Source organism: Lederbergia citrisecunda (assembly GCF_018343695.1).
GTDB lineage: Bacteria > Bacillota > Bacilli > Bacillales > Bacillaceae_C > Lederbergia > Lederbergia citrisecunda.
Window position 1 is genome coordinate 2,137,481 of the sequence record NZ_JAGYPJ010000001.1, and the last position, 57,671, is coordinate 2,195,151.

A 57,671-nucleotide genomic window follows, 5' to 3' on the forward strand; every position below is an offset into this window, starting at 1 on the left:
CGTGTTACTCACCCGTCCGCCGCTAACTTCAGGGAGCAAGCTCCCATCCATTCGCTCGACTTGCATGTATTAGGCACGCCGCCAGCGTTCGTCCTGAGCCAGGATCAAACTCTCATATAAGTAGTTGATTAGCTCATAAGCTGGCAATGGTTTAAAACCATTGTTTAAAATAATTTTTGACGTTTGTTTCGTTCAGTTTTCAAAGATCAAAATCTCGCTTTAACTAAATTAGCGACTTTCAAATAATAACACTTTTTCGCTTGGTAGTCAATCACTTTTTTTTTTGTGAAAAACTACTTTTTTTGATTTAAGTTTAACGTCCTGTTTCGGACGTTTATTAATATAACACGGATATTTTATTTGCACAATACTTTTTTAAAAATAATTTAGTTCTTTTTTTGTGCGATTGATTTATAGCTATTAGTAAATAAGCAAAGAACTTCAATAGATACTTACTACATATGAATTATTGTGCGTCATTTAGATTAAGAAACAATATAAATAACATTTATTATACTTCTATATTATATTGTATAATCACAAATTTTTCGTGTCATGATTAAACATCGCAACATAAAACAAGATATGTTTTTATTTATTAGTCATAATAGTAGTTTACTTCTTCTTGTTTTTTATATTATCCATGGTGATTAAATTTGCAGGATTGAAAATTGCTTGTAGTTTGTTCGATGGTAGTCGTACTAAATTCGTTAAACGTTTTTGCCAAAGCAAACTAAACTGCAGACAATCCCTTCCTAGAATATCTTCAGGTAGTTTTTCAAACCGAAGTTCTTCTATATAATGTGACTTTTTACTAAAATGAATTCCATCTGTATCCTCACTTTCATTTCTCTTAAAAAGATAATGTAAACGAACAAAGTTGATTCACCAGTTATTCTTTTTAGATTGAGCAAGAATTTACACCTTTATTCTCAACTATTAAGAATTGAGATTTTCTATCTATTCATGAAGACTTATAAAAAAAATCGTAATAAACATTAATTCTCTCACGATTCACACTTGATCAAGACCTATACCTCTGAAATACCACTCTTTTGTCCTGATTCGGACTCAATCGAGACTAAAACATCGGAATTGCCATTCTTCTGTCCCGATTCGGACTCAATCGAGACAGAGACACCCGATATACCTCTCTACTGTCTCGATTCATAGTAAAAATCTACAGATTCTGATCAACAAACAATGGCGAAGCTTTGTCAAAGCGAAAGGGATGCTCATATTCGAAATGACCTTCAATAAAAACCGTTGATCATGTCTTTCTTTTGAAAAGTCCTTATCACTATCTAATGTGATATGGCTTCATATAAACCGCCTTACCAAAGTTGGCTAACCAAACTCCTACATATGTTTCTGCACCAGTATTAAAAAAATTGGCGTTTTGTATTCGTTCACCTTATATGTAGAAAAACGAAATAAAATTTCGTCAAATGTCACGATTTTTTATTATAATGCCTCTCTAGCTTGTTGGACTTTACTTACATATTGTTCCGCATATTTCGTGATTAAATCAAAATCGCCAGTTTTAGCTGGTGCAACTAAATTGCCCCCGACACCAACGGCAACACAACCATTTTTGATCCATTGATCTATGTTTTCTAGACTTACTCCACCTGTTGGCATAATATTCACTTGTGGTAGTGGCGCTTTCACCGCTTTAACAAAATCTGGACCAAAAGCATTTCCTGGAAATAGCTTTATAATGTCTACACCGTATTCAAGTGCATTTCTCATTTCCGTAATCGTCATGCAGCCTGGCATATACGGTATTTGATATAAATTACAAAGTTTGGCGGTTTCTAAATCAAAGCTTGGGCTTACAATATATTTAGCACCTGCCAATATAGCAATTCTAGCAGTTATGGCATCAAGTACTGTTCCAGCACCAATAACAACGTTGTTATTATTTTTGTAAAAAATAGAGAGTTCCTCTATGATTTCTGAAGCTCCTTGCACAGTAAACGTGATTTCAATTCCACGAATCCCACCTTTTACACATGCTTCGGAAATCTTTATTGCTTCTTCCTTTGAGTCTGCTCTTACAACTGCGACGACACCACATTCAATTATGTTACTTATGACATTATACTTATTCATATTACACCCCCAAAATTTCAGTCAACATTATTATTCTAGCTCTGGGTATACACATTGATTATATATAACCACAAACTAGTTTACAAGAGTTAACGCTTTCACGAATATGTTCCCTAGTCCTTCTTTCTCTTTATGATTTCAAGTATACTATAGAAGGATCTTGAATAACTACAACATCATTTTTACCTCCAAAGCCTCTACTACCATATGAAAAAGGCTACGGAGTCATCCATAGCCTTTCATTTATAAAAGTTATATTTATTATTAGCTGATTCTATTCTAATTTGTATGTTGACTTACACTCTAGTCCCACGCTTTCTGGCCAAGTGGTGAAATCAACAGATTGATTAAATAAGAAAACCCATACAAAATAATGGACCAATTATCAATGGCTATCTTCAAAGCAACATAAAGGTTAAATTGTCATACTTCCGAATCCGCCATCTACACGAATAAAGGTGCCCGTAACAAAACCTGATGCTTTATCGGATGCTAAATAAATAGCTGCTCCTTGAAGTTCCTCTGGTACACCAAAGCGATTCATCGGTGTGTGGTTCATAATGGATGCAATCCGTTCTTCACTCAATATTTTACGATTTTGTTCTGCAGGGAAAAAACCCGGAATAATGGCATTTACACGAATTCCATAAGGCGCAAATTCTCTCGCTAAAAACTGTGTAACACTATTGACACCTGCTTTTGAAGCTGAATAAGTGAATACTTTTGATAAAGGCGTTGTCGAAGATACGGAGGAAATATTAATAATACTTCCTTTTCTGTTTTGTTCCACCATACGTTTTGCAAAAATTTGAGTTGTAAAAACAAGCCCTTTTAAATTTACATCCATTATATCTTCCCACTCTTCCATTTCTAATTCAAAGAAAGGAGTGGTACTGTTTTTCCCAGGTGCATTTAATAAAATATCCCATCCACCTGACCATGCTTCAATCTCTTTCGCAAGACTTTCTATCGATTCTAGAGAACTAACATCACCGTAAAAAGATTTCGCTTCTCCGCCATTCTCAATGATTTCTTTAGTAACAGCCTCAGCTTTTTCTAAATTTCTTCCAACGATGGCAAGTTTTGCACCGTGCTCTGCCAGCCCTTTAGCAATGGAGCTGCCAAGTACGCTATTTCCCCCGACCGCCACAGCCACTTTTCCAGTCAAATCAAATAGATTGCTCACCACTACACCTCCAATTATTCAATATCTTCACTTTCTGAAATTTCCATTCTCATCAAATTCCATTTCATATAATTCAGATATTATCTCTAAATTTGAATGCTGTTTAACATAATCAAGAAGGTCTTCCGAAACTTCTATCTCACTTATTTCCAGTGTATTTTTGATCCGAACGAGTTTAACTTTACTAAAATCCAAAATATTGCAAGTTTTAATGGACGCTTTTATGCAGAGACAATCATTTGCCAAAGTGGTTGCAATTTTAGTAGGTGAAACAACCGTTGAGGTTAATCCATTTGCATAGGTTGCTTCTCTGTCCATCTTGTCTACGAGACGCTGTGTTGTAAAATCTGCGGTTCCCACGCCATTTGCATTGCCTTCGCTCTCTTTTGTTATATCGAGGACCGCCATTTTGTTTACTTCTGGACCACCATGTGCATATGGAGTTGGATATCGGCCCGTAATATTCGGATCCATCCCGTCTCCACTGATGTTTTTACCGATTTCATCAATTACGAGCACATCAATTTGTTCAAAAAAGAGTTTTGGCAACAGTTGCTTTGCTAACTTTTGCAACTCTATTTCCTCTTCTTCAATTTCATCAGGAGTCAGTACTGACACTTTTGCTACTTTATCAAAAGCATTTTCAACTGAAGCAACAGCGAATAATATCGGCTTTTTTTCCATAATTACTTTAGCCATAGCTGGAACATTCTCAGCCATATATTTAAAGCCAAGTTGATGACAAGCTTCAGCGCCTTTTTGTTTTCCTAACCCAATACTGATCATCTTCATAATTCCACTTTCCACTCGACCACGAAAAGCAGTATGTGGTTTAACTCGGTTTAATACAACAATACCGTCCGCCTGTGAGGCAATCTTATCGATATAAACTGGAAGACCATTTGGCAATTCCCCAAGTTTGATTACTTCCATGGAAGAACGAATTTCGGCATTGACCGTTTCTTCTGTTACTCCCAGATGTTCCAATACTGCTTTTTGGCCCTCTGCCGTCGCCCCTCCATGACTTCCCATACTTGGGACGATAAATGGGATTGCACCTAGTTCTTTTAAAAATGTTACTGTAATCGCGGTCATGTCTACAATTCGATCAACACCTCGACTCCCAACCGCAATGGCAATTTCCATACCAGGTTTAACCTTCGACTTAATTTTTTCTTGATTCAATTCAGCTCTTAAGGCAGCTTCAAAGTCATCAATCCTGGTTGCGTCAAATTTCTGCCGGACTTTTACCATTTTTGGAAGCGGAATGTCTTTTAGCAATTCTTCTAATATACCCAAAATTATTCACTCCCTCATGTGTTTTAACTATGCCAACCAAAAATAACCAACAATGATAAGGGCTACCCTCCACTGGAACATTTTTCAGCTATCCAGGATGAAGTAGCCCCCCTGCAGTTAATCTTGTTTTTATTTTTCTAAACCAAAATAACGTTTTGCATTCTCATAGCATATATTACGCACATATTTTTCTAGTAGAGTCATATCTTTAGGTACTTTGCTTTCTTCGACCCAAGTTCCTAATAAGTTACATAATATTCTTCTGAAATACTCGTGTCTTGGAAACGATAGAAAGCTTCTTGAATCAGTAAGCATCCCAATAAAATTACTAATTAAGCCAATATTAGCGAGTGTCTTCATTTGGTCTTCCATTCCATCAATTGTGTCATTATACCACCATGCTGTACCAAACTGGACTTTGCCAGGTACTTCAGAGCTTTGATAGTTCCCTGCCATCGCTGCGAGAACATCATAATCTTTCGCATTTATGCTATAAAGAATTGTCTTTGGTAACTTATCTTTTTGCTCTAATGAATCTAGAAAACTAGCCAATTTATTGGCAATCAACAGATCACCAATTGAGTCAAAGCCAGTGTCAGGCCCTAACTTTGCAAACATGCGCTTATTATTATTCCGAAGTGCACCTAAATGGAGCTGCATTGCCCAGCCTTTTTCAGCGTACCATTCTCCGAGAGCAAGTAATGTATAAGTCTTAAATTTTTCAGCCTCTTCCTCTGAAACATCTTCGCCACTTAAACGCTTCTTGAAAATTTGATCGACTTCTTGTTTGAAAGCTTCCTTGAAAAACATTACATCAATACCATGATCGGAGCTTTTACAACCATGCTCAGCAAAATAATCTACCCTCTTAGATAATGCATCCAAAAATGCATCATAATTTTCAATGGATGAATTCGTTACTTCCCCTAATCTTTCCACCCATGGCAAAAAGGTTTCTCGTTCAATAAATAAGCCTTTATCTGGTCGGAATGAAGGTGAGACTGTCACTTCAAAACCTTCCTCTTTTAATGCTCGGTGGCTTTCTAAATTGTCAGTTGGATCATCTGTTGTTCCAACAAATTCAACTTTATCCTTTTTTAAGATGGAACGTACAGATAGCGCTGGAGCCGATAGTTTTCTATTCGCCTCTTCCCATATAGCTGGAGCAGATTTTTCATTTAATACTTCATCGATCTCAAAATATCTTATTAATTCTAAATGAGTCCAATGGTATAAAGGGTTACCTAATGAATTGGGAACCGTTTCAGCCCATTTTAAGAACTTTTCGTAACCGCTTTTATTTCCTGTAATATAATCCTCATGAATCCCATTTGCACGCATGGCACGCCATTTATAATGATCTCCACCAAGCCAAATATCAGCAATATTATTAAAATTTTTATCTTCTAAAATCTCTTCTTGTTTTAAATGATTATGATAATCAATGATTGGCAAATCTTTTGCCGTGTTATGGAAGAGTTCCTTTGCCGTTTCATTATATAGTAGAAAATCATCTGTTATAAAAGTTTTCATAAATCATTCGCCATCCTTTCATATAGAGGAGTGTTCATTGTTTACGGACTGTAACATTTGAATGCACTGCTTGTAAATTATCAGGTAAACTTCGCGCATACTCCCAGTACAATCCACGACAATATTTGTATTCGGTTCATTCTTTAAAGTCCCAACGTATCCACATGGTTCCCAATATGATGAACTAATGATTCTATATATTCATCTTCATACTCATCAAGCGTTTTATAGAATTCTTCTTTAAACAATGGCTCTCCGTTATCATCTTTTGCAGTTAAAATTATTCCATATGTAACATGAAGAACTTGACGCGCAGCATCATTATTCATATAGTCTGCAAGATTTTCATCTGTCACTGAATCAAGTGGTGCAATTGAATCCAGATCAGGAGTAATATGATAGTATTTCAATGCCTCTTCCAAATTTCTCAATGCAAACGTATGCAACCTTCTATATAAATAAGGATTTGTTTTTGCAATAACCCTGACGGCTTCAAGCCAGTTTGTACCAGCTGTCTTTACATGGACGATACCTTTTGTATGCTTTGCGATAATTGGGAAAACTCTAAATTTATCACTGCCTGAATGGATACTGAGCTTATATCCAAAATACTCTGCAATCAAGGCATGCTCACTTAATTCACGTTCGAATTGTTCAACATCTCCAATATAATCGATTCCTTTTTGGAATTCTCCGCAAAATCTTGGAGCAAGACTGATCACCTTTACTCCTTTGGATGTTAATTCATTCGCAACGAAAAAATGTGCCATTGGAGATGTAATCGTTTCTGTTTCATCAATAGAAATTTCAAAGTCAAAGTCGCGATCCAGCTTGCTAATATACTCATTATAAACATGAACCATATATTTAAGAGCTTCGTCATACTCTAAAACATATTTTATCAATGTTTCTTCATCAAATGAAATCGCTACTCCGTTTACATCAAATGTTTGATGTAAATACCTTTCATTATAATAATCTTGAACATCTTTTGGATACTTTTCAAACTCACTTCGCACTTCTTCTAAAGACTTAGCACCAATCCCAGTTGGAATATAATCTGAGCAGTCTAATGTCAACATTGAGATTCCAAGCTCAAGAGCCATTTGAATATCACTTTCTTGCTTAATATGATCACCATCTGCACCATATCCACCTTCATATCCCTCTTGGAAAACCGCAAACGCCGCTGCATCAAGCATATCATTCATTGTACGGTTCGTTAAAGTTAATTCGCGTATACTTTGTTGTGCAAGAATCGGTTTTACAAGACGACCTTTAATTGCTTCAATATGACCAGGAGATGCTAATCCTAAACGATCTCCCAATCCCATTGTTGCAATCTTAGTACCGAAAGCACGAGGGACAGTATAGTCAAAATAACGATTTAGTACTAGACGATTTTCATGGCTCAATGGACAAGCCTTGCCCTTTCCAATATTCTCCCCTTGTAAATCATCGAAAAGAGAACCTTTACCAACAACTAGGATGTATCTGATACCATTTGTTTTTACCATTATTAATCTAGCTTGTTCGTGTTCCTTAAATGATTTTTTATAGACTTTTACTCTAGTATTACTCGCTGTTATTTTTCCTTGATATAATTCTTCAATAACTGACAATAATCCTTCCATTCCTATCATCCTTTACATTATTGTAATGTCCTATCATTTCTAGTAGTTTAGCTCGAAATGATAACGCTACCAAATATCACATCTCGAAATAACAACGTTGTTATTTTAATGATAGACCAATAAAGCTATTAACACAACGTGATTTTACTATTCAAATCCCAGTTATCTAAACCTTATGAAAAATTTAAGGATTTAATACTCTAATTCTAAGCCTCTTTGGCTTGATGATTTATACTTTTTTGGCACTGCCGCAAACGATTAACCAAATAATGAAAACGTTGTTATTCTGTGATACAGTAAATAATACATGCATTTTTTAAAATAATAACAATAGGTGAAAATTATGGGTGTAACAATTAAAGATATAGCAAAAATAGCAGGAGTTAGTTACTCTACTGTTTCTAAAGCACTAAATAACAGTCCTTTAGTCAAACCTACAACAAAAAATCACATCCTTAAATTAGCAAAAGAAATGGGATATGAACCAAATTTTGCTGCGCAAAGACTCGTTTCCAAACAAACAAAAATTATTGGTTTGATTTGGCCGACTATTGAAAGAGTGGTTCTCTCAACTTTAGTTACCAATATTAGCAATGAAATTAGAAAAACACCTTACTCCATGATTCTTTCCGTAGAGTCGATCCCAAATTCACTCGAAACATTTAAAAGCTTCCAAGTAGATGGGGTCATTTTGTTTGACGATCATATCGACATTTCTATCGAACCGAACAATATTCCTATACTTATATACGGTGTTGCAGAGAAAGAATCTCATCATTCTCCAATCGTCGATGCCAACCATAAACAAGCAATGTTAGAAGCTATTACGTATTTACATTGCGAATTAGGGCACACAAAAATTGCTTATATCGGTGATTTTTCGAAAACAGATCGGATGCAAATGGAAAAATTAAATGGTTTTAAAAAAGCGATGGACAACTATGACTTGTCAATAGATACCCATTTCTTAGTAGATACGAATGGCCTCGATTGGTATGATGGCTATCACTCTGTAAATAAGCTATTGGAAGGCTCCAATCGACCTACCGCTATTGTTGGAGGAAGTTATGATATTAGTGGTGGAATCATTCGCGGTATTAAAGAAAAAAAGTTGCAGATTCCAGACGATATTTCAATCATTAGTTATGATAACATCCCTCAAATGGCGAATATGGAAATCCCTTTAACAAGTATAGGAGTCCCGGTCAATCAGTTAGCAGCGGAAATTGTTCAGTCAATGATTGAGCTAATCGAAAACAAAACTCTTAATCCTAATGTGCGTAAAATGATTCCGAAAATAAATATCCGTCAGTCTTGTGGACGAATAAATAAAATTGCCGATTAAACTAGAATGAAAGCCTTGTATTAAAAATATGTTCTATATGAGACTCTTTGTCAGCTAAGCAAATTTGTTTTTTTGCAAATGTTATTGAGCAGGATAAACCCTCTTATATTGTATTTTGCATAATAAAATCTAATTCATGTTTCTAAAAGCAATCTCATATATTGTATCAAAACCATTTTTAAGAAGGTGAAATTCAAAATGCTAACAAAAATTGCACTAATTATCGCTTTATGTATGACGGTATATTTATTTTCATATTCCTACATTGAAGCATTAAGGATTTCGAATTCCGAAGAACGAGTTTACGGTGGAACCTTTATTTTTTCATCGATAATGGCCTTTGTATTTTCCGGGCTTACATACTTGTTTATTTAAGGCTTTGTAAAACCTCGAATGTTTATTCAACAATAAGGTTAAACAAAGCCTTATTTACATAACTTATTAACCCATTCTTCTATTTGATCAATCCGTGTATATAGATGCACGGTTCTTCTTTTTTCTTTCTTCTTCTAACTGCTCTCTATACTCTGGATTACCTTAGGTTTTTTCTCTTGAACAAGGAATAAAGTGACACTTACGATAATGATCAAACCACCTATTATTTGGGTCCAAAGTATTGTCTCGTTCAATATATAAAACGCCAAAATTGCTGCACCTACAGGCTCAAATAAGATCGCCATCGAAATGGTAGATGTACTTAACCATTTAATAGACCAGTTAAAGAGGGTATGTCCTAATAATGTAGGAATTAAAGCAAGTAATACAAAATATATCCAATCCGAAGGCGGATAAGGATACAATGTAGATCCGGAGAACAGTACGTATATAAACAATACAATAGAACTGATTAAATAAACGGTAAATGTATATGCGATAAGAGATATACGCTTTCTTACCTCTTGTCCAAAAAGTAAATAAGCAGTTATGAATGCACATGCGACTAATGCTAAAAAATCACCATATAATGCGGAACCACTAATTTTAAAGTCTCCCCAGCTAATAATGACGCTTCCGATAATGGCGATAATTGCACAGAGAATGGCTTTTGCTGAAAACTTCTCATTGAATAATAAAAACGTTCCTACAAAAGCGAATAATGGCTGAAGCGTAACCAACACAGTCGAACTCGCAACGGTTGTGTAATTAAGAGATTCAAACCATAAAATAAAGTGGAAAGCTAAAAAAATTCCTGCAATAATGGAAAAACTCCATTCCTTTTTGTTCATTAAGAAAAGTTCTTTTATGTATTTAGGGAAGAAAAACGGTATCATAATTAGTACGCTGAAAAATAAACGATAAAAGGCAATAACTGCTGCGTCAGCAGAAGATAATTTTACAAATATAGCGGAAGTCGATACCGACAATACTCCCACAATTAACGCAAAATAAGGGTTTATTTTTGGTGTATCCATCTGTCTCTCCTTAATATAGGTTTCTAGGTTACTTTCGTTATGTTTTACGACAAGCTTATATGTACATATTTTATCTTTATGATAAGTTATAATCCATACATAAGTACTTTGTTAGAGGGGAGGAGTTTTGAATTTTGGATTATTTAGATTTAGAATTACTGCTGAAGCTAGGTATTTCCGCCTTATTAGGTTTAATTATTGGTTTAGAACGAGAATTAAAAAGAAAACCACTTGGACTTAAAACAAGTTTAGTAATTTCAATTATCAGCTGTCTATTAACCATTGTATCCATTGAGTCAGCTTATATTTTTCCTGGGAACGATCAAGTCCGAATTCAAATGGATCCGCTCCGCTTAGCCGCACAAATTGTATCAGGAATTGGTTTTCTTGGGGCGGGCGTTATATTACGTAGAGGAAACGACCACATATCAGGACTAACAACGGCAGCGATGATATGGGGAGCCGCCGGCATTGGGATTACCGTTGGAGCTGGTTTTTATATCGAAGCCGTTGCAGGTGTAATATTATTAATTATTAGTGTCGAATTTATTCCTTATACATTAATAAAAATTGGTCCAAAACGATTATTAAAAAGAGACATAATCATTAAAATTACAGTAAGTAAACAAGAGAGCTTAGAGAGAGTGATAGAAAAATTGCAAGAAGATAAAATAACAATCTCTCACACTAGAATCAAAGATCTTAAAGAAAATTCCAGTTATCTTCTTGAACTCAAAACGAGAGTCAATGTCAATCGCTCTATTACAAACATTTATTATGCAATATCTAAAATTGAAGACGTACAAAGTAGTGAAATTATAAGTTAATATATGTAAGCCAGAAAAATCCCCTTGCACTTTTCGCAAAAGTTACTATAATAAGATATGTAGTTTATAAAGTCGGGGGATTAGCTCAGCTGGGAGAGCGCTTCGCTGGCAGCGAAGAGGTCAGCGGTTCGAACCCGCTATTCTCCATACGTAAAAAACTTGCAAAACCTTTATAAATAAGGGATTGCAAGTTTTTTTGTTTTATACTCCTATCAAGAAGTTGCACGTCGTGCTGCGGTTGAAATTGAAAAAGCCTTTCCATTAAAAGGTCAATCGTCACCTTACACATAGTATTCCTATTCCCAAAACAATCTCATACTGCTAATCTTGATGTCGTTGCTTTAAGGATTGGTTTTAGGCGGCATACAGTTCATTTCAATAGATTTTTCGTTGTGTAGCCTAGTCAATAAGTTGTAATCTGGATTTACTTCCCAAGTTTCATATGGAATAAAACACTGTGATTTCATCGCATCTAGCGTTCGAGATTTTTGTTGTGGGCGAGTTATGTATTGATCAATATTAGATTCGTTTAATCTAATATATTTAGCTTCTTTTATTTCTTCTGGTTGAATTCTTATTTCCCCACTAACATATTCAGCTTTAAAAACAACGGATAGAACTTGCTTGGTAGTATTAAAATAGACACCAGTTATACCTATAGGACGAATTACTATTCCCGTCTCTTCGAAAAATTCTCTACAAACTGCCTTGTCTAAAGGTTCTCCAACTTCAACATTTCCCCCTGGCATTTCCCAAGTGTCTGAACGCCAATGGGTCCTTATTAGTAAAACCTCTTCTTTAGCGTTCATTACTAAGGCAGAAACTGAAATAGTCTGTTTTGGTGGTTCATATTCCATTTAGTATCACCTCATATATCGGATTCGCCAACCTCCGGTCAAATCCTTCTTTAACCAAAATCTCGTTAGTGGAAAAACGACTACTATAATTGAACAAGCTCACCAGTTCAATTTAAGTACAATAATCACAATCTAATATTAAGCACATACCATTTTTAAAGATAACTTTTATGGGGGTTATACAATCCTTTTTAAAAAATTATCATTTAAAAATACCATAAGAAAAAAGGGATTCTCAATGTAATCCCTTTAATTAAAAGTTATACGTATTCTTTTTAGATTAAAGGAACTATTTTCCATTTTCATGTATATTACAATTCTCTAATTTAAAACCTTTAACATCAAAAGAACTTTTTTTGTTTAACTTAGTCTCAAAAAACACCCTCATTATTTGACTGAACTTAATGTCACACCCAATCCTTTCCTTAATATTAGGTAGACATCATACATCTTGTCGTAATTTCAATGTTGTATAAATCATTAATTGGGATGCGTTAGCTGAATTGCCTGTTTAAAATACTCATAGTATCCTTCCGCTTTTAGCTTTTCCAGAGTATTAACCTCGTAGCTTTGTATGGCAATGCAGAATGGTTTTTGATCGACGACTGGATATGCCATTAACATAATATAGTCATCTATTTTGTTCATAAAAATGGGGATATTGTTAACTTTATCAATTTCCTCAATTGATTGGGTGCCTTTTTGGGATCGATGTCCAACCATTTTATCGACAAAATCCTGATAAGAATTACTTGTTTCAAAATTCTCCATTAAAATGTTCCTTATATTCTCTTCTCCTTCGCCAGTCATTATATAATAAACCCCATCTGAAACCATAAGTGATACACTTTGATCTTGTGGTGTCATAGTTACTACAAGTTTTGGATCATAACCAAGATTAATTGTTTCCCATGACTTAGGCATAACAGTAGTGAATGTTTCTGATGAATTTTGAACAGTTGTCATATCTTCTGGAATTACATAATGGTGACCCGATTGATTCTGACTAGAAATAAAATGAAAAATCGTTATAAATGCAAGCATCAAACAGACGATACTGCCTGCAACATATTTAAATGTGGAAAAAGAAAAATGTGGTTTCGCTTTTTGTCTTTCTGGTAAGTTTTCAAGTGTATTAAGCATTATTTGTCTTACTGATTGCGGTATTTCAATTTGTTCCTTTTGAAATTGCTTTTTCAAATCATAATCAATTTTGTTACTATTCATTTTCCACACCCCTTTCGTCCTTATATAGATTAAGTATAGATAAGAGTCTATTACGGGCACGGTTTAATCTTGATTTGACGGTTCCTTCCCTTACTTTTAGTATTTGTGCAATTTCTTTAATTGAAAAGTCTTCATAGTAAAAAAGGATAAGTACAGAACGGTGTTTGTATTCCAGCTTAGATAGCGCTTCCTTAAGGTCGATAAATTCTTCTGTATTTTCTTCACTATATCCAAGATCGTCAACTGATTCTAACAAAATAGTTTTTTTTCGTTTTCTTAATATATCATTACATTCATTGATTAGTATTCTAGTAAGCCACGTTTTAAAATACTTAGGCTGTTTTAGATTAGTAATAGAATGATAACTCTTGAGAATTGTTTCTTGGATGGCATCTGCACAATCCGTGTCATCTCTTAAGATTCCTTTTGAAACACGGTACAAGGTAAGTTGGCATTCTTCAATCAAACGAGTAAACGCATTTTTATCTCCTTTTTGCGCTAAAAGTACATCCGATTCCAATTCACTCTCCCCCTTTCTGACCATTAGACTTCAATACTTGTAAAAGGTTCCATATATTTCTAATTTTATTAAATTTGTGAGATAAATTTAACCAGGTTTTGGGGGTATAGGATTCTTAAAGAAAGAAAAAAGTTGTCTTAGATAAAGAAATGAGTAGGAGGAGATGTTATGAGGAAGTATCTATTATTTTCTTGTGTAGTTATTTTTCATATTTTTCAATGGTGAAAAATATTTAATAAGTAATACGCGAGATGAAGCGATAGAATCTTTAGAAACAGATAGTTGAATTACTTTATCCCTTTAAACTAACATCCGTTAGGTCAATATCAAAAAGAATTCCATTTTTGACGGACGGATATTTAAGAAGAGCCATTGTTATTTAATAAGGCAAGATTATGTAGATTTATTCCTTGGAAAAATCCTAATAAGTTACGAAAGGGAATAGCTCCTTCTCTCTGAAAAAAAGTTGGGACATTCCCTAATTATATGCTACACTTTGTTTACCATTTGATTTACTGTTTTGAACTTCCCTACCCATTTATAGGTGGGGTCTTTTTATGATTTATGCAAAATAAAAGACAGACTCCACATTAAGAGTCTGTCTTTCGTTATTTTTGAAAATTAAGCTTTACGAACGTTTGCAGCTTGTGCTCCACGTTGACCTTGCTCAACATCAAAAGTTACTGCTTGGCCTTCTTCTAAAGTTTTGAAACCTTCGCCTTGAATCGCTGAGAAATGGACGAATACGTCTTCTCCACCTTCACGCTCGATGAAACCGAAGCCTTTTTCGCTGTTAAACCATTTTACTTTACCGTTTTCCATTTTTGTTGCCTCCTAGTGTGTTTACCACACAATGTATTACTATCCTTGCTCTCAGTGATTATCAAGAAGAAGTAAAAACTTATGCTATCATATACACCGAACAAAAATAATTCTCTTTTAGGATATCATTGTTTAATTGTATTTGCAAGGTAATTAATTAGTCTGCCTTCGCAACTTCATCTTCAACTCAAATCACCGTTTAGTTTTTTGTTTTTTTTACATTTTATATTATTTGTTTGAGTGTTACCTGCCATCCAAAAAGGAGCTGGAATGAACGCAAAGTGAGGTAATATTATAAGGTTTGAATAATTTATTTTCTTATTGAATATATTAATCATTTAATCCCTTTCCATTGAGGATTTGCTGCATATATTTTTCAACCCTTGACTCTCGAGTTTTGGATTGTTTGGCTGCAGAAAAATAAAGAACGTATGCTCTTTGTCGTCCCGGAGTCAATGCTTCAAAAGCCGTTTTCAAGGCAGGAATTTCATCGAATTTATTTTGAAGTTCTTCAGGAATGATGAAATCTGTATTCTTTTTGAAATTTACTTCCAAACCAGCTTTTTCCACTTCAATGGCTTCATAAATATAAGCTTTCAAGATGTCTTCCATTTCAACTATTTCTTGAACATTGGTGAACCGAATCTGGCGCGCCGCCTGTACATTCTCCGTTTGTTGAATTAGAATCCCATGTGGATCCTTTAACAAGGCACCTTTGTTAAACAGAAGCGCACAATATTCTTTAAATCCATGTATTAAAACGATGTTTTTTTTCTCAAACGTGTAACAAGGATGCATCCATTTAAATTCTTCATTCAGATCACAGTCAAGAATGATATTTCTCAATTTCTCATATTCTTCCTTCCACTTTCTGGCTTTACCTAAAAATTCATCAACCTTAGGATTCATTCTAATCTCTGTCATAAAGTAACCCCCTCTTCTATTTTTCAATTAGTTTACAGTCAGAATGATCATTATCAATTTCTCAAATTCTTTTTTGTTACTTTTTGGCTTTACTTTAATATTCCTCAACCTTAAATCATTTTCCATGACCCACTTGGCAAACTCGCATGAAACCTCTAAACCATGACCAAACTTTCTCGTTCGATTTCGTGTACTTAAAATCCAATATTAGTATTAAACTCATTCTTCTTACGCTTCTAATAGTTGGTTCAAACGCAATATTTTCATACTCCATAACTTGCTATAGAAAGCCACCCACTCTTGAATTTCTCACAGCAGAAAATGTTCCCCCTCCTACTTTTCGGTCTTTTACGAGACGAGCATCTTTCAAGATAACTAAGTGTTTGGAACGCCGTAGCCCCAATCGAACTGAGATGTCAATTCGTGAAGAAGTAATTCTTCAATGTCCACCAATAGACGAATCAGTTCACGTCGAGTCAGGTCGGCAACGACTACATATACTTCCCTCATTTTATTAATGGTCAAAAATAGCCTTCCCTTACTTTCGCATTATGAAAAGTCAGCGATTCGTATCCGATTTATAATAGGAGAATAATTGATGTCGTGTCAAGCTGATCTGGCTTGTAAAGATACGAAGAGCTTATGCCGCTACGAAAAGAAAAAGCTGCCGAAATGACAGCCCAATCTTCAACCCGTTAATGGACATTACCGCACTTTGCTTCCCAATAAACTTTATTTAATCTGTACACTAAGTTTACAGAGCTTTAATATTTCGATGATATGATTTGTTTACTAACAAATGAGGAGGCAGTATACATGAATGTGCGTGCAATATTTATTGATATGGATGGTACACTACTACAAGCCTCAAACAACATTTCCGGTCGAAATATGGAAGCCATTTATAGACTCATTAATCAGGGAGTCATGGTTTTTCTAGCTACTGGTCGACATTATGAAATAACCGCTCCTTACCATAAAGAAATTGGATTACGAACTCCAATGATCTGTTTGAATGGTGCGGCTATTCACGATGCAGAGACAGGAAGAGCTATGCAAATGAAAACCCTCCGACTGAACGAGGAACGATTCCACCATCTGACAGCTGAAAATCCTTGTAATGTTATTATTCATACAGCAAATGGGTTTTATTGTAAGGAAACAAATGAAGAAATAGACTATTGGATAAAAGTTGGGAAAATTCCACCACAGTATATTGGAGATTTAAGACAGGCAAAATACCAAGATGTGCTTAAATATAGTGTTCGAACAGATGCACCAAGTCCTGAATTATCCGCTTTGTTTAAAAAGGAAGCAGAAGTCATAAATTGGAATGACGGGTTTGAACTGGTTGCTCCTAATGTTTCCAAATGGTCTGCGATAAAAAGCTTACTTTTCGAGTTACGAATTAGTCCAAATGAAGTCGTAGCCATTGGAGACGGACCTAATGATATAGAGATGCTTCGTCATGTCGGCACTGGTGTCGCAATGGGGAACGCTAGCGAAGAGGTTAAAGCAGTAGCTGATTTTGTTACAGGACACCACGAAAATGATGGATTAGCCGAGTTTATAGAACGTTATCTTCATGAATCATATGTGGTTTAGGATTACTATAAAATAATTAATTGTTATAAAAAAGTGACAGGTGTGATCTATTTCGTTAGATTTCATACCTGTCATTTTTAATCATCTAACATTTTCGTTCATGTATTGGTTGGTTTTCATCAATATCAACTACTCTAGAATTACTAATTACTCCTAATTATCAATATTCGAACTGTTGCACACCTAATTAGGATGTTCATGGTATAATTACCCAAAAAGTTGGAGGTACTTTTGTATATGGGTAATATTCTATTTGTCATAATTTATTTACTTCTCCTTTTAGGAGCTGTTTCATTCATACTATTCATTAGAGCAATGCTTATTAATGCTAAGGCGAAAAATAGTGCTTCTGATGATATTAATAATAAATTAGATAGAATTATCCAATTGCTCGAAAAGCAAGATAAACAAATCTAAATTATTTTGATGCTCTGTAGGTTAGAGCATCTTTTTTTCATCTATTGCACATAATATGTCTGCTCCGAAACACACATTTTATTGATAGAATCACTATTAATTCATCTATCCAACCATATAATTAATTAATTATTGAAAGGAGGATAAAAAATGAAGCGTAATACTTTACACCACGACATAAAGAGCATAATGAGCGCGTTAGAGCATTCCATAGAAATCACGAAATTCAGATAAAACGGGGTAAAAATGGGAACGGGCTGTTGGCTAAATGGGAAAGAATATTTTATAACAAAGTAATCGTTCCTTTAAAAACTGTGAAATAATTTTTTGTATTTCTGTTCCATTTCGGAGCAGTTATTTTTTTTGAGAAATTTTGGTACTATTAACACAATCCAATGAATATTGGTCTAGAACAAATACTACTAAGAGTACAAGCACGAAAACTCCAGCCACCCCTACCTGATGCACCCTATTACTTATTATATTATGAATTGATTACCCCTGCTTATCTAATTGATATGTAGGAGACATTTCATTTTAATTCTAATTACCTTTAATAACATCTCATATGATTAATATTTGTAATACAATTATTGTATATAAAAATGAAATTGACTATTGTTAATTAAATTGGGAGTGATGTATTGAAGAGGTCAATTATTGGCGGTTTTTTAATGTTTAACGGAACTCTAATCTGTTTAACTATAATAATACTGGCTGTTAACTATTTTCCCAAAGTCAGTGAATATAGAGGAACTGAACTATGGTTTATTATTTTTGGTGCAACAGATATAGATAATGCACAAAGTTTATATTTAGGCATCCCATTCTCCGCCGGAATCATCTCATTCTTTTTAGGATTTATCGTTTTGATATTTGAATATTTCAGTAAAGATAAAGATAAGCTTTAGTACTTTTCGATTCATATTCGTACTGCGAAGAAAATACACTAAATTTCTCATTGTCTAATATTTTTTCTTAGATGTTCCATCAATATTGATCTGTATAACTCCCTAGAAACATTAAAATCATATCAAATAAGGATTTTGTCATAGTCTATTAATGTATTTCCATAAGTATAATAAAATGATCTTAATACAAAGGGGTTGTTCCTTATGAGTCTACGCATCTCCAACATTGATATTGCACCAGATGCACTGAAGATTATGTTAGATATGGAGAAGTACACTAAGAAGTCTTCAATTAATCAAACTACTAGAGAGTTGATCAAAATTAGGGCTTCTCAAATTAACGGTTGTGCAAATTGTATCAATATGCATACATCCGATGCTCGTAAGTTGGGGGAAACGGAACAAAGAATTTATTGTTTAAATGCCTGGGAAGAATGCGATTTTTATTCACCTGAAGAAAAAGTTGCTTTAGAACTTACTGAGCATATTACCTTGATACCAACAAAACGAGTTCCTGATGACTTACACAACCGTGTCCGAGAACATTATGATGAGAAACAATATGTTGATCTAATTCTTATTATTAATCAAATAAACAGTTGGAATAGACTCTCTATTGCTTTGGGTCAAACACCAACAAAGATTTAATTTTCTTAACTTTACGAACATCCTATGATGTTCTTTTTTTTATTTATTTTGTTGTACAATTTTTACCAAAACGAGTTTTCTAACATATCAGAGCAAGGCAAAATACATTTTAGTAAATACCCTCCCTAAAAATGCCTTGCTATATAATTTTATAAAATAGCTAATATTCAAGTTTAATAACCCCAATGACATAGTATTTAAAAAGCTGCTGCTCTAATTGCACAACCGCTATTAGTTATTATGATAAGGATTTGGACTTGTATTTTTCGTTATGTAATCAATTAAAAAATCCCTATCCTCTGGAAATGATAATTTTAGAGTCTTTATTTCATCTGTATTTTTCCATGCAATATCGTAAATTAGATTATCTGGATCTTGAATTATTCTTTTTCCACCAACTATCCTTACAAAAAAATAATGAACTTCAAAAGTTATATTAAGATGTTCATAACTTCCTCTTTTTATCTTTATTTCTTCAATAATTTTTGCAGAATACCCCGTTTCTTCTTCAATTTCTCTAATACAACATTCTTCGAACGTTTCCTCATGTTCTTTTCCTCCCGATGGAATAGACCATGTTTTTTCTTCTTCAGGTTTTCCTTGTAAGACCATTAATAGTTCATTTTTCTCATTTATACATACGCCTGATGAACCAAACCATTCTTGCATAATAAATAACCTCCTTTGTTACTTATTAACTGTTTAACTAATACTTTTCTTATGAAGTCCCTTCTTCCAACTAGTCTCCTGTAATATTCTAGTACGCTATTCTGTATTACTACTTATAATCCTTCTTTCATTAACTTTTAGTTGAACAAGAAATTATTTAATAACTCATATGATTTGTTACAAAAATAGTCTCTTTCTAATATTAGTTTTATCTCCTTTTGGAGAAGATTGTAAATGAATGCCCAACTTTAAAAGGGAGGATGATGATGAAAGCACTCGTATTTGAAAAGTTTGGCGGACCTGAAGTACTTCAATACAAAGATATTCCTGACCCGATCATAAAGGAAAAGGAATTGTTAGTACGAATGAAAGTAATTGGTCTGAATTTCGCTGATATATACAGAAGAAAAGGAAATTATCATTTAGTAGGGACCCCTCCATACATATTGGGATATGAAGGATCAGGTATCGTGGAGCAAGTTGGTAAAGATACCACGAAATATAAAGTTGGTGACCGTGTTGGATTTGCAGATGTGCCGTTCGCCAACGCTGAGCTTGTCGCAGTACCTGAAGAAAGAGCGATCCCATTACCTGAAAAAATATCATTTGAAACGGCATCCTCTGTTTTATTGCAAGGTTTAACAGCACAATACTTAACAAAAGACAGTTATGAAATTAAAGATGGAGATACCATCCTCATTCATGCTGCAGCTGGTGGAGTCGGTCAAAATCTCATTCAAATATGTAAACAACTAGGCGGGAAAGTGATCGGTCTTACTTCCTCAGTGGAAAAGTCCAAAACTGCATTATCACTGGGAGCAGATCATGTCTTTTTATACAAAGAAGAGTGGGCTCAAAAAGTAAAAGAAGTAACAGATGGGCTTGGTGTAAATGTTGTATATGATTCAGTAGGCTCTACTTTAAAGAGTAGCTTTGAGGCTTTAATAATCGGCGGGACTGTTGTATTTTTTGGAATGTCTGGAGGCAATCCTGATCCAGTAGATCCACGTATGCTTATGGACACTTCCAAAACCTTGACCGGAGGCGACCTGTGGAATGTCCTGACTTCCTATGAAGAAAGAAAAGCACGATCGCTACAGCTATTTGACTGGATAACAAAAGGAAAATTAAAAATAACTAAGCCAACTATTTTTCGTTTAGAAAACGGTTCAAAAGCACATTTATTACTAGAGAGTCGAAAAAGTATAGGAAAGATATTATTGAAACCTTGAACTTTCCCCCACTTAGCTAACGCTTGAAGTGGGGGATACCTGCGAACACCAGTGTAACTGCCAATTATCTTTCAGGGTCTAACTATCGCTCCGACGGTCAATTTGGTTGTTTTTTATAATACGTACGAAATACCTCTTCCATCATAAGATAATCTTTTGAATAAGCTGATTGGTAAGCAGAATGATTTCCTTCATTTGGAGTGATTTCCATACGAAATTGATTACTGATCTTATCAATGGCTTCTTGTTCATCACGATATATTCCACTGCCAATACCGGCCGCCATAGCAGCACCTAATAAAGTGGACTCGCTTATATCAGGAATAGAATATGTACATCCTGACACATCTGCTTTAATTTGCATCCAATATTTATTTTTCGTACCACCACCTACTGCCACTACCTTCGTAATCTCTTTTCCTGCAATTTCTTCAGCAGCTTTTTGAATTAATTTCAGTTGATAAGCGGTACCCTCGAGCATTGACTTAATGATGTCTTTTCTCCCATGGTTTTTCTCTAAACCGATAAAAGCAGCTTTCGCATAAGGATTAGGATTCGGTGCCCCACTTCCAGATAAATAAGGAAAATATAATATTCCCGTCGGTCCTTCTGAAGCTTCCTCGAGCAAACGAAGCATTTCGTCATATGTTAATTGAGTTTCTGAAACTTGAGATCGTATCCATTCGATTGAACCACCTGAAGAAGGATTTCCCCCCATCCAAAAATAACGGTCTTTCACGACGTGGCATCCATAAGATAAACCTGATTTGAATTCCTTTTCTCCAAGTTTGCGCTCCTTAAAAGCTCCGACTAACGTTTCAGCCGTCCCCATTGAATCAAGAACCGTTTCAGGGTTAACCGCTCCAACAGCCAAAGCTGCACAAACGTGATCATGACCTGAAACAGCTACAGGTGTCCCTTTTGACAACCCGTATTCAATACAATCTTGGTTATTTACCTCTCCAATTGGTGTGCCAGCAAGCTGAGCATCAGGAAATAATGTTTCTTCTAAACCGAATGTATTTAACCAAGGAGCATCCCATATTTTCTCATCGATTCGAAATCCATATGTTCTCGCTGCAAGTGAATAATCTGTTCCAAATTCTCCTGTTAGTTTAAAAGCAATAAAATCCGATGCAGATAGCCAAACGGCATCCTTTGTAATATCAGAATCATGCTTTTTTAACCATAATATCTTTGGCAACCCATATTTAAAGCTCGGCGGCAAACCTGATTTGGAAAAGCGCTCGATTGGATCGGATGACTTAAAAATGTACTCTGTTTCCTCCATTGCTCGTTTATCGAACCACGGAATCATTTCGGTTTTAGGCAATTTAGACTTTCTATCTATAAGCAGCCCTGTTTCTGCCATACTTGTAATACCTATGACTGCAACAGATTGTTTATAATCCACTATCGCTTCTTTTATATTCGCAGAAACAATTTCCCATATTTCGTTTGGATCATAAAAAGCTTGGCCATTCTCTCGATAATGGGCTTTTGTCGCTCTGCTAACGATTTTCATACATTTACCAGTTTCATCAAATACAGCTGCCTTACAATTTGTAGTCCCTATATCAATCCCTAGTAGCATCTTCATGAATCATACCTCCAACATTTTTCAACACTTTTTCTCATTAGGATTTATTGACAAGTTAAACACGTCCTAACCTATATACTCTAAAAAATGTCACTTTGCTAATAATGCCCCTTCTCTCTCATTTTCTTTCCTTAAATATTGTGAGATTACGTGATTCACATACATATGAACATCCTCTACTACTCCATAATCACTTGATGGAATAACAAGCGAAATATCCGAAAGAACTTTCATTCTTCCTCCTTTTTCTCCTACTAATGATATTACCTGTGCCCCAGAATCTTTTGCATATTGAAATGCTCGGACTACATTTTCAGAGTTTCCTGATACAGAGAGGCCAATGACGATATCGCCGGGATTTAAGAAATTTTTTAGCTGTTCCACGAAAATATCCGAATAACTCATATCATTCCCATAGGCTGTCATAAGAGGGACTTGGTCCGTTAAACTAAATATACGTAACCTTTTAACCCCATTCACATTAACTCCTTTTCCAAGATCACATGCCCAGTGAGATGCTGAAGCAGCACTTCCGCCATTACCCATTACAAAAATTTGTTGATTATTTTCAGTTGAGTTTTTAATTTTCTCGTAAATTTTTTCAATAACATTAATATCTAGCTGTTGAATCACATTTAACCATTCAGCTTGATATTCAATATAGTAGGATCGAAACAATTATGCTCAGCTCCTTATCATTCATTTGCATATATCAAACTAGCAGCACCAATTAACCCTGCTTCATAACCAAGTGCCGTCTTTAAAATAGGTATGTTTTTATTCTTTTCATCTATGACGGCTGAATGAAATGTATTGCGTATATGTGGTTCAAGTAGGTCTAATGATAAACTAACTCCACCACCGATAATAATCGCCCCGGGATTTAATACATTTGCTGCATAAGAAAATGCTCGACCTATGTACTCGCCAGCTTGTCTATAAATGTCTAAGGCTATTTTATTTCCATAATAGGCTAATTGTGCAACGTTTTTAGCTGTTGCTGGAATAAGCTTCTCCTTCTCCGCCATCTTTGCAATTGCTGTACCTGATGCGTGTGCCTCTAAGCATCCACTATTGCCACATCCACAAAGATTCCCATTCTCCCATTCAACTACTAAATGCCCAATCTCTCCTGCAATGAAATGCTCTCCCTCGTAAATGTTGCGGTTAATAATAATTCCACCGCCAATCCCAGTGCTGATCGTTACCCAAAGGAAATTTTGAAATTTCTTTCCTTTTCCAAATACAAGTTCTCCTAATGCACACGCGTTTACATCATTTGCAATTCGAATCGGTATTCCTGGCCATTTTTCTTGAAGATTATTTTTAACAGGAACATTTTTCCAACCAGAATACGGTGCATGGAGCAATAATCCTTTATTTGGATCCGCTAATCCCGGCACATTCACACCAATCCCATATAATGATTGATCATTAATGCCTATTTGTTTCATACAATTACTCAAAGTTTCTATACATTTTTCAATATGAGTTTTGGGATCATCTTTGATATCGGTTGGAAATTGTTGACTAACCAAAATGCTTCCAGAGTGATCCACTAGACCTATCAGAGTCTTTGTTCCACCAATATCTATTCCCGCCACTATTTTTGGATAATACATGCTTTCTCACTCCTAACATTAGGTTTTTTCAATCTGTTATGTCCAACTTTAAAATTTAATAGTCTTTGTATAAACATGTTTATCATCACTAAAGGTCTAATAGACGATGATTCTAGTGACTTTATTCTATTAGTATATGTTTGCGCTATCATTGTCAACGAAAAAATATTTTTAAATTAGCAAGATTTCAACTATTTTTAATATTCCTTTTCCACTATTAAAAGCCATAAAGCTGCCAATCTTGTAGCATTATGGATGATGAGTCTACAACTTCTCTACGTTCTGTGGATTTGCTGTAATATATGTGCCACTTTTTAATGCGTACATTTTCGAACCATTTACTGTAAGCGTGTCAACTACCGTAAACACATCCCCTATTTTTACAGTTCCTTCACGAGCATTCCAGTCCGGTTTGTTGTAGTACCACAATTCATTTGCCTTCACTTTGATTAGGAATGTATTTTGAGGTTTTGTCCTCGTATTATTTTTGGAGTTTATCCAGCTGCCAGGGCTTCCTTTTACTTTCGTTACGTTAATCATTCCCTCGAATCGGTTGAAAACGAAATAATCTCCTTTTTCTACCTTGGTTTTCTTATTTACTTCCGCTTTTGCGTCTGCTGCTGTGTAGTAGCCATCTAATGTTTTATTTACTTTGTACCTTTCATTACTCATTTCTCCCTTAGACGAAGAAACAACCGACACTTGTTCCGCACTTTTCTTCCTTAAATTCAACGCTTTTTCTAATCCGTTTGCATGACCTCTCGCTATCTTGTCCAAAAAAGAGGATTGACTTAATTGGTTTACATCGTGTGCATTGTCAATGAAACCATTTTCGGTTAATACGCTTTGCATATGAGATTCTCGAACCATATGAAAATCAGCTTCTTTTTTTCCACGATCCATAAATCCAGTCGCTTTTATTACTTCGTTGTGGAGGATATTACGTTTTTGGTTTGTAGCAGTTCGACTAGGGAAATTTCCTATATAAATAAAGCTTTCAAAACCTGTCCCCCCACTCGCGTTAATATGGATAGATAGTAAAAAATCCGCTTTCCAAACATTTGCTGTATTAGTTCTTGCCTTTAAGGATACGCTTTGATCACCTGTACGGCTCATCTTTACTTGTACATCGTCGTATTCAAGTAATAATATTTTTTCAATTCTTTTGGCAATGTTTAACGTCAAATCTTTCTCGCGTAATCCAAATCCAGTGGCTCCAGAGTCAGAACCGCCGTGTCCCGGGTCAATAAAGATTTTCACCACATTGATCTTCTCCTTCGTATTTAATTATCACGATTGAAAGTAAACTCATTGGCAATTTCTCTAGTATGATTCAAACTTCATCCCCATCTATTTCAATGATATGAATACACTGCGATTACGGGTACGGTTAGCAAACAAAAAACAACCGACTACCATGAATGGTAATCGGTTGTCTAAATAAGTATTATGAATATTATTGGCTGTATTGTTGACTTTCTTTTCTTTTTATTTCCATTCTTTTATTCGTAAAATAACCTGCAAGTAGGATCAGTACCGTAATGCATGCGATTGTAATATAAGTCATAAGTCCTTCAGAGATGCCTATCAGCTCATCAATATGCTTGTCCTTCATTAGCATTTCTCCTGCTGTCCATGCTAAAATACCAGACCCTGCATAAGCAATCCAATGATATTTATCCATTACCTTTACGATAAACTTTGAGCCGAAAATCATAATCGGAATACTGATAGCAACTCCTACAGCGATCATAACCACGTGACCGTCAGCTGCGCCAGCTACTGCTACCACATTATCCAAGCTCATGACAGCGTCCGCCATGATGATCGTTCCTACCGCCCTCATAAATCCATTATGTGATGAAATGTGCGTCCCATCATTTCCACCAACAAGAACAGTGTATGCAATCCATAGAAGCAATACACCACCAATAATATTAACAAAGGGAATCTGCAATAACCAAACGATGATGATAGCGAATAATATTCGCAAAATTACTGCTCCAGCTGTTCCCCATATAATAGCCTTATTTTGTAGTTCCTTCGGTAAGTTTCTAGTCGCCATTGCAATTACAATTGCATTATCACCTGATAATACAATATCGATCGCGATAATTTTCAATAATGCGATGATGGCTGCCGAGGTAAACGTAATTCCTAGTATCGAAGCTATATCCATATTCGTTTCCTTCCTTCTAAGGAATTTAACTTCAATAGTATATCATATTTTCTATAACGCTACTATTCGTACGTTAAAATTGGAAATAATATAGGATATTTGCATTTTACTAATTTTATGCTCCACGGCTGAACTTTTTTCTCGGAACTGCTATAGATAAAATATTGTCAATCTTAAAGAGTCTTTGTTTTCCACGCAAATAACAGAAGGCCTTAAATGATGATTCTCCAATAGCCAAAACCTTGATTGTCCTTTGTGTTAAAACCTTTTTATCCGATAAATAAATCATTTCTAATTTAATTCCGGATGTCAAAGATTCCGCAAGAAGCTTTCTCATCTAAAAACCTCCTTTTGAAAACATTATAGAACAGACGTTCGTATTTATCAATGGTGTTTTAAAAAGATAATATTGTTTCTAATTCTTTTACTAAGTCTTTTCCCATTTGGATATAATCTTCATCAAGGTTTCCATCAGGATCTTCGGGTTCGGAAAATTGATTGAACGAAGCGGACATATAAGTACTATCAGCATGGTCATCTAACCCCTTTTGATATACATGCTCTAGAACAAAAGGAGTTCCTAACTGGACAATGACTCCTGGGGTATCAAGCTCACCATGAACAGCTGTAAACGGAACTCGCAAAAATTGATATCCGCCGTCATCAGCCATTTTATAATCAAAAAATCCACGGTCATAATCCCAGTTACCGCCAATGACATAACCCTTAGGTTTCAAAAGTTGTTCCAGCTTATGTAAATTAAATTCTCTTCCTTCTATCGTTGAATTTATTTCATGCACTTTTCAATCACTCCTTCGTTTTCCAACTATTATTCCTTGGAATACGAAGGGTTATTCTAAAGAAAAATAAAAGAGCACCTACATCGTTGTAGGTGCATCGTAGTTATTTTAATCTTTTTTCTAATTTTGCTTTTATCTCTTCGAATCCTGGTTTTCCAAGAAGAGCAAACATATTGACTTTATATGCTTCTACTCCAGGCTGGTCGAATGGATTAACGCCTAGTAAATATCCACTAATGGCACATGCTTTCTCAAAGAAATATACAAGATATCCAAAAGTGTAAGCGTCCATTGAAGGAATTTCTACTACTAAATTGGGAACCCCGCCATCAGTATGAGCTAAAAGCGTTCCTTCAAATGCTTTATCATTCACGAAATCAACCGTTTTGCCTTCTAAATAGTTTAATCCGTCCAAATCGCCTTCTTCACTTTCGATGACAAGCTCGTGGCGTGGATTCTTTACCTTAATGACTGTTTCAAACAAATCACGACGACCTTCTTGAACGTATTGACCAAGTGAATGGAGGTCTGTAGAAAAATTGGCTGATGCTGGGAAAATTCCTTTCTGATCCTTCCCTTCACTTTCTCCAAATAATTGCTTCCACCACTCAGAAAAATATTGCAAACCTGGTTCATAGTTAATGAGCATTTCAATGGTTTTTCCTTTATTGTATAAAACATTACGAATCGCAGCATATTGATAAGAAATATTTTTATTAAGCTCAGGGGAGCTAAATTCGTCTCGAGCATCCGCTGCACCTTTCATCATGTCTTCAATCTCGACTCCACTCACTGCAATAGGAAGCAGCCCGACAGCTGTTAAAACAGAATATCGTCCCCCAACATCATCAGGGATTACAAACGATTCGTATCCTTCTTCATTTGCTAATGTCTTTAATGCACCTTTTTCTTGATCAGTCGTAGCGTAAATGCGTTTTTTAGCTTCTTCACTTCCGTACTTTTCTTCTAAAAGTTTGCGGAAAATACGGAAAGCAAGCGCTGGTTCCGTTGTTGTTCCAGATTTAGAAATGACATTGATTGAAAAATCTTTTCCATCAAGTAAATCCATTAAATCTTTCATATAGGTTGAGCTAATGTTATTTCCCACAAAAATGACTTGTGGAGTTTTACGCTTTTCAGATGAAAGAGCATTATAAAAGCTATGATTAAGCATTTCAATAGCAGCGCGCGCACCTAGATAAGATCCACCAATTCCGATAACAAGTAAGACATCGCTATCTTCTTTGATTTTTTCGGCCGCTTTTTTTATGCGGGAGAATTCTTCTCGATCATACTCATGCGGAAGGTCCACCCAACCAGTATAATCATTTCCAGCTCCTGTTTTTTCATGTAATTGCTTATGAGCTGTTTCCACTGCCGCTTGCAAATATGTAATTTCATGTTCACCGAAAAAAGATAATGCTTTAGAGTAATCAAACTTAAGATGTCCCATCACTTTTCCTCCTTATGTACAAAATCTATATGGTATACTCTAGCCGAACAAGGGAAGATTTTCAAGAAATTAATGATATTGGCGTAAAACGTCTTAACTTGTCGCGAAGGTCAAATAAAATACCACAGTGCATCTTGATATGCTCCCCTTATGGTAGACAGATTAAAAAATAAAAATCTGACTACCAAAAGGGGAGCATTTTTTGTGTCTAAAAGAGCTTTCACAGCAGAGTATAAGTATAAAGTAATAAAAGCATGCGAAGATGGAAAATGGACATTAACCGAAATCTCTAAGAAGTACCAGGTAAATATATCCACAATTAATGAGTGGAAATATAAATTTGATAAATATGGTACCGAAGGTCTTAAAGAGTCATCATCTTGGAAAAGGTACAGTAAAGAATTAAAACTAGCTGCTGTCAGGGATTATCATTCAGGCGAATACTCTCTTCGAGAGATTGTGAGAAAGTACAATATCTCGGATAACTCTGTCCTCAGAGAATGGATTAACAAGTATAATAGTCATAGAGAATTAAAGGATACGTCGAAAGGAAGAACGATCTCTATGACTAAAGGGAGAAAAACTACTTGGGATGAACGGATACAAATAGTGCTGGATTTCTTGGGGAACGGTAAAGATTATCAAAAAACAGCTGAGAAGTTTGAAGTTTCTTATCAACAAGTGTATCAGTGGGTTAAGAAGTATGAAGATGGCGGAGATGAGGCACTTAAAGATAAACGTGGAAGAAAGAAGGAAGAAGCTGAGCTAACGCCAGAAGAGAAAATCAAACTTCAGATGAAAAAGTTAGAAAGAGAAAATGAACGTTTACGTGCGGAGAACTTATTCTTAAAAAAGTTAGAGGAGATCGAAAGGAGGCGAAAGTAAGCCGAATCCGATTTGAAACTATTTATATCGCTATTCATGAGGTTCATGTGAAGGAAGATTTGAGTCTTTTCTTGCTTTGTAAAATCGCTGGTATTTCAAGAGCTGCTTACTATAAGTGGCTTAAACGTACACCATCTGCAAGAGAACTTCAGAATGATGAAATTATAAAAGAGATGAAGGCTCTCCATGAAAAAGTGGGGGGCATTTATGGCTATCGTAGAATGATGTTGAACATAAATCGAAAATTCGAGCAGAACTTCAACCACAAACGTTATTATAGGCTGATGAGGGTTGCTGGTTTACAATCCATCATACGGAAAAAGAAGAAACGTTATAAGCGTTCTATCCCCCAACATGTTGCGGAGAATGTATTAAATCGTGACTTCAAAGCTGAAAAGCCCAATGAAAAATGGGTAACTGATGTCACAGAATTTAAATATGGTCCATCAAAGAAAGCTTATTTAAGCGCTATTCTTGACCTGTATGATGGCTCAATTGTTAGCTATGTTTTAGGACATTCCAATAATAATAACCTTGTGTTTAAAACACTTGATCAAGCTACAAAACAATTGGACGAGAATCATCCACTTATTCATAGTGATCGTGGATTCCAATATACCTCTCATGGCTTTAAACGTAGAATTGATAAAGCAGAGATGACACAGAGTATGTCACGAGTTGGTAGGTGTATCGATAATGGACCGATGGAATCTTTTTGGGGTACACTCAAATGCGAGAAGTATTATCTAGATAAGTACGAGACATTTGAAGACCTCTCTAAAGCGATAAATGAATACATTCGTTTTTATAATCATGAAAGATATCAAAAACGACTAAACGGCCTTAGCCCTATGGAATTTAGAGCTAACGCCGCTTAGATTAGTTTTTATTATTTCCACTGTCTACTTGACAGGGGGCAGTTCATCTTCACTGTGGTATTTTCATCTCTAAATTTATACCCATCCTCTGAAACGGGAAGCTTCCGCTACGTTACGTAATCCAACCATATAAGCAGCAAGGCGCATATTTACTCTTCGACTTTCAGCAATATTGTATACATTCTCAAATGCTTCAACAAGCTTCGTACGAAGTTTTTCGTTTACTTCATCTTCTGTCCAATAATATCCTTGGTTGTTTTGAACCCATTCGAAATAAGAAACAGTAACCCCACCTGCACTCGCCAACACATCCGGTACAAGTAAAATTCCTCTTTCACTTAATATTCTCGTTGCTTCCTCCGTCGTTGGACCATTTGCGGCTTCAACGACGATAGATGCTCTAATATTAGGTGCATTTTCTGAAGTTATTTGATTTGCTACTGCAGCAGGAACAATGATGTCGCAATCGAGTTCAAATAGTTCTTTATTTGTTATTGTATTATCAAATAAAGTTGTTACTGTACCGAAGCTATCTCTACGATCTAATAAATAGTCGATATCCAGACCATCAGGATCATGAAGAGCCCCGTAGGCATCAGAGATCCCTACAATTTTTGCTCCCGCATCATATAAGAACTTAGAAAGATAGCTTCCTGCATTTCCAAATCCTTGAATAACGATTCTAGCATTTTTTAAATCGATTCCTCGTTTTTTAGCAGCTTCTTCAATACAAATCGTTACACCTTGAGCAGTAGCCTTTTCCCTACCTTGCGAACCACCAAGCACAATTGGCTTTCCAGTAATAAAGCCTGGAGAATCATTTTCACGGAGTCGACTATATTCATCCATCATCCAAGCCATGATTTGTGAATTTGTGTAAACGTCAGGAGCCGGGATATCTTTTGTCGGACCAACAATTTGGCTGATGGCACGAACATAACCACGACTAAGGCGTTCAATTTCGCCCATAGACATTGTCCTTGGGTCGCATATAATTCCACCTTTACCTCCACCGTAAGGCAGATTAACGATTCCACATTTAATACTCATCCACATCGACATTGCTTTTACTTCTTCTTCCGTGACATCTGGATGAAAACGGACACCACCTTTTGTAGGTCCAACTGAATCATTGTGTTGTGCACGAAAACCTGTGTAAATGTTAACAGATCCATCATCCATCCTTACAGGAATTCGTACTGTTAACATTCTCATTGGTTCTTTTAAAAGTTCGTACATCTCCTCACCGAAACCAAGCTTATGGAGGCCATCTTTAATTACCTCTTGCGTTGATGTAAATAGGTTAAGATTTTCTGCCATCGTTTTTTTTCGCCTCTTTATTTTGTAATCAGAATCAATGACGCCTTGGCGGTTTAATCCAGATTTTTTTATGAAACTCGTAATTCCTTTAAAAATCTGAGGCATTCGCCGGAGGCACTAACTAAATTCAGACTGAGTTTGAGCCCTCTTTATATGAATATTTACTTGCATCCATCATACTACTTACATAAATGAGGGACTTGCGCTAAATTTAGTTAATTATATCATTTTGAAAGTATTTTTTTAATCCGTTCAATCGCCCAATCCAGCTCTTCCCTAGTAATCGTTAATGGTGGAGCAAAGCGGATGACATTTTCATGCGTTTCTTTACATAGGAGCCCTTCTGACATTAAGGATTCACAATAGGGACGAGCATTTTCGTTTAACTCAACACCGATAAAAAGTCCTTTTCCTCTTATTTCTTTTATCGACGGATTGACAATTTCATTTAATTTTGACATAAAATATAGTCCAAGTTCAAGTGATTGCTCACAAAGTTTTTCATTATGAATGACGTCCAATGCAGCAATAGAAACTGCACAAGCCATTGGATTTCCACCAAAGGTCGAACCATGGGAACCAGGGTTAAAAACACCAAGTATGTCACTGTTTGCCGCTACACAGGATATCGGAAATACCCCACCTCCAAGCGCCTTTCCTAATATATACATATCCGGTTCCACCGCTTCCCAATCACAGGCAAACATTTTTCCTGACCGCCCTAATCCTGATTGTATTTCATCCGCAATGAATAATACATTATTTTCTTTGCAAATCTTATATGCTTCTTTTAAAAACCCTTCAGGTGGTATGATAATTCCAGCTTCTCCTTGAATAGGTTCTATTAAAAAAGCAGCCGTATTCGTAGTAATCGCTTTTTTTAAAGATTCAATATCACCATATGGGATAAGCTTTATACCAGGTAGCATAGGGCCAAAATGAAATTTATATTCATCTTCTGATGATAGAGAAATTGCAGTCATTGTTCTTCCATGAAAGTTGCCTTCACATGCAATAATTTCGGCTTGATTTTCCTTAACTTTTTTTTCTGAATAAGCCCACCGCCTTGCTGCTTTTATTGCAGTTTCAACAGCTTCAGCACCTGTATTCATTGGGAGGACCATATTTTTCCTCGTCAACTGACAAACCTTTGCATACCATGGCCCAAGCATATCATTATGAAACGCCCGCGATGTTAATGTAACACGATCCGCTTGCTCCTTTAAAGCTTTTATTATGTTTGGATGACGGTGACCTTGATTTACTGCGGAATATGCGCTCAACATATCCATATATTTTTTTCCTTCAGGGTCTCTTACCCATACCCCTTCTGCCTCGGAAATAACAACAGGCAGAGGATTATAATTTCTTGCTCCGTATTTTTCGGTTTGTGCAATAATTTCCTCTGTACCCAAATTGAAAACCTCCTGTCGATTGTTTTCATTAAAACAAAAGCGCAAGCTATTTGCTCATCGACATACAGGCACACATAATGTAGGGAGTTCGCCAAAAGACATATTCGTTTTTCTTTTGTGACTTTCCTCCTAAACTTCAGGGAAATATTAAAGAAGTTTACTAGTCGATAAGCGTTAACTTAGGACATTGAATCTCTATTTTTAAAAATGTTTAATAATTCATATAGTGAGAAATTAAAGCATTTCGGATGTTGTTTTTGCTTGCATATGAAGGAGTAAATAGTCAGGACCTCCGGCTTTAGAATCGGTTCCACTCATGTTAAATCCGCCAAAAGGCTGGTAACCAACGATTGCACCGGTACATCCACGGTTAAAATATAGATTTCCCACATGGAATTCTTCTCGAGCATAATCAATATGTTCTCTGTTTTTCGAGATAACAGCACCTGTTAACCCATATTCAGTGTTATTGGCGATTTCAATTGCTTCTTTAAAATCCTTCGCTTTTGCAAACGCCACAACAGGTCCAAAAATTTCTTCCTTCATAATTCTAGCTTCTGGATCAAGATCTGCAAAAATGGTCGGCTCTATAAAAAAGCCTTGTGAATCATCCCCATGTCCTCCAACCATAAGCTTGCCTTCTTGTTTACCAATTTCAATATAGTTCAATATTTTATTGTACGCATTTTGATCGTTTACGGGTCCCATAAAATGGTTTAGATTTATAGGATTCCCTACTGTTAATTCTTTTGTTATTTCAACTGCACGTGCAAGCACTTGATCATACACATCTTCGACTACAACTGCTCGAGAACAAGCAGAGCATTTTTGTCCAGAAAATCCGAAAGCGGATTTAACAATTGATTGAGCTGCTAATTCAAGATCAGCCTCTTTATCTATGACAATTGTATCTTTTCCGCCCATTTCGGCAATGACACGCTTTAGCCAAATTTGGCCTGCATTCACTTTCGAAGCACGTTCGTATATTCTAATTCCCACTTCCCGAGACCCCGTAAAACTAATAAAACGTGTCTTCGGATGATCGACTAAATAATCACCGACTTCCGAACCACTCCCAGGAATATAGTTGACAACCCCTCTTGGCATTCCAGCTTCTTCAAGTACTTCCACAAATTTTGCAGCAATTACTGGTGTTGTCGACGCTGGCTTTAATAGAACCGTATTCCCTGTGACCATTGAAGCCACTGTAGTTCCAGCCATAATAGCCAATGCGAAGTTCCATGGCGAAATAACAACGCTTACACCCAGAGGTATATAATGATAACGATTAAATTCCCCTGGCCTACTTTCGACACGCTTTCCATCCTTTATTTCAAGCATTTGACGGCCATAATATTCCATGAAATCAATGGCTTCAGCTGTATCGGCATCTGCCTCATTCCATGGTTTACCTGCTTCTTTTACTAACAGAGCTGAAAATTCATGCTTTCTGCGTCTAATAATAGCAGCTGCTTTAAATAAAACATCAGCCCTTGTTTCAGGTTTCGTTTTTCTCCAAGTTTCAAAAGCTCTTAGAGAGCTATTCATTGCCAGTTCCGCAAGCTCCTTGTTTGCCTTCGAAACATAGCCAATTACTTCATCTTTATTTGCCGGGTTAATAGAAACAATTTTATCTTCGGTCGTGATACGTTCTCCATTAATGATTAACGGGTAATCTTGTCCAAGATAATCATTCACGATTTGCAATCCTTTTTCAAATGCCAGTTTATTTTCTTCTTTAGTAAAATCTGTAAAAGGTTCATGACGATAAGCAATCATACAGTTTCCCCCTCACGGCAATTTTTATTTCAACACATAAATAGTAACATATTTTATGAAAATCATATAGAAAAAGCCGTATCTTGGACATTAGGAGTACTGATATTCGTTGCCAGAATGCCTGTGCTTTACATAAATGAATCATAATAGTGTTAACCTAGTATGTTAATATCTCTCCAATCAACAGAACGATTTCATATAGCCCAAAATATAAACAGGATGCCCTAATGGACATCCTGAAAAAAAATTATTTTTTTATTAGTTCTTCGCGTGATTGTTCGATCCACTCTTGAAGTTTATCCTTTAAGGTGTTAAAACCTTCGTTACTTGTTTGCGTTGATTCCGTTTTAATGGTACCTTGACGTCGCGGAGTTTTAGGTTCACGTTGAGTTGGCGCCTCTTCAGTAGCACGGATTGAAAGGCTAATTTTCCCTTTCTCTTCATCAATACCTAAAACTTTTACTTTTACTTCATCACCGACTGATAAAACATCATGAATATCTTTTACAAAACCATGTTTAATTTCTGAAATGTGAACTAGTCCTTGAGTTTGATCGTCTAATGCAATAAATGCACCATACGGTTGGATTCCAGTTACTTTACCTGTTAATACCGCTCCCGTTTCATAATTTGTAGTCATGGAAACACTCCTAATTAATATTTGATTTTCTCCTAATTTACGCAATTGTAAATTATAACATAGAGAATTATTAGAATCAAAAATACCGTTCTATCTTATATAGAAAATTTTCCCCTTAGACCTTTTTTCAAACCTATTTAAAACGGGTAACATAATAATACGGAGGTGAAGGGATGTTACCAACACGTTCTTCAATCAATATTAATGGTATTACTATTTATTACGAGGAATATAAGCATCCAAATGCACGTGAAACTATTGTGTTAATCCATGGATTTCTGTCATCTTCATTTAGTTTTCGCAGATTAATACCATACTTAGCAAAGGATTTTCATATTATTTCCATAGATTTTCCCCCATTCGGAAAAAGCGGAAAGTCATTGAAATTCCGTTATACATATGCAAATATTGCCAGTACTATTCTAAACCTTCTCGATATGGTGGGGTGTAAACATATTTTTACCATTGGACATTCGATGGGTGGGCAAATTGTTTTAAATATGATTCTTCAAAGACCCGATTTAATAAAAAAAGCAATTCTCATTAGTTGTTCCGGGTATGTTCCACGTGCTAAAACACATCTTAGAGCGTTAACGTATGTTCCATTTGTCGAACGATTTATTAAACTTTATCTTAAGAAATCTGGTGTAGAGGAAAATTTAAAAATCGTCGTCTATGACCAATCAATCATTGATAAAGATATGATAAAAGGGTACGAGGAACCTTTTCATCATAACGAAATTTTCCAGGCATTAGCAAAAATGCTTCGTCATCGGGAAGGTGATCTTGCAGCGAATGCTCTTCAATCGATTCAAACACCGTGTTTACTGTTATGGGGAGACCACGACAAAATTGTCCCTTTGCATATCGGAAATCGCCTTGCTAATGATTTACCAAATTCTTCGTTAGTCGTTTTTAAAAATACTGGCCATTTATTGCCCGAAGAAATACCAAAAGAAGTTTACGATGAAATAACACAATTTATTTAAAAAGCTCTTTTCATATTAATTGACAAACATCTCTTACAAAATACAACATGAAAAAAGAATATGTAGATGTAGTTACTTGTAATATCCATCCCTCCAGCTTTATGATTAACATTAAGTGATGATTTGGAAAGGAGCACAACAATGAAGATTTTTGATGAAAAAATTGATAGAAAAAACACATCTTCTGTAAAATGGGATGGGATGAAAGCAGCTTTTGGCAAAAATGAACTGCTCCCGATGTGGGTGGCTGACATGGATTTTCGTCCACCAAGCGAAGTACTGGACGCTATGAAAAAACGTGTTGAGCATGGTGTTTTTGGGTACACCATTATTGGAGATACCACCGCAAATGCGATCATAAATTGGATTAGTAAACGTCATCAATGGGATATTAAGCCCTCATGGCTTTTGTATAGTCCTGGAGTCGTTCCTTCCATCGGTATGGCGATCCGCGCATTTACAGAGGTCGGAGACAAGGTCATGCTGCAATCGCCTGTTTATACACCCTTTTTTAATATGATTGAAAGCAATATGAGAGAAGTCGTCAACTCCCCTCTTGTATTAAAAGATGGACGCTATGAAATAGATTTTGTAGATTTTGAGGAAAAATTAAAAAGCGGCGTAAAGCTATTTTTACTATGTAGCCCACATAACCCTGCTGGGAGAGTTTGGTCAAAAGAAGAACTGATGAAAATTGCAGAGCTATGTAGAGAATATGGTGTCATCATCGCATCAGATGAAATTCATGCAGATATTGTTGCACCACCTCATAAGCATTTTCCAATCTGTTCTTTAGATCCTTCTTTTTCCGATTTAATTATTACCTTTATGGCTCCAAGTAAAACATTTAATCTAGCTGGGCTGCAATCATCCTTTATGGTCGTGCAAAATGCAGAAATACGAAAAAAAATAGAAGATATCCAAAAGAATGAAGGATTTCATACATTAAATACGTTTGGAATCATTGCGATGGAAGCTGCCTACCAATATGGAGAAAAATGGCTAGATGATGCTACTGCTTACATACGGGAGAATATAGAAATTCTTCAAAAAGGAATTGAAACAGAGTTGCCGGATTTAGAGGTGATAAAGCCTGAAGGAACATATCTTGTTTGGGTTGATTGCCGAAAAACGGGGTTAAGTGCAAATGAAATACGAAAAAGATTAATTGAAAAAGGTAGATTAGCTGTCAATTTTGGAGATTCGTACGGCCCAGGAGGAGAAGGATTTATAAGATTCAATACCGCCTGCCCTCGCTCGATAATTGAAGAGGGAATTGAAAGGTTAAAATTGGCGTTTAGTTAAAGCTCCTTTTATTTATTAAGATCTAAATATCAAAAAGTACTATTCCACTTTTAGTGGAACAGTACTTTTTTTACGATTTTTTCGTTGATTTTGCAGGTTTTCGATCCTTAGTAATTTCACCGCATGCAATCCTCTCTCCCGAATCTCCCGTTGGTTGAGTCATGCCATCATCCGCTCCCTCGTTAATGACAATTGAGGTTCCTTCTGTTGTATAAAGAGAATTTTTGGCTTCTTTAAATGTGACTCCTTTAGCAGTAAAATCCGTTTTTACTTTTCCATCTTCTTTTACAATTAAGTTAGGAAGATCTCCGGCATGAGGACCTTTCGGATTGAGAAGCCCGTGTTCTTTTTTATCCGGATTAAAATGATCTCCAGCAGATAAAAAATCGGGTGGTGTACATTTTCCTTTATCATGAATATGAATGGCATGTATACCTGGAGGCAAGCCTTTTAAATCAACTTTAAATTTTAATCCTTCTGCTTTTTCCTCAAGCTTTATTTTCCCTAGAGAATCTCCATCCGTATTTTTTACATTTATGTCCAATTTCTTTGGAAATGGATTTGAGCATGCTGAAAGAATAAGACAAATTGAAAGCAACATTATTTTCCTCATAGCCAACCCTCCATTAGAATTCCCTTTTCGTCATTATTGCCATGCAAAAAATGAAATATCCTTGTTTAAGACAAAAAAGAAAAAGCATCCCTTTATAGATGCTTGTCCTGTTTTTCATTCTTTATTTGTTCTTCTAAATGCTTTGTTTTTGCTTCTTGTTTTTTGGAGATCTTCTTTATAAGTACAAAAGTAAGAATGCAAGCAAAGATAAAAATCGACATTGATATCGCCGCTGGAATATACTCAGTTTTATCCTCTGGAAAATATAGAAATGGCATATTTAAAACAAATGATTTTAAAATTGAAAACAAGGAAAACATCCTTTCCTTTTATTATTCAGCTTCATCGCCTATAAACTGATCTTGTCTAGCTGCAAGCGCCTTCCGCTTTTATTTAAACTACATATATTATTATATCAAAGTATTTTTGCTAAAACCAAGACGCTCGTTCATGTAAAAGTCGACAATAATGTGAAAAGCCGCCCATATGGACGGCTACATTTTATTCCTTAATGATATCAATACTTTCAATCACAACATCCTCAAGAGGCTTATCTCCAGGAGCGGTTTTTACATTAGCGATACTGTCGACAACATCCATTCCATCAATAACTTGTCCAAAAACAGTATGACGATGGTCGAGATGAGGTGTACCTCCATTCTCGATATAAGCCTCTATAATTTCTTGTGGGAAACCAGCATTTTCAAGCTGACCCTTCACACGCGGATCCATAAAATTGTTTTGTACTATAAAAAATTGGCTTCCGTTTGTATTTGGTCCAGCATTCGCCATAGAAAGAGCTCCACGGAGATTGAATAATTCCATAGAAAATTCATCTTCAAATGAATCTCCGTAAATACTCTCTCCACCTCTACCTGTACCAGTCGGATCTCCACCTTGGATCATGAAATCTTTAATGACCCTATGAAAGATAATTCCATTATAGTATCCTTCTTTGGCATGTGTTACAAAATTCTCCACTGTTTTTGGAGCTTGTTCAGGGAACAGTTTAATTTTGATTGATCCCATATTTGTATTCATTTGCACTAATTTTTCATTTTCCGCCACTTCAGTGGACAATTGTGGGTATACTACTTGTTCAGCCATTTCTGAATCTCCTTCTTCCTTTTCAGATTGATTACTGCCTGTTGCAGTCTCCTCGTTTAAATTGATTACTGAGGACTTTGTGCCGCATGCAGATAATATCGTAACAAACATAAGTAAAAAAAGAAATTTTTTCATATGTAGCCCTCCAAAAGTTACTTTACAATAAAATGGATAAAAAAGCATCCTTCTTTCATTTTCTTTCGTCGTCTTTCATAATAGTAAGAAAAGAAAGGGGATTCGCTTTATGCAAATAGGACAAATTGTCACCGCTTTTAATAAAACAGGTAAATATATTGGAGAAATTACAGCTGTTAAAGAAGATACATATACAGTTCGTTGTCTCGCTGTACTCATTCATCCCAGACAAGGAGATTTACATCATCCAAACGAAGTGGATGTGCCACTTTTTCACGAAAGAAAAGCTCTTGCCTACCGCGAACAAGCGAATATTCCATTAAAAATGGTCAAGCCTTATGAAGGTGAACTCATTGATTATAAGGAATCACTGATTGCTTCGGTACAAAAATTGAGGGATCAATTAGAAGCAAAACCTGATGATGCTTACAGCGTAAAAAGTCTTCAAGCACTAGATGGAGTTATAAAGGAATATGAACTTATGTATTCCATTCATTTTTAAGCAGGTGGCCCATGTAAGGGCCGCTTTTTTATTCTCATGGAAACTAAACTTAAATAACTTTGTTTGAAATAGTTTCCTTCTAGTACAAGCAGCCATCGACTAGCTCCCTACGATTAGTGAATATCAACTCGTCTCCTCTAACTCCAAGTGCTTGCACATTCGTTATGTACCTTGAATTTAATATTAATTCCTTTATACTATTATTTAGGGAGTCGAAATAATTTTCAACTAAATAAGAAGGTGTTTCCAATTAGTATCGAAAAACGCAATTTCCTCATAATGTGGATTTGCAATTTTCTAATTGCCGCAAGCATGACGATGATTCTTCCGTTTATTTCGTTGTATATCGGTACTCTTGGCGATTTTAGCCATGATTATATACAAAGATGGTCTGGACTTGTCTTTGGTGTCACCTTTTTGAGTGCTTTTATCGTTTCGCCGCTATGGGGACGAATTGGTGATAAGTACGGATTTAAGCCAATCCTTTTAATAACGGGTTATGGAATAGCCTCTTCTGTTTTTTTTATGGGAATCATTAACTCTGTTTTTGGATTGTTTGTTTTAAGAATGATTATGGGCTTTGTAACAGGATTTATCCCAACCTCTATTGCTCTTATTTCAAAACAAACTCCTAAAAATGAAGCTGGCAAGACATTAGGTACTTTGCAAATGAGCAATGTAGCATGTAGTCTTTTCGGCCCCCTTCTAGGAGGATTAATGGCTGATAATGTCGGCTTTCAATATACCTTCATAATCACTTCAGCATCTGTTGCAATTGCTACGACTGTTGTTCTATTTGGAATAAAAGAAATTAAACAGCAAACAGAAGCTAAAGTGAAAATTCCCCGTACTCAAAAAGACGTCATCAAACAAATACTCAATCGAAAAATGCTTGTTATGGTAATGATAATTGCATTATTAATCCAAGTGGGGAATTTTAGCATTCAACCTTTACTTGCACTTTACGTGAGCGATTTAACAAAAGCCACTAGTATCGCTTTTTTATCAGGCCTTGCTTTTTCGGCAACTGGGTTTGGAAATTTATTATTAACACGACAATGGGGAAAACTCGGAGATACGATCGGCTACGAAAAAGTATTACTTCTCCTACTTGTTCTAGCTTCTATCTTAATTGTCCCGCAAGCCCTCGTTACGGAATTATGGCAATTAGTAGGCTTAAGATTTCTTTATGGAATGGTTGTTGGGGGAATGCTTCCTTGTATCACGGCATATATTCGCATTGAAGCTCCGCTCGACATGCAAGGAGAAATTCTTGGGTATAACCAGAGCTTTCGCTTTTTAGGAAACGTAATTGGACCAGCATTAGGCGGATTTGTTGCAGGTCATGCAGGTATCTCATCCGTCTTCTATGTAACCGGAAGTTTGTTTCTATTAGCATTTGGAATTTTGTGGTGGAATTTAAAACATGAACAGGAACGTTTTAAAGAAAGTTATTAAATGCTAATATGCCAATGATGAGAACTCAAATCCCATCATTGGCATTTTTATTATCTACATCAAGCAATGATATCCAGTAACTCCACGCCTTTAGGTAGTCTGGTAAATCGTTTGGATGATGATATAGACACCTTTCAATACGAAGGTAAAGCCCTATAATTACTTCCTCCACTAAATATTTTCTATCATGATTAAAAGTTGGAAGTTTTCGAGCGACTTCATAAATAACCTCATATGACAGATGATCCGGTGAAGAGCAAAAAGCAAAAACAAGTTCAAAAAGTGGAGGACCAGCAAGTGTTAAAGGATCAATGACTCCTATTAGCCGATCATTTTTTTGTAAAAAGTTATGGACCCCACAATCACCGTGAAGCAAGTATGGGTCTTCTCCCCGATCTCTTGTTTCTATTAAAAACTTAACTTTTTCACAATCCTGAAAAGTTAATACTGTTTCAACCGTATCTCTTGCATTGTCAACTTCTGATAGTAAAAATTCTCTAAAACTGTCATATCGTTGATAAGTATATCCCCACTTTTTTTCAGGGAATGGTTGATAGTGAATAATAAGTTCTTCTACTAGGATGTGTAAATTAGCCTCCTTATTACCTAAATTGGTTTTAATTTCTCCTTCAATATATTCGTAAATATAATACTGTTGATTCTCATCTATAAATATGATTTCCGGTAAAATTTTCAGATGCTCATATGCTTTTAAATAAAGTGATTCCTCAATGATGACATCCTTTTCATTTTCCTTATACACATAAGTTTTATCATCATCACCGGTTAACTTCCAAATTTTACTTGAGGTTCCACCGCTAAGTTCTTTCCACTCAACAATTTTAAAGCCTAGCAATTTATGATTATTTAATGCAGCTATCCTTTGATCAATTGCACTATTTCCATTTACGATCATATCATCCATCCCCAACTACCATTTCATTAATCACAGCTCTTTTCTTAAATATTTGAGCAATGTAGTATAAATCTTAATAATGAAAAAAGGATTAATCCCTTAAAATTACAATCCAGCTGAGAAAAGAGCTGGCAGCTTTGTAAGTAACGCTAAACTTTCTTTATTAAGTGTAAAAGCCGGCTTTTAGGCTTTTATAAAAACACAAACTTTAAGAAAATAGGCTTAATCATAAAGCCTTTGAGAAACCTCGCCATCTTTGTTGTGAACAAACAAGATTCCATCATGGTCCTTTACATACTCTTTAGCTTCATCTATTAAATCTTCTTTCGTATCTTCTCTTCTAATGGCGCGTTTCCCGTCTTTTCTTTTAAGTACCCAGTCTTCACCATCTGCTATTACGTGGTACTCCGGTCTTTCATGATTGTCATCTTCATAATATTTCCGAGCTTGAGCTATACCAATCGCAATCGCCCTTGCCTCGTCTTTATTATCTTCAACGAGTGCATTTGCAATATCAATGGCCTTATTACGAAGGTGTCCAGGTAAATTCTTCATTGAATCAGGGTAGTCATTCTTTGACCAAGGCATGTACAATCACTCCTTTTTAACGATTATACGTACCTTTTCCCGTTTATAACCTTGCAAAACACTCTACTTCTTCGGAACTACTGCAATGGTACATCTTGAAATACAAATAAGTTTTTCTTCTTCATCCTTAATTTTTATATCCCAAACCATCGTGCTTTTTCCATGGTGAAGTACTTCTGCAGCAGCCGTTACGACTCCATCTTTTTTTGAACGGACATGGTTCGCGTTGATTTCTAGACCAAAGCATATTTCTTTTTCCAAATCAATCATGGCGGCTGCCCCAACGCTTGCTACTGTTTCAGCTAATGCTACAGAAGCCCCTCCATGCAAGTAACCGAAAGGCTGCCTCGTATGTTCATTGACAGGCATTGTAGCTGTAACTTTTCCCTTTGTGATCTCGACTATCTCAATACCTAAAGCATCAAGAAGAGTTTTTGATTTTTTCATTATTCTCACTCCATTTCCTATATACAATTCTATATATGAGGCATAAATCCTTTATCCATACAAAAAGCTCCCCACTATACGGAGAGCTCTTCGTATTTCATATTGCTCTATTAGCAATATCATATTTCATTTAATATCCATACGGTGCTCCATAAGGTCCAGGTGCTCCGTATGCACCATAGCCATAAGGTACAGGTGGCACGCCTCCATAGCCATATGGCGCGATTGGTGGATAAGCGATGATAGGACGCGGACGGGAAAATGCACTGACAAGTCCTCCGGCTATACCCCCACCAATCAATCCTCCAAAAAAGCCACCTACGAGAGGAGCGGCAAACAACCCAAAAAAGCGTTCATCGGCATAAGGTGCAGGGCCGCGATAATACATCATTTATTAGCAACCTCCTTTGTCTCTAAACAAATGCCCTTCTATATCTATTTATGCGACAAAGGGCTATAAGGCATGGGCAAATGAGAAATAACATCACTTATTTTAACTATTATTCTTTTTCAAGATCAAAATTTTCAACAAACAACGCTAATGTTCGAGCCATCACTCCTGTGGCTCCTGCAGGACCTAAATCATGATCGGCATTAATTGTAGCTGTTCCAGCTATGTCTAAATGCACCCATGGTGTGTCTTCCACAAATTCTCCAATGAATGCTCCTCCCATGATTGCATGTCCTTCTCTACCTGGAGAATTATTTAAATCAGCAACTTTACTGCTGCGTACTCTTTCCTTATCTTTTTCTGTGTAAGGAAGTCGCCAAATGAATTCTCCTACTTCGGAAGAGGCTTCCAATACCTTTTCAAATAGAGCTTCATCATTTGTAAGAGCACCTGTTTTATCAAGACCAAGTGCAACAATGACTCCACCTGTAAGAGTAGCAACATCCACTAAATAGTCAGCTCCGTGATGTTTTGCGTAAGTGATAGCATCTGCCAACACAAGTCTACCTTCTGCATCTGTGTTTAACACTTCAATCGTTTTGCCACTAAATGAAGTGATGACATCATCTGGTTTAAAAGCATTTCCGCTGATCATATTGTCAGTTGTTGGAATAACTGCAACAACATTTTGCTTCGGACGAAGATTTCCGATAATCTCCATCGCGCCTAATACCGCAGCCGCTCCTCCCATATCTGTCTTCATGCCGACGATACCGTCTTTTGGCTTTATTGAATATCCACCAGTATCAAATGTAATCCCTTTTCCAACGAGCCCAATAACATCTTTCCATTCATCTTTCCCTTGATACTTTAAGACAATCATATAAGGTGGTTCGCTTGATCCTTGATTAACCGCTAAAAAAGCTCCCATTCCTAGCTTTTCAATTTCATCTTTATTTAAAATTTCTACTTCAAATGAATGCTTTTCACCCAAAGTCTTTGCGTATTGGGCAAGATCACTTGCTTTCAACATATTACCAGGCAAGTTTACGAGTGTTCTAGCTGAATTCGTTCCTTCTCCATAAAAGCTACCCACTTCAGCTGCAAGTTTGATTTCATCTTCGCTAGCATTCGTAAAGATCTTAATCGTTTCAATCTTGATTTCTGGTTCATTTGATTTCTGTTTATAATCTTGAAATCGATATGAACCCATTATGTATGCTTCACTAAACGCAAGGGCTGCCTCATCTTCTGAAGCCTTTTCAGAAACAAATGTATCAAGTGCAATAGCCAAATTGCTTAGGCGCATCCCCACCAACTTTTTACTTGCTGATCCAAATACATCCTTCAATTTTGTATAACTTGCATCTTTTTCCTTCCCAAGACCAACAAAAACGATTCGTTTGACATTGGATTTACCTAAACTATGGATAATGTTAACTGATTTATATTTTGCAGAAATGTCCCCTGATTTAACTAGCTCTGTTAATTCCCCATCAAAAATATCATCTAATTGTTCAAGTATTCCAGTAAATTTTTCCGGCTTTTCAAAAAGACCTACAATTAAACATTCTTCATTGCTTTCAAAAGGATTTCCATTCAATATTTTTAACATCCTACTTCACCTCTATATAAATTATAAATGAAAAAATCATATATTTCGAGTATCGAAAGTTTTTTCAAGGGATATTGTTATACATGCATATTAATCTCCACACCAGCCGCTCGTTTTCCACGAACTGCACTCGACTCTTAGACGCTGTGACGCTGCAGGGTCTCCTTACAAAAACCTTTAAGAAAATAACGCATGATTTTTTAGATTATTTTGTGGTATTATAAATGGAACCGTTGCAACTATGTGAAAGGATGTTACGAATGGAGTTTCTGCATAATTTCCCCTTTTGGGCTGCTATCACAGCTATATTCTTTGCGCAATTTGTTAAAGTGCCCTTGCAATTCATGATAACAAAAAAGTTAGATTGGTCACTAATCACTTCTACAGGGGGAATGCCAAGTTCTCATTCAGCAGGAGTGACAGCTTTAACCACGAGTGTTGCACTTGATGAAGGTTTAGGATCAACCCTTTTTGCAGTATCTGCCATTTTTGCCATCATCGTTATGTTCGATGCAACGGGTGTCAGAAGACAAGCCGGTGAACAAGCGGTTGTACTCAATAGACTTTCCCTTGATTTTCAAAAAATGATATCAGATATACACGATTGGCAAGGAAAAACACATAAAGAAAAGCAAATGGAATTTAAAAAGTTAAAAGAATTATTAGGCCATAAACCAGTTGAAGTATTTTTTGGAGGCTTAACAGGAGTTCTTTGGGCATTGATTCTTCATAAATTATTGATTGTATAAAGAAAAAGAAGCGGGAAAGCGAGTCCGCTTCTTTTTCTTTTATTGATCATTATTTTTTAAAAATTTTTGGCGAAACACCTGCATTGTCTCGTTTTCATTTAATGCAATCAAATCTTTTTCAGTTAAAGTACCGTTACCTTTTTGAATAATATATACATTTAGTTTTCGTTTTCCCCATTCTTTAAATACTTGCTCTACTGTTTCGTAATACAAATCAATTGTATTTCCTTTAATGGCTGATCCGGTGTCGGCTACTACACCATATCCATAGTCAGGGATATATAAAATCGTCCCTAGCGGAAAAACACTAGTATCTGCAGCAATGGTGGAGTATAAATCTCTTTTAACTTTTACACCCGAATAGGTTATACCATATTGTGGATGACCGGGACTTTTACCGGTAGATTCTACCCCGGCAGTATACCCCGTTGCAATTACTTTCACAGTAGGATATTGAGACCAATCTTCATCTTCCAGCGACTTCAGTTCACTCGTTTTAATGGAACTAGCCTCATATGTAAATTGTTCCTCAACGGAATGATATAATTTTTTCAATGAAAATCGCCTTTCATTTATATGCGGAAAAACGAAAAACCTTTTTTCAAATTCATTGATTATGCTCGGTGTTGCCTTAGCCGCAAATGTTCTCGCATTCATTCCAGTAATAGATTCCAATGTTGTTAATAATGCTCCAATCAATAGAACGATCATCATAATTCGTTTGCCTGTCTGTTTAACGTATAACATCCATACACTCCTCTCAAAAATAATACTTTCCCATTTTGAGAGGAAATATTCCTTTTGTGTTAAAAATGCTGAAAATTCGTATAACGGAAAACAAAAAATAAAAAAGACTTTCAAAATGAAAGTCTCTAAAACATTCTATATCCTTTGGCACGAAGTACTCGCATCGTCACTCCGGAAACAATGGCACCAAACAGTCCACTCGCTAATATGGCAATATCAGCAGGAGCCAGTTCGGAAAGACTGTTTCCTAAACTTGTGAAAGAAGCACGAGCATTTGTAAAATACTCACTAAAATCGACTTTGTCTATTATTAAAATAGCAATGATTGGATAGATGACCGCCATAATCCAAGTCATGCGCAGAAGCATGTTTAATAAAAATCCAATGCCAAAAAATAAAACAAAGAACAAGAGCATTGATATGATTAAAACTGGAATCGTCATTGGCACGGATAGTTTCCCCCCTTGATTTTGCACTATGTCCAAGTCTACTAGATGAAAGAAATACCGTCAATCAAGATATTGAGGCAATTTTATGACGATTTATATAAAAAACGGAAGCGATTTTTCGTCGGAGTAAAAGTCCACAGGTGTGGCGATTTTTGTGGACGTTCCTTTTCCGTCCTAAGCCTTGAGATTAAGGAATCACAAGAGTCAGATAGGACCTGTCGATGCTGACTTATCGTATGCAAAGGACAAGAAGTTTGCTAATCAACAGACGCTGGATCTGGACAGTGAAAATCTAGAAATTTACTTTCTCATCTTTCAAAAAAAAGAAAAAAGGCAGAATCAATTAATAGACTCCGCCTTTCATTGAAATTATTTTATATTAAGTTGAATTTTCCTTTTTTCAATGTAAGTGGTACTCCGCCAATCATATACAATGCACGATTGTCGATCATTTTTTTCATGAATGATGCTTTGGAGCCAGTTACTTTCTTTCCAAATACTACACCGATTGCATCGTCGTCACCTAGTGAACATACGGTACCTTTGTTATCAAAAGTAAATGATTCTAAATGCGTGTTCCCTTTGACTAATCTTGCAATATTTCTTGCAACCAATTCACCTTGTTGCATTGCAATTTGAGCTGTCGGTGGATATGGACGATTAATTTCTTCATTGATGACAAGTGAACAATCACCGATAACAAATACATCGGATAGTCCTGGCGCACGTAAATCTGGATCTACTTTTACACGTCCGCGCATGTTTTCAAATTCAGAAGCTTCAATGATTGGGTTTCCTCGAACACCCGCTGCCCAAATAACCGTTTCAGCTTTAATTTCTTCAGTTTCATCTTCGCCCTTTGCAACGATGATTCCTTCTGGTGTAGCTTCTTTAATTGCAGTACCAATCTTAAATTCAATGCCTTTTTTCTCTAAATGAGCCATTGCATACTTAACAAGCTCAGGATCAAAACCAGGCAAAGCAGATGGAGCAGCTTCTACACAAATTACTCGTACTAGCTTTTGATCAATATCATATTCTTTGCATAGTTCTGGAACTCTGTTTCCGAGTTCTCCTAAAAATTCGATGCCTGTAAAACCAGCACCACCAACAATGATTGTTAGACGATTAGGGTTTTTAACTTCTTCCGCCTTATATGTAGCAAATTGATATTCAATATGCTCACGAATTTGACGTGCTGCATTAACATTGACAATCGAGAATGCATATTTGTCCAAACCTTGAATACCGAAAGTTTCAGAAGCTCCACCAAGGGATACAACTAAATAATCATAATCTAGTTCACCATTATCTAGGATGACTTTTTTCGCTTGATGATCGACTTTTAAAGCGGTTGCTTGAACAAAATCTACTTTGCTTCGATCGATTACATCTTTAACATCATAGCGAACACGGTCATGATGAAGTGTACCGGCAGAAGCTTCATGGAGCCATGTAGTTTCGTAGTGGTAATCATTTTTGTTTACTAAAACGATGTCAGCTTCGTTATTTCCAAGCTGTTTTTGCAGTCGGGTAACTGTCATTAATCCCCCGTAACCAGCACCTAGTACAACAATTTTGGGCCTCTTCATAATATACACTTCCACCTTTGCAACATATTATTAATAGTTTGTACGGGAATAAAATTATAATGTTATAAGTGCTTAATGTGATTGACTTCACGTACAACACAAAAAAAAAGCCAGAAAAATGTCATAAATTATTAACATCTCTTTTACATTATATGCTTTTCTACTTCTTTTTCAAGCAATTTTGATTAAAAACGAAAATTGGCAAAATTCAAAAATTTATCCGATGAATTAATTGTATGTTTGTATCAAAATATTAGGATTATGTACGATTCATTCGTATGTGATATGATGTGAAAGATGGATTTTATAGGAGGGATTTTCTTTGAAAGAAGATCAAAAAATATATGATATAACCATTTTAGGAGGAGGGCCAACAGGTCTGTTTACCGCTTTTTACGGAGGCATGAGAGATGCCAGCGTGAAAATAATAGAAAGTCTTCCACAGCTAGGTGGTCAGCTTTCTACCCTTTATCCTGAAAAGTATATATATGATGTAGCGGGTTTTCCAAAAGTAAAAGCCCAGGAACTTGTTAATAATTTAACAAAGCAGATGTCTATGTTTTCCCCAACCGTTTGTCTAGGACAAGCCGTTACGAATGTGGAAAAATTAGAAGATGGGACGTTTAAACTCACTTCTAATGAGGAAATTCATTATTCCAAAACAATTATTATCACCGCCGGTATTGGAGCTTTTCAACCTCGCCGCCTTGAAATAGAGTCTGCTTTAAAATACGAAGGTAAAAATCTGCACTATTTTATAGATGATATGCAAAAGTTTGCTGGGCAGAGAGTTGCCATTCTTGGAGGCGGTGACTCAGCGGTCGATTGGGCTCTCATGCTTGAACCGATTGCGGAAAAAGTTACATTGATTCACCGTCGTGATAAGTTCCGTGCACACGAGAGCAGCGTCGTTCAATTACAGAATTCTAAAGTAGAAATTCTTACTCCTTTTGTAGCTTCTAGTCTTAATTGTGATGACGAAGCAATAACAGAACTTTTGCTGGAAGAAGTAAAAGGAGAAAGAAAAATTTCCGTAGAACTTGATTCATTAATCGTGAATTATGGATTCGTTTCTTCACTTGGCCCTATTAAAGACTGGGGATTGGATATTGAAAAAAATTCAATCGTTGTAAACAGCAGAATGGAAACAAATATTCCTGGAATATATGCAGCTGGTGACATTACCACATACCCAGGAAAAGTAAAATTAATCGCAACCGGGTTCGGTGAAGCCCCAACGGCGGTAAGCAATGCAAAAGCATATATTGATCCGAAAGCACGCTTGCAGCCGATGCATAGTACATCATTGTTTGATCAGTGAAAAAACGGGGCCAGAAAAAGATTCTGGCTCTTTTTTAAATCTCCCTTCTTCTTACGTGCTTTAATACATGTAAACAATCGTACAATAATTCTAATTTTTAACAGACGGATTTTGAGGTCTTGAGGATGACGAATTTCGTAATTCAAAGACCCCAATACTCACTTTGAAGACTTGAGCGGTACGGATTCCGTGTTCCAACGACCTCAATAATGGCTTTGAAGCCTTAAACAGAATGGATTTCACACGCCAACGACCTCAATAACCCCTTTGAGGCCTTGAGCAGAACGGATTTCGCATTCCAACTACCTCAATAACCACTTTGAAGCCTTGAGCACTACGGATTTCGTACTCCAACAACCTCAATAACCCCTTTGAGGCCTTGACCAGTACGGATTTTGCATTCCAACAACCTCAATAAGCCCTTTGAGGCCTTGAGCAGAACGGATTTCGTACCCCAACGACCTCAATACGTACTTAGATGTCTTATCCATGACGGTTTTCGTGTACCAAGGACCACAAAGATTCTCCGATATACAAAAAAAAAGCCTCCTAATGTATTATTGAGATACATTAAGAAGCATTTTTACTAAACGAACGGATAATTTGTTAATCCTATTCGTTTAACATTTCTCCGGCGTACCTTGAACATTTGCTGTGCGGAAAGATGATCCGCATCCGCAAGAAACGAGGGCATTCGGATTGTCGATTGTAAAGCCTCCACCCATCAAGGATTGTTTATAATCTATAACCGTTCCTTTTAAAAGAGGAGCACTTTCATGATCTATGATAACAGGAATACCAAACTGTTCAAAGAATTCGTCGGTGGCTGATTTTTCGTGATCTAGGCTCATGCCGTATGATAAGCCGCTACAGCCACCACCATTAATGGAAAAACGAAAATATGCGTCTTCTTCTCCATTATGTTTCATCATATCTTTTATTTGTAAAGCTGCGGCTTCTGTAAGTGTTATGGTTGTACTCATATGTGCACTCCTTTCATCAAGCTTATACATTAAGTATATACCTCTAATGCCATATTCTCAACCAATTAAAACATTGGATTTTCTTCTATATATTGATAAATAGCTTTAACAAGCAGTTCAGGAGTTTCCCCTGTTACGACCTCACCATTTACGAGCGCATATAAACTTTCGGCACATAAATCACAATGATCAAGACAGCCATATTCCACAATATCCAAATTAGGATCTTCCTCTAACACTTGTAAAGCTTCATATCCTCCACTACCTAAATTACTTATACAAAACTCGATAATTGGATTCAAAAAATCACCTCTGAATAAAAGCACAAGCTCCTTTCTCATCGCGCCTATTGACTTTCGCAAAAGAAGCCTGCTGTCGATAGTCACTAGAGCCGGACATAACAATATAATCCTACCCGTTTAGACTTTGATAGTCAAAGGGTAGGATTATACTAAAGGGAATATTTGAAATTATCCCAAATGATTTATACTTTTTCTCGTATGTTGTATATAAAATGGGAATCAGCTATACTTTTACGTGGGATTAATTTCAATGTGCTATCATTATTAACATTTTCCTATTATTATTCTTCAAGTAGACGGCAAAAAGGGGATATTTTCATGAAAAAATTAGTATTGCTCGGTGGAGGATATGGTAATATGCGTGTCTTGCGTGAATTACTGCCCAATCATCTTCCGGACGATGTAACAATCACACTAATAGACAGAGTGCCTTATCATTCTTTAAAGACTGAGTACTATGCCCTCGCAGCTGGGACGATTTCAGACCAAGAAGTACGGGTAGCTTTTCCTGAGCATCCAAATTTAAATATTGTATATGGTGAAGTAACGGGAATCGACTTAGAAAAAAAAGAAATTCTTATGACTAATTCAGATAATGTTTCTTATGATGAACTGATTGTTGGATTAGGATGCGATGATAAATTCCATAATATTCCTGGCGCAGATACATACACGTATAGTATTCAAACGATCGGAAAAGCACGAGATACGTATCAAAAACTAAACAATTTACCAGCTAATTCCATTGTTAGCATCGTTGGCGGAGGCTTGAGTGGTATTGAGCTTGCGAGTGAACTCCGGGAAAGCCGTCCAGATTTAATCATCAAACTATTTGACCGTGGTAAAACAATTCTTTCATCTTTTCCGGAAAGAATAAGTCGCTACGTACAAAATTGGTTTAATATGAATGGCGTTGACGTTATTAATGAAGCAAATATTACAAAAGTAGAAGATCAATTATTGTTCAATAACGATGAGCCTGTCCATACGGACGTTATCGTGTGGACAGCAGGGATTCAACCTAATAAGATTGTTCGTGAGTTAAATGTGGAAAAAGATAAGCAAGGAAGAGTAATTTTAACAAAATACCATAATATTCCCAATCGTGAAAATGTGTATGTTGTAGGGGATTGTGCCAGCCTTCCATATGCTCCAAGTGCACAACTAGCTGAAGGACAAGCGGAACAAATCGTTACAATCCTTACGAAACGTTGGGAAGGAGAAGAACTTCCTGAAGAAATGCCTACAATTAAATTGAAAGGTGTCCTTGGATCTCTTGGGAAAAAACAGGGATTTGGTTTAATGGCCGATCGTGCTATAACTGGAAGAATTGCAAGAATTCTTAAATCAGGTGTCCTTTGGATGTATAAGTTCCATAAAGGGTAAACAAAATTTTATGGACAGATAAACTTTCGAGGCGCGAAGCCTTCTGAGGAGTGAAGTTGCCGTATCCTTCCGAAGTGAGCGACGAAGAAACCGATCGTTTTCGAAAAATATGAGGTCAGTCCTTACGTGGGACTGACCTCTTCATATCCGTATTTCTCCATTTCTTTATAAATATCCTTTAACTTCGGATTACCTTCACCGACAATTTCTTCCCCAATCGTTACGACCGGATAAAATAAATCCTCTTCTATAACCCGAGTAGCAAATTGTTGGTGTTTTTCTTCTTCTGGTGGATTAAAAATATCAATATATTGTATGGTAAATGGTTGTTCACGATATTTTCTGGAAATAGCTGCATCCAACCATTCGTATGTTTCTTTTGATGAAGGCATACCTACACAGCTTGCACAAATTTGTTCTGCACCATAAACGAAGATCTCTACTTTCATTTTCAAATTTCACACTCCCTTAACATCAAGACAGATTGTAATATAGATTTTTTTCTTCATACTGATTATAATGGTTATATGGAAAGGAGTCGATATCAATGTATGAACAAACAATGATGGAACAAGTTCAAGAAGTATTAGATAAATTACGCCCATTCCTCCTTCGCGATGGCGGAGATTGTGAACTCGTTGATGTAGAAGATGGAATTGTAAAACTCCGTTTACTCGGCGCTTGTGGAACTTGTCCAAGCTCCACTATCACATTGAAAGCTGGAATTGAACGTGCATTGGTTGAGGAAGTCCCTGGTATATTAGAAGTAGAACAAGTATTCTAAGACTAATTTTACATTAAGTACAAGAGCCTAAGAAATTTAGGCTCTTTTTTCATTCTAAATATGATGGCACTAGCCAGTCAATGGCCGGGAAGTTCTCTTGACCCACCCCTGCCAATTGATAAAAGTTACCTAAAAATCGTTCGTAATCTCTCGCATCACGTAAATACCGGCTTAATCTTTCTTCTAATTGCTTTTGGGTCCATTGGGATGAAGTAAGATAATAATCTTCAATACAAGAAAAATAATGTAAAGGGAAGAGTAGTCGAGCATAGACCAACCTCCATGAAAATATCGATAATGGAGAAATCGATTCATACCCTCGAAAAAATTGTGTTAAATCCGGTTGAAATGATCTGCTATTAAGGAAGTAACAATCTCTAACCCATTCTGCTATATCTCTAGAAGGATGGTCAAATACCCAATCGAACGGATTCCTTATCTCCATTTGTTTATTCCATACATTTTCGTGGAACGTTTGATGACAGATCGTCCCCATATCTAAAAAAGTCAATTCTTCATCAAGTTCTGTATCAGTTACATATTGAATGGCATTTTCGCAAAGCCCAAGATAATACGGAAATGATTGAATAAATAGTTTTTCAAATTCTTCACCTGTTCTTTCTTGAACAACACCCCTCCAAACATTTTCAATTTGCTCAAGTCTTTTAATCCAATACGATTTCCACTGCCCCACTCGATTTGCTCCAGAAATTGGAGCTTGAATCAATTTCCCACGTTCATGAAATTTCGCAAGTTTTCTTCCAGTGTTATTATTTCGTGATGGGGGAAATAGATAATTATGCATGAGTACATAATCTTGTTTCTCATGTGTCACTAGAAATTTTTCATTTAATCCAGGAACAAAAGTGGAAACTTTATTATCCCCATACTTTGCCATATGTTCCGACATCTCATATAATTCAATTAATGCCTCTTGTTCCAAATGAGTCACTTGAATAATAGTATAAAGTGAGTTATCTACCATGTATCGAACGGAGCTTCCATCTTGAATCGTTTGTTCCGGTGTTATACCGAAAAGATTTTCCAGTACTTTTACTGACATGGAGCACCCCTCTTTCATTTGCTCTTTACACTATGCATGGATATCCAGTTAGTTTAATTATATGAGGGTAAAAAGTTTTCTTTCCGAGTAGTTTGTTTTATGTATCAATAACTTATAAAATTTGACGAGGCAAAATGGAAGGATGAGACGAATGAACAATGAACGAGACATTAGTATTTCCGAGGAAACTGCACGACGTCTTTTAAAAGAACGTGGTGTGAGAATTGAAGATATTGCAGAGCTAGTTATGTTCCTTCAAAAAAAATATCATCCAGGATTACAAATTGAAGAATGTATTTATAATATTGAACGCGTTCTTCAAAAAAGAGAAGTACAAAACGCCATTTTAACAGGGATTCAGTTAGATGTACTTGCGGAAAATGGAAAGCTGGATGAACCATTGCAATCAATCATAGAGAGTGATGAAAGCCTCTACGGTGTAGATGAGATTCTTGCATTCTCTATCGTAAATGTATATGGATCCATTGGTTTTACAAACTACGGTTATATTGACAAGCAAAAACCAGGTATTCTTGAAAAATTAAATGATCATTCTTCGGGGCAATGCAACACTTTTCTTGACGATATCGTGGGGGCCATTGCTGCCGCTGCTTCCAGCAGGCTTGCCCATAGTTCCAAAGGAGAAATTTAAAAGAGTAACCTGCCAATAGGAATTCCGAAAAGGTTTTGTTTTGAGATAATGACTAAATTTCATATACAAAATATAAAATGCTCTGAGCGTAAAAGCTCTGAGCATTTTTTGCATAGACCAATTGAACATATTTACCCTTTTTTTTCAATAATCTCTTTAGTTTACTATCTAATACTGCCACTGTAATTGACCTTTTCTCATTTTTGCGATGTACATAATTTGTCCTGTATGGTTGTGCACCTCTCTTACCATTTGCACCATCATATCAAGTAGTGTTGATTGATTGTTATTCGCACTAAATGTAAGTGGAGGCATATTAAGATATGGTTGCCTCACTAATAGTTCGGGACTTGCTTTTATTTCTTCCAAGACCTGAATAATGACATCAAAGGATTCATTAGCAAGAGTGAGTGCTTGTTCTTTAGTTAAATAAAGACCTCGCTCAAATTCCTTATCTCTATCTCTGGTGTCTGGTACATGATAAAAAACGGTTTCAAGTCGTTGACGAACTGTACCCCTAATGTGTGATACAAGATTTGCTATACTGTTGCTCTCAGTAGTTGGTGACCATGAAATATCCTCTTCAGATAATTGGTGAAGAGCTTGAAAAACCCACTTCTTTTCACTTTTAAATTTTCCTAACATACTTTCGACGAGTAATTTAGAAATATCCAAGGATCCCACTTCTTTCTAAATTTTTTTGTCCTTTCTTAAATATCAATTAATCAATACTAGATATTTATAAGATTACCTTTCTTTTACGAAACTGACCATCAATCATTTTTTATCCTTTTGATTTCTTTCAATATGTATCCAAGTGTAATAAATTATCCAAAAAACGATAGGAATGAAAAAAACATAAGGTCTCTGATTTGCTGGAAGATAGTTTATTAAAAATAACCCGATTATAAGCATAGGTGGCATAAGGATAAAATACTTCTTTCTATGCACGTTTGTCCCCCTATCTTTGTTAAATACTACGACAAATTTTCTTGAATTGAATAAGGATTTTAACTATTTTATGTAATCAATGTCTAAGCTGTTGGGTGATTTATCGGTATATGCAATCCAATAATTAATATCGTTTGAATACCTTACTTGCTTTGCATATTCCCCGAATACTTTTACCTGATTTACACCAGGTTCCTTTGGAATAATAACATTCACAAACATTGGATCAGAAATAAAAATATAGCCCCCCGATAATTCAGGACCACCTAAACCTATCTCCCAATCTAGTTCACCATTTTTCATCTTGATAAATCCAATGTTTAACTGTTCATTTTCTCTACTCATATATATAACAACGATATAATTACCTTTTATGTCATAGTCAATAACCTTTTCATAATCCCTGTTCTCACTGTTCTCAAGAATTTTTACGATTTGGCTCTCCAACGAAATTTCTCTCGAACATCCCGACAAAAAAATTATTAGTATTAATGCAAAAATAATATTTATTCCCTTTGTACTATTCACAGTTAAACTCCCACTCCTTAGCAAAAAAACATTTATATATCATCGTTTATTCTCACATTTAAAATTAATTACCTTAAATCTTATACAATACCCATATCAGTCTGAATATTCCAAAAAATATCCTCCTCCCTATTATCAATAAGAAGTTCAATAAAAAGTACTTTAATCATTCTTGGAATAAAACACCAGTTATTTTTTTTATTTAGGTTTTGCTTGTAGCTTATGTAACCTATCTTTTATACGAATACACTTATTCAAGTGTAAAAAAATGTGTCTTGTTGCGGGCATTAATATTAACCCAGCAATGTTTTTTTTGCTCCAGTAGTCTGCTAACCATTTAGAAT

The 57,671-nt window shown here is 35.9% G+C and carries 61 protein-coding genes and 1 tRNA gene (1 of these 62 cut by a window edge); 19 read left to right on the forward strand and 43 right to left on the reverse strand.

What is annotated here, in order from left to right:
* Positions 1-1,464: 1,464 nt before the first annotated feature.
* The 5 genes from KHA93_RS10745 to KHA93_RS10765 form a co-directional block, all read right to left on the reverse strand.
* The gene (locus tag KHA93_RS10745; protein ID WP_213110720.1) at positions 1,465-2,115 is read right to left on the reverse strand and encodes a bifunctional 4-hydroxy-2-oxoglutarate aldolase/2-dehydro-3-deoxy-phosphogluconate aldolase; all 651 of its coding nucleotides are present in this window, start codon (positions 2,113-2,115) and stop codon (positions 1,465-1,467) included.
* A 415-nt stretch (positions 2,116-2,530) separates the two neighbouring features.
* Complete coding sequence (locus KHA93_RS10750; protein ID WP_213110721.1) at positions 2,531-3,301, reverse strand: SDR family oxidoreductase; 771 nt, start codon at positions 3,299-3,301, stop codon at positions 2,531-2,533.
* 27 nt (positions 3,302-3,328) lie between these two features.
* Complete coding sequence (locus KHA93_RS10755; protein WP_213110722.1) at positions 3,329-4,600, reverse strand: nickel pincer cofactor-dependent isomerase, group 22; 1,272 nt, start codon at positions 4,598-4,600, stop codon at positions 3,329-3,331.
* Between the two features lie 129 nt (positions 4,601-4,729).
* A complete protein-coding gene (gene uxaC, locus KHA93_RS10760; protein ID WP_213110723.1) occupies positions 4,730-6,133 on the reverse strand; it encodes a glucuronate isomerase in 1,404 nt (467 codons plus the stop codon).
* Between the two features lie 143 nt (positions 6,134-6,276).
* The gene (locus tag KHA93_RS10765; RefSeq protein WP_213110724.1) at positions 6,277-7,767 is read right to left on the reverse strand and encodes a tagaturonate epimerase family protein; all 1,491 of its coding nucleotides are present in this window, start codon (positions 7,765-7,767) and stop codon (positions 6,277-6,279) included.
* Positions 7,768-8,110: 343 nt separating this feature from the next.
* Between KHA93_RS10765 and KHA93_RS10770 the strand changes: the two genes are divergently transcribed.
* On the forward strand, positions 8,111-9,112 hold the full coding sequence (locus KHA93_RS10770; RefSeq protein WP_213110725.1) for a LacI family DNA-binding transcriptional regulator: 1,002 nt from the start codon (positions 8,111-8,113) through the stop codon (positions 9,110-9,112).
* A 198-nt stretch (positions 9,113-9,310) separates the two neighbouring features.
* Positions 9,311-9,487: a hypothetical protein gene (locus KHA93_RS10775; protein ID WP_213110726.1), complete on the forward strand. Its 177-nt coding sequence runs from the start codon at positions 9,311-9,313 to the stop codon at positions 9,485-9,487.
* Positions 9,488-9,621: 134 nt separating this feature from the next.
* On the opposite strand, the gene KHA93_RS10780 is transcribed toward KHA93_RS10775, so the two are convergent.
* The gene (locus tag KHA93_RS10780; protein ID WP_213110727.1) at positions 9,622-10,524 is read right to left on the reverse strand and encodes a DMT family transporter; all 903 of its coding nucleotides are present in this window, start codon (positions 10,522-10,524) and stop codon (positions 9,622-9,624) included.
* A gap of 134 nt (positions 10,525-10,658) precedes the next feature.
* Between KHA93_RS10780 and KHA93_RS10785 the strand changes: the two genes are divergently transcribed.
* Together KHA93_RS10785 and KHA93_RS10790 are read left to right on the forward strand one after the other, a co-directional pair.
* Positions 10,659-11,351: an MgtC/SapB family protein gene (locus KHA93_RS10785; protein WP_213110728.1), complete on the forward strand. Its 693-nt coding sequence runs from the start codon at positions 10,659-10,661 to the stop codon at positions 11,349-11,351.
* A 74-nt stretch (positions 11,352-11,425) separates the two neighbouring features.
* Positions 11,426-11,498, forward strand: a tRNA-Ala gene (locus KHA93_RS10790).
* 194 nt (positions 11,499-11,692) lie between these two features.
* On the opposite strand, the gene KHA93_RS10795 is transcribed toward KHA93_RS10790, so the two are convergent.
* The 6 genes from KHA93_RS10795 to KHA93_RS23845 all read right to left on the reverse strand — a co-directional run bounded on the left by KHA93_RS10795 (position 11,693) and on the right by KHA93_RS23845 (position 16,226).
* The gene (locus tag KHA93_RS10795; protein WP_213110729.1) at positions 11,693-12,208 is read right to left on the reverse strand and encodes an NUDIX hydrolase; all 516 of its coding nucleotides are present in this window, start codon (positions 12,206-12,208) and stop codon (positions 11,693-11,695) included.
* Between the two features lie 480 nt (positions 12,209-12,688).
* Positions 12,689-13,435, reverse strand: coding sequence for a hypothetical protein (locus tag KHA93_RS10800; RefSeq protein ID WP_213110730.1), 747 nt, complete (start codon positions 13,433-13,435; stop codon positions 12,689-12,691).
* The gene (locus tag KHA93_RS10805; RefSeq protein ID WP_213110731.1) at positions 13,428-13,955 is read right to left on the reverse strand and encodes a sigma-70 family RNA polymerase sigma factor; all 528 of its coding nucleotides are present in this window, start codon (positions 13,953-13,955) and stop codon (positions 13,428-13,430) included. Before KHA93_RS10805 ends, KHA93_RS10800 begins: the two co-directional genes overlap by 8 nt.
* Before the next feature lie 621 nt (positions 13,956-14,576).
* On the reverse strand, positions 14,577-14,777 hold the full coding sequence (locus KHA93_RS10810) for a cold-shock protein (RefSeq protein WP_026574136.1): 201 nt from the start codon (positions 14,775-14,777) through the stop codon (positions 14,577-14,579).
* Positions 14,778-15,107: 330 nt separating this feature from the next.
* On the reverse strand, positions 15,108-15,701 hold the full coding sequence (locus tag KHA93_RS10815; RefSeq protein WP_213110732.1) for a YdeI/OmpD-associated family protein: 594 nt from the start codon (positions 15,699-15,701) through the stop codon (positions 15,108-15,110).
* Between the two features lie 375 nt (positions 15,702-16,076).
* Positions 16,077-16,226, reverse strand: a complete 150-nt coding sequence (locus KHA93_RS23845; protein ID WP_432806311.1) for a hypothetical protein — start codon at positions 16,224-16,226, stop codon at positions 16,077-16,079.
* A gap of 291 nt (positions 16,227-16,517) precedes the next feature.
* Between KHA93_RS23845 and KHA93_RS10825 the strand changes: the two genes are divergently transcribed.
* The 4 genes from KHA93_RS10825 (at position 16,518) to KHA93_RS10840 (ending at position 19,282) form a co-directional block, all read left to right on the forward strand.
* Entirely contained in the window at positions 16,518-17,306 is a 789-nt protein-coding gene (locus KHA93_RS10825; RefSeq protein WP_213110733.1) for an HAD family hydrolase, read from the forward strand.
* Between the two features lie 237 nt (positions 17,307-17,543).
* Positions 17,544-17,723 carry a DUF4083 family protein gene (locus KHA93_RS10830; RefSeq protein WP_213110734.1) on the forward strand — a complete coding sequence of 60 codons (180 nt, stop codon included), beginning with the start codon at positions 17,544-17,546 and terminating at the stop codon, positions 17,721-17,723.
* Between the two features lie 644 nt (positions 17,724-18,367).
* A complete protein-coding gene (locus KHA93_RS10835) occupies positions 18,368-18,634 on the forward strand; it encodes a hypothetical protein (RefSeq protein WP_213110735.1) in 267 nt (88 codons plus the stop codon).
* Between the two features lie 204 nt (positions 18,635-18,838).
* A complete protein-coding gene (locus KHA93_RS10840; protein ID WP_213110736.1) occupies positions 18,839-19,282 on the forward strand; it encodes a carboxymuconolactone decarboxylase family protein in 444 nt (147 codons plus the stop codon).
* A 231-nt stretch (positions 19,283-19,513) separates the two neighbouring features.
* Here KHA93_RS10840 and KHA93_RS10845 read toward each other — a convergent pair whose 3' ends face one another.
* Positions 19,514-19,951: an NUDIX hydrolase gene (locus KHA93_RS10845; protein ID WP_213110737.1), complete on the reverse strand. Its 438-nt coding sequence runs from the start codon at positions 19,949-19,951 to the stop codon at positions 19,514-19,516.
* A gap of 266 nt (positions 19,952-20,217) precedes the next feature.
* Between KHA93_RS10845 and KHA93_RS10850 the strand changes: the two genes are divergently transcribed.
* Positions 20,218-21,183, forward strand: coding sequence for a quinone oxidoreductase family protein (locus KHA93_RS10850; protein WP_213112878.1), 966 nt, complete (start codon positions 20,218-20,220; stop codon positions 21,181-21,183).
* 97 nt (positions 21,184-21,280) lie between these two features.
* On the opposite strand, the gene KHA93_RS10855 is transcribed toward KHA93_RS10850, so the two are convergent.
* The 8 genes from KHA93_RS10855 to KHA93_RS10895 all read right to left on the reverse strand — a co-directional run bounded on the left by KHA93_RS10855 (position 21,281) and on the right by KHA93_RS10895 (position 28,837).
* Positions 21,281-22,783: an FGGY-family carbohydrate kinase gene (locus tag KHA93_RS10855; protein ID WP_213110738.1), complete on the reverse strand. Its 1,503-nt coding sequence runs from the start codon at positions 22,781-22,783 to the stop codon at positions 21,281-21,283.
* 90 nt (positions 22,784-22,873) lie between these two features.
* Entirely contained in the window at positions 22,874-23,461 is a 588-nt protein-coding gene (locus tag KHA93_RS10860; protein WP_213110739.1) for an SIS domain-containing protein, read from the reverse strand.
* A gap of 17 nt (positions 23,462-23,478) precedes the next feature.
* Positions 23,479-24,405 carry an ROK family protein gene (locus tag KHA93_RS10865; RefSeq protein WP_213110740.1) on the reverse strand — a complete coding sequence of 309 codons (927 nt, stop codon included), beginning with the start codon at positions 24,403-24,405 and terminating at the stop codon, positions 23,479-23,481.
* Positions 24,406-24,669: 264 nt separating this feature from the next.
* Complete coding sequence (locus tag KHA93_RS23850) at positions 24,670-25,668, reverse strand: N-acetylmuramoyl-L-alanine amidase (protein WP_432806312.1); 999 nt, start codon at positions 25,666-25,668, stop codon at positions 24,670-24,672.
* A gap of 193 nt (positions 25,669-25,861) precedes the next feature.
* Positions 25,862-26,584, reverse strand: a complete 723-nt coding sequence (locus KHA93_RS10880) for a TerC family protein (RefSeq protein WP_213110741.1) — start codon at positions 26,582-26,584, stop codon at positions 25,862-25,864.
* A gap of 115 nt (positions 26,585-26,699) precedes the next feature.
* Complete coding sequence (locus KHA93_RS10885) at positions 26,700-26,921, reverse strand: hypothetical protein (protein ID WP_213110742.1); 222 nt, start codon at positions 26,919-26,921, stop codon at positions 26,700-26,702.
* A gap of 58 nt (positions 26,922-26,979) precedes the next feature.
* Positions 26,980-27,384, reverse strand: a complete 405-nt coding sequence (locus tag KHA93_RS10890) for a YugN-like family protein (protein WP_213110743.1) — start codon at positions 27,382-27,384, stop codon at positions 26,980-26,982.
* Positions 27,385-27,487: 103 nt separating this feature from the next.
* Positions 27,488-28,837, reverse strand: coding sequence for a glucose-6-phosphate isomerase (locus KHA93_RS10895; RefSeq protein WP_213110744.1), 1,350 nt, complete (start codon positions 28,835-28,837; stop codon positions 27,488-27,490).
* A gap of 204 nt (positions 28,838-29,041) precedes the next feature.
* Here KHA93_RS10895 and KHA93_RS10900 point away from each other — a divergent pair.
* A protein-coding gene (locus KHA93_RS10900; protein ID WP_432806308.1) for an IS3 family transposase occupies positions 29,042-30,600 on the forward strand; the annotation gives its coding sequence in 2 pieces (ribosomal slippage) (positions 29,042-29,675 and positions 29,675-30,600; 1,560 coding nt in all).
* Positions 30,601-30,675: 75 nt separating this feature from the next.
* Here KHA93_RS10900 and KHA93_RS10905 read toward each other — a convergent pair.
* The 4 genes from KHA93_RS10905 to yugI all read right to left on the reverse strand — a co-directional run bounded on the left by KHA93_RS10905 (position 30,676) and on the right by yugI (position 35,754).
* On the reverse strand, positions 30,676-31,920 hold the full coding sequence (locus KHA93_RS10905) for a Glu/Leu/Phe/Val family dehydrogenase (protein WP_213112879.1): 1,245 nt from the start codon (positions 31,918-31,920) through the stop codon (positions 30,676-30,678).
* A 224-nt stretch (positions 31,921-32,144) separates the two neighbouring features.
* Positions 32,145-33,335, reverse strand: a complete 1,191-nt coding sequence (locus KHA93_RS10910; RefSeq protein WP_213110745.1) for an ornithine--oxo-acid transaminase — start codon at positions 33,333-33,335, stop codon at positions 32,145-32,147.
* A gap of 234 nt (positions 33,336-33,569) precedes the next feature.
* Complete coding sequence (gene pruA / locus KHA93_RS10915; RefSeq protein WP_213110746.1) at positions 33,570-35,114, reverse strand: L-glutamate gamma-semialdehyde dehydrogenase; 1,545 nt, start codon at positions 35,112-35,114, stop codon at positions 33,570-33,572.
* Positions 35,115-35,361: 247 nt separating this feature from the next.
* Positions 35,362-35,754 (reverse strand): S1 domain-containing post-transcriptional regulator GSP13, encoded by a 393-nt coding sequence (gene yugI / locus KHA93_RS10920; RefSeq protein WP_213110747.1) that lies wholly within the window; start codon positions 35,752-35,754, stop codon positions 35,362-35,364.
* 173 nt (positions 35,755-35,927) lie between these two features.
* Here yugI and KHA93_RS10925 point away from each other — a divergent pair, with 173 nt between their 5' ends.
* Entirely contained in the window at positions 35,928-36,743 is an 816-nt protein-coding gene (locus KHA93_RS10925; protein WP_213110748.1) for an alpha/beta fold hydrolase, read from the forward strand.
* Positions 36,744-36,884: 141 nt separating this feature from the next.
* The gene (locus KHA93_RS10930; protein WP_213110749.1) at positions 36,885-38,048 is read left to right on the forward strand and encodes a MalY/PatB family protein; all 1,164 of its coding nucleotides are present in this window, start codon (positions 36,885-36,887) and stop codon (positions 38,046-38,048) included.
* A 70-nt stretch (positions 38,049-38,118) separates the two neighbouring features.
* On the opposite strand, the gene KHA93_RS10935 is transcribed toward KHA93_RS10930, so the two are convergent.
* The 3 genes from KHA93_RS10935 to KHA93_RS10945 form a co-directional block, all read right to left on the reverse strand.
* Positions 38,119-38,661 carry a superoxide dismutase family protein gene (locus KHA93_RS10935; protein ID WP_213110750.1) on the reverse strand — a complete coding sequence of 181 codons (543 nt, stop codon included), beginning with the start codon at positions 38,659-38,661 and terminating at the stop codon, positions 38,119-38,121.
* Positions 38,662-38,753: 92 nt separating this feature from the next.
* Positions 38,754-38,939 carry a hypothetical protein gene (locus KHA93_RS10940; protein WP_233711504.1) on the reverse strand — a complete coding sequence of 62 codons (186 nt, stop codon included), beginning with the start codon at positions 38,937-38,939 and terminating at the stop codon, positions 38,754-38,756.
* Positions 38,940-39,162: 223 nt separating this feature from the next.
* Positions 39,163-39,903 (reverse strand): peptidylprolyl isomerase, encoded by a 741-nt coding sequence (locus KHA93_RS10945; RefSeq protein WP_213110752.1) that lies wholly within the window; start codon positions 39,901-39,903, stop codon positions 39,163-39,165.
* 109 nt (positions 39,904-40,012) lie between these two features.
* Between KHA93_RS10945 and kapB the strand changes: the two genes are divergently transcribed.
* Both kapB and KHA93_RS10955 read left to right on the forward strand, forming a co-directional pair.
* A complete protein-coding gene (gene kapB / locus KHA93_RS10950) occupies positions 40,013-40,405 on the forward strand; it encodes a kinase-associated lipoprotein KapB (protein WP_233711126.1) in 393 nt (130 codons plus the stop codon).
* A gap of 249 nt (positions 40,406-40,654) precedes the next feature.
* Complete coding sequence (locus KHA93_RS10955) at positions 40,655-41,863, forward strand: MFS transporter (RefSeq protein ID WP_213112881.1); 1,209 nt, start codon at positions 40,655-40,657, stop codon at positions 41,861-41,863.
* Positions 41,864-41,888: 25 nt separating this feature from the next.
* Here the strand turns inward: KHA93_RS10955 and KHA93_RS10960 are convergent, their stop codons facing one another.
* From KHA93_RS10960 to KHA93_RS10980, 5 genes are all read right to left on the reverse strand, one after another.
* On the reverse strand, positions 41,889-42,788 hold the full coding sequence (locus tag KHA93_RS10960; RefSeq protein ID WP_213110753.1) for a phosphotransferase family protein: 900 nt from the start codon (positions 42,786-42,788) through the stop codon (positions 41,889-41,891).
* A gap of 213 nt (positions 42,789-43,001) precedes the next feature.
* Positions 43,002-43,367 carry a DUF2188 domain-containing protein gene (locus tag KHA93_RS10965; RefSeq protein WP_213110754.1) on the reverse strand — a complete coding sequence of 122 codons (366 nt, stop codon included), beginning with the start codon at positions 43,365-43,367 and terminating at the stop codon, positions 43,002-43,004.
* Positions 43,368-43,430: 63 nt separating this feature from the next.
* Entirely contained in the window at positions 43,431-43,814 is a 384-nt protein-coding gene (locus tag KHA93_RS10970) for a hotdog fold thioesterase (RefSeq protein WP_213110755.1), read from the reverse strand.
* A gap of 130 nt (positions 43,815-43,944) precedes the next feature.
* On the reverse strand, positions 43,945-44,205 hold the full coding sequence (locus tag KHA93_RS10975) for a hypothetical protein (RefSeq protein ID WP_213110756.1): 261 nt from the start codon (positions 44,203-44,205) through the stop codon (positions 43,945-43,947).
* 109 nt (positions 44,206-44,314) lie between these two features.
* Positions 44,315-45,820, reverse strand: a complete 1,506-nt coding sequence (locus KHA93_RS10980; protein ID WP_213110757.1) for a leucyl aminopeptidase — start codon at positions 45,818-45,820, stop codon at positions 44,315-44,317.
* 260 nt (positions 45,821-46,080) lie between these two features.
* On the opposite strand from KHA93_RS10980, the gene KHA93_RS10985 reads away from it, so the two are divergent.
* Complete coding sequence (locus KHA93_RS10985; protein WP_213110758.1) at positions 46,081-46,569, forward strand: divergent PAP2 family protein; 489 nt, start codon at positions 46,081-46,083, stop codon at positions 46,567-46,569.
* Positions 46,570-46,608: 39 nt separating this feature from the next.
* On the opposite strand, the gene spsC is transcribed toward KHA93_RS10985, so the two are convergent.
* The 3 genes from spsC to KHA93_RS11000 all read right to left on the reverse strand — a co-directional run bounded on the left by spsC (position 46,609) and on the right by KHA93_RS11000 (position 49,357).
* Positions 46,609-47,316 carry a stationary phase survival protein SpsC gene (spsC, locus tag KHA93_RS10990; protein ID WP_213110759.1) on the reverse strand — a complete coding sequence of 236 codons (708 nt, stop codon included), beginning with the start codon at positions 47,314-47,316 and terminating at the stop codon, positions 46,609-46,611.
* A 125-nt stretch (positions 47,317-47,441) separates the two neighbouring features.
* Positions 47,442-47,765 (reverse strand): YuiB family protein, encoded by a 324-nt coding sequence (locus KHA93_RS10995; protein WP_213110760.1) that lies wholly within the window; start codon positions 47,763-47,765, stop codon positions 47,442-47,444.
* A 374-nt stretch (positions 47,766-48,139) separates the two neighbouring features.
* Positions 48,140-49,357, reverse strand: coding sequence for an NAD(P)/FAD-dependent oxidoreductase (locus KHA93_RS11000; protein WP_213110761.1), 1,218 nt, complete (start codon positions 49,355-49,357; stop codon positions 48,140-48,142).
* A 322-nt stretch (positions 49,358-49,679) separates the two neighbouring features.
* Between KHA93_RS11000 and KHA93_RS11005 the strand changes: the two genes are divergently transcribed.
* The gene (locus tag KHA93_RS11005) at positions 49,680-50,678 is read left to right on the forward strand and encodes an NAD(P)/FAD-dependent oxidoreductase (protein ID WP_213110762.1); all 999 of its coding nucleotides are present in this window, start codon (positions 49,680-49,682) and stop codon (positions 50,676-50,678) included.
* A gap of 620 nt (positions 50,679-51,298) precedes the next feature.
* Here the strand turns inward: KHA93_RS11005 and KHA93_RS11010 are convergent.
* On the reverse strand, positions 51,299-51,661 hold the full coding sequence (locus KHA93_RS11010; protein ID WP_213110763.1) for a HesB/IscA family protein: 363 nt from the start codon (positions 51,659-51,661) through the stop codon (positions 51,299-51,301).
* 65 nt (positions 51,662-51,726) lie between these two features.
* Positions 51,727-51,963, reverse strand: coding sequence for a YuzB family protein (locus KHA93_RS11015; RefSeq protein WP_213124447.1), 237 nt, complete (start codon positions 51,961-51,963; stop codon positions 51,727-51,729).
* 318 nt (positions 51,964-52,281) lie between these two features.
* Here KHA93_RS11015 and KHA93_RS11020 point away from each other — a divergent pair, with 318 nt between their 5' ends.
* Entirely contained in the window at positions 52,282-53,349 is a 1,068-nt protein-coding gene (locus KHA93_RS11020; protein WP_213110764.1) for an NAD(P)/FAD-dependent oxidoreductase, read from the forward strand.
* Positions 53,350-53,471: 122 nt separating this feature from the next.
* Here KHA93_RS11020 and KHA93_RS11025 read toward each other — a convergent pair whose 3' ends face one another.
* Positions 53,472-53,798, reverse strand: a complete 327-nt coding sequence (locus KHA93_RS11025) for a YuzD family protein (protein ID WP_432806348.1) — start codon at positions 53,796-53,798, stop codon at positions 53,472-53,474.
* Between the two features lie 98 nt (positions 53,799-53,896).
* Between KHA93_RS11025 and KHA93_RS11030 the strand changes: the two genes are divergently transcribed.
* Positions 53,897-54,133 (forward strand): NifU family protein, encoded by a 237-nt coding sequence (locus KHA93_RS11030; RefSeq protein ID WP_213110766.1) that lies wholly within the window; start codon positions 53,897-53,899, stop codon positions 54,131-54,133.
* Between the two features lie 49 nt (positions 54,134-54,182).
* On the opposite strand, the gene yutH is transcribed toward KHA93_RS11030, so the two are convergent.
* Positions 54,183-55,196, reverse strand: coding sequence for a spore coat putative kinase YutH (gene yutH, locus KHA93_RS11035; protein ID WP_213110767.1), 1,014 nt, complete (start codon positions 55,194-55,196; stop codon positions 54,183-54,185).
* A gap of 151 nt (positions 55,197-55,347) precedes the next feature.
* Between yutH and KHA93_RS11040 the strand changes: the two genes are divergently transcribed.
* The gene (locus KHA93_RS11040) at positions 55,348-55,848 is read left to right on the forward strand and encodes a phosphatidylglycerophosphatase A family protein (protein WP_213110768.1); all 501 of its coding nucleotides are present in this window, start codon (positions 55,348-55,350) and stop codon (positions 55,846-55,848) included.
* Positions 55,849-56,016: 168 nt separating this feature from the next.
* Here the strand turns inward: KHA93_RS11040 and KHA93_RS11045 are convergent, their stop codons facing one another.
* From KHA93_RS11045 to KHA93_RS11055, 3 genes are all read right to left on the reverse strand, one after another.
* Positions 56,017-56,523: a DUF1572 family protein gene (locus KHA93_RS11045; RefSeq protein WP_213110769.1), complete on the reverse strand. Its 507-nt coding sequence runs from the start codon at positions 56,521-56,523 to the stop codon at positions 56,017-56,019.
* A 339-nt stretch (positions 56,524-56,862) separates the two neighbouring features.
* Positions 56,863-57,246: a hypothetical protein gene (locus KHA93_RS11050; protein ID WP_213110770.1), complete on the reverse strand. Its 384-nt coding sequence runs from the start codon at positions 57,244-57,246 to the stop codon at positions 56,863-56,865.
* Positions 57,247-57,525: 279 nt separating this feature from the next.
* Positions 57,526-57,671, reverse strand: the 3' portion of a protein-coding gene (locus KHA93_RS11055; RefSeq protein WP_213110771.1) for a DinB family protein. Its footprint extends 559 nt past the window's final position; only the last 146 of its 705 coding nucleotides appear in the window; its start codon lies beyond the right edge, outside the window — the gene reads right to left on this strand; it ends in the stop codon at positions 57,526-57,528.

Coding starts and splice junctions, on each gene's coding strand:
- uxaC (WP_213110723.1), bottom strand. CDS start 6,133: ATGAAAACTTTTATAACAGATGATTTTCTACTATATAATGAAACGGCA.
- KHA93_RS11030 (WP_213110766.1), top strand. CDS start 53,897: ATGTATGAACAAACAATGATGGAACAAGTTCAAGAAGTATTAGATAAA.
- spsC (WP_213110759.1), bottom strand. CDS start 47,316: ATGTTATACGTTAAACAGACAGGCAAACGAATTATGATGATCGTTCTA.
- KHA93_RS10765 (WP_213110724.1), bottom strand. CDS start 7,767: ATGGAAGGATTATTGTCAGTTATTGAAGAATTATATCAAGGAAAAATA.
- KHA93_RS10830 (WP_213110734.1), top strand. CDS start 17,544: ATGGGTAATATTCTATTTGTCATAATTTATTTACTTCTCCTTTTAGGA.
- KHA93_RS10895 (WP_213110744.1), bottom strand. CDS start 28,837: ATGGGACATCTTAAGTTTGATTACTCTAAAGCATTATCTTTTTTCGGT.
- KHA93_RS10880 (WP_213110741.1), bottom strand. CDS start 26,584: ATGGATATAGCTTCGATACTAGGAATTACGTTTACCTCGGCAGCCATC.
- KHA93_RS11010 (WP_213110763.1), bottom strand. CDS start 51,661: ATGAGTACAACCATAACACTTACAGAAGCCGCAGCTTTACAAATAAAA.
- KHA93_RS10770 (WP_213110725.1), top strand. CDS start 8,111: ATGGGTGTAACAATTAAAGATATAGCAAAAATAGCAGGAGTTAGTTAC.
- KHA93_RS10865 (WP_213110740.1), bottom strand. CDS start 24,405: ATGTATTATCCAAAAATAGTGGCGGGAATAGATATTGGTGGAACAAAG.
- KHA93_RS11040 (WP_213110768.1), top strand. CDS start 55,348: ATGAACAATGAACGAGACATTAGTATTTCCGAGGAAACTGCACGACGT.
- KHA93_RS11000 (WP_213110761.1), bottom strand. CDS start 49,357: ATGAAGAGGCCCAAAATTGTTGTACTAGGTGCTGGTTACGGGGGATTA.
- KHA93_RS10825 (WP_213110733.1), top strand. CDS start 16,518: ATGAATGTGCGTGCAATATTTATTGATATGGATGGTACACTACTACAA.
- KHA93_RS10965 (WP_213110754.1), bottom strand. CDS start 43,367: ATGCCTTGGTCAAAGAATGACTACCCTGATTCAATGAAGAATTTACCT.
- KHA93_RS10980 (WP_213110757.1), bottom strand. CDS start 45,820: ATGTTAAAAATATTGAATGGAAATCCTTTTGAAAGCAATGAAGAATGT.
- KHA93_RS10925 (WP_213110748.1), top strand. CDS start 35,928: ATGTTACCAACACGTTCTTCAATCAATATTAATGGTATTACTATTTAT.
- yutH (WP_213110767.1), bottom strand. CDS start 55,196: ATGTCAGTAAAAGTACTGGAAAATCTTTTCGGTATAACACCGGAACAA.
- KHA93_RS10945 (WP_213110752.1), bottom strand. CDS start 39,903: ATGAAAAAATTTCTTTTTTTACTTATGTTTGTTACGATATTATCTGCA.
- KHA93_RS10940 (WP_233711504.1), bottom strand. CDS start 38,939: ATGCCATTTCTATATTTTCCAGAGGATAAAACTGAGTATATTCCAGCG.
- KHA93_RS10960 (WP_213110753.1), bottom strand. CDS start 42,788: ATGGATGATATGATCGTAAATGGAAATAGTGCAATTGATCAAAGGATA.
- yugI (WP_213110747.1), bottom strand. CDS start 35,754: ATGACTACAAATTATGAAACGGGAGCGGTATTAACAGGTAAAGTAACT.
- KHA93_RS10800 (WP_213110730.1), bottom strand. CDS start 13,435: ATGAATAGTAACAAAATTGATTATGATTTGAAAAAGCAATTTCAAAAG.
- pruA (WP_213110746.1), bottom strand. CDS start 35,114: ATGATTGCTTATCGTCATGAACCTTTTACAGATTTTACTAAAGAAGAA.
- KHA93_RS10745 (WP_213110720.1), bottom strand. CDS start 2,115: ATGAATAAGTATAATGTCATAAGTAACATAATTGAATGTGGTGTCGTC.
- KHA93_RS10975 (WP_213110756.1), bottom strand. CDS start 44,205: ATGATGTATTATCGCGGCCCTGCACCTTATGCCGATGAACGCTTTTTT.
- KHA93_RS10970 (WP_213110755.1), bottom strand. CDS start 43,814: ATGAAAAAATCAAAAACTCTTCTTGATGCTTTAGGTATTGAGATAGTC.
- KHA93_RS10775 (WP_213110726.1), top strand. CDS start 9,311: ATGCTAACAAAAATTGCACTAATTATCGCTTTATGTATGACGGTATAT.
- KHA93_RS10905 (WP_213112879.1), bottom strand. CDS start 31,920: ATGGCAGAAAATCTTAACCTATTTACATCAACGCAAGAGGTAATTAAA.
- KHA93_RS10850 (WP_213112878.1), top strand. CDS start 20,218: ATGAAAGCACTCGTATTTGAAAAGTTTGGCGGACCTGAAGTACTTCAA.
- KHA93_RS10845 (WP_213110737.1), bottom strand. CDS start 19,951: ATGCAAGAATGGTTTGGTTCATCAGGCGTATGTATAAATGAGAAAAAT.
- KHA93_RS11025 (WP_432806348.1), bottom strand. CDS start 53,798: ATGAAAGTAGAGATCTTCGTTTATGGTGCAGAACAAATTTGTGCAAGC.
- KHA93_RS10780 (WP_213110727.1), bottom strand. CDS start 10,524: ATGGATACACCAAAAATAAACCCTTATTTTGCGTTAATTGTGGGAGTA.
- KHA93_RS10855 (WP_213110738.1), bottom strand. CDS start 22,783: ATGAAGATGCTACTAGGGATTGATATAGGGACTACAAATTGTAAGGCA.
- KHA93_RS10935 (WP_213110750.1), bottom strand. CDS start 38,661: ATGAGGAAAATAATGTTGCTTTCAATTTGTCTTATTCTTTCAGCATGC.
- KHA93_RS11020 (WP_213110764.1), top strand. CDS start 52,282: ATGAAAAAATTAGTATTGCTCGGTGGAGGATATGGTAATATGCGTGTC.
- KHA93_RS10840 (WP_213110736.1), top strand. CDS start 18,839: ATGAGTCTACGCATCTCCAACATTGATATTGCACCAGATGCACTGAAG.
- KHA93_RS10885 (WP_213110742.1), bottom strand. CDS start 26,921: ATGAGAAAGCTTCTTGCGGAATCTTTGACATCCGGAATTAAATTAGAA.
- KHA93_RS10815 (WP_213110732.1), bottom strand. CDS start 15,701: ATGACAGAGATTAGAATGAATCCTAAGGTTGATGAATTTTTAGGTAAA.
- KHA93_RS10795 (WP_213110729.1), bottom strand. CDS start 12,208: ATGGAATATGAACCACCAAAACAGACTATTTCAGTTTCTGCCTTAGTA.
- KHA93_RS10985 (WP_213110758.1), top strand. CDS start 46,081: ATGGAGTTTCTGCATAATTTCCCCTTTTGGGCTGCTATCACAGCTATA.
- kapB (WP_233711126.1), top strand. CDS start 40,013: ATGCAAATAGGACAAATTGTCACCGCTTTTAATAAAACAGGTAAATAT.
- KHA93_RS10810 (WP_026574136.1), bottom strand. CDS start 14,777: ATGGAAAACGGTAAAGTAAAATGGTTTAACAGCGAAAAAGGCTTCGGT.
- KHA93_RS10930 (WP_213110749.1), top strand. CDS start 36,885: ATGAAGATTTTTGATGAAAAAATTGATAGAAAAAACACATCTTCTGTA.